Raw genomic sequence first — 57,671 nt, forward strand, 5'->3', positions numbered from 1 at the left:
GCCCTGGGAAAGGTGCTGGGCGCTTGCGGGACGAGGGAGGAGGCGCGAGAGCGGCTCGAGGAGGCCTTCCGGCTGGCCAGGACGCACGGTCTGATTGAGAAGGCACGTGAAGCGGGCCAGCACCTCGAAACGCTGGCGGCAGAGTGGGGAGACAGTGCCGAACGCCGCCGATGGAGAAGCCGGCTGAAGCGGCTTTCCGGCCCGAATCTCGGCACGCTCATGAGCGCGATGGGCTGGGATGTTCGTCCCAAAGAGAGGAGGAGAACCCCATGATCGGGAATGTTCTGAAGGGCCTCATTCTTCTCCTGCTCGGGTTGACTTTTCTTCATCCGTTGGCAGCGGAGGTTTCGGTCGACCGGCAGCCGGACTCGGACGTGGAGTCGGCGGTCTTGACCTAAGATCTGATGGCGGGAGGGGACGATGGCGCTCCTTGGCCCATCATGCGCCTCCACATTCCTGCTGCCTGGGCTCTGAACCCGGACGGCAGCGCCGGTCCCACTCCGGACGGCTGGCCCTCTCTGGCATGGGATCCCGTCGGCGATGTTCCCGAGGTGGCCTGGTCCCGGCACGACGGGACGGACTACGAGATCGTCATCTCCAGGTGGAGTGGTGACAGGTGGACCGACCCGGAGACGCTCACGACCAACTCCGTGGACGACCAGGACCCGGAATTCGCCTACGCCCCGGATGGAACGGCACGCATCACCTACTGGTCCGAGGGCAAAGTGTACTGGCTGACCCGGCCGCCGCTCGGCGCATGGTCGGCACCCGTGCCGGTCGACGCCGGTGTGAAATCGTCAGTCACCAGTTCTGTCGAGGAACTCGTAGCTTACCAGCGCCCCACGGATCCGAGCGGCACGGAGGTCGTCGTCTCCGAAGGTGGCAACGGATGGACCCCCACCACCCTGGCGACCACCGTTTTCACGGGGCTGGACGGCAACGGTGACATCGACATCCGGCTCCATGCTCGCTCGGGCAGGGTCTGGATCGACTGGGAGGATGCAGCGGACTCTCTCGGCTGGTGCAGACTCGAATCTGGTGGCTGGTCATCACCCCGCTACGAACCGGTCTCGAGCCCGAACGACGAAGAGGCAGCCCGCTTGCGCATCCAGCGCCAGGCACTTCGGGGTGGCGGACAGTAGGCTCCGCAGTTGCAGAAACTAGGCTCTGGATTCTCCGGGAACGACAGTTGATGGGCCGTATCTGGCGAATGACGGCAGGTATCCGTCTGGTTCCAGAGTTCACGGGCGGTGAAGTTCCCGGACCAGCGGTGGAGATCCGCTATCTGGGCGAGAACCCACCTCTACGCCAGCTCGAGGCGGGAAAGTGGACGCGTGGTTTTGCAACGCTGGGGTAGGCAGTCTCACCAGCGAGCATCCTGGACGAAGTCCCCCGCGCCGACAAACCCGGCTCGCCTCGCCGGTAGCGCCACCGCCTCCCCGTCCCGGATGATGCGCGGCATGTTCAGAAAGCTGCTCGTCGCCAACCGTGGTGAGGTCGCCGTCCGCGTGGCCCCTACCTACGGGCAGGCCGAGGGGTTGGTGTTCAGGCGCTCGCTGCCAGCGGAGTCGTTGCCGTAGCTTCCTGCTGAAGAGCAGGTGAGGTTGCGACCGCGGATCAGCAGGAAGAAACCCTCGCCGGCTACGGGCACCTCGTCTTCCTCGAAGGTCGTATCGCCAAGGTCGCTGTCGCGGTCGTTCTGGCAGCTCCCGTAGTCGCCACCGCCCAGGGCACTGAGCGCCCCTCGTGAGACGTCATAGAGGTCGGAGAAGGCGGCCACATCCCACTGCAACGTCGTCTTCGAGCCTGCCGCGAACCGCACTCCATCGACGACCGAAGGAGTCCCTCCCGCCGGGTCCGCGGGCGCGCAGTCCTGCTCATCGATCTGGCCGTCAGCGTCGTAGTCTCCGTCGCAGGCATCACCGATTCCGTTGCCGTCACCGTCCTCCTGGCCCGGGTTGAAGACCAGCGGGCAGTTGTCCGGGAGCTGGGTCAGCCCGTCACCATCGACGTCGACGGGGCTGATCAGCCAGACCGATGGAACCTCGGTATCGCTGTCGATGTCCGTCGAAGCGATCATCTCCGCTATGCCATCGCCATTGAGGTCGCCGATGCTCTTGACGTTCAGCTTGTCTCCGGCACGGCCGTAGATCACCATGTCGTGGTCATTGTTGGCGACCTCGAGCTCGCTGGGGAAGAGCAAGGGGCCGAAGAACACGCTGATCTCGCCGGCGTCGATCCGAGCATTGTCAGTTCCATCCGCTTTCGAGGCACCGCAAACGAGATCAATTATACCGTCTCCATTGACGTCGCCGGCTCGTATACCTGCAGCATAGCTGTCCCCGGCCTCCGAGCCGTAAACGATAAGGTCGGAATCGGTCGCGAGATCGATGATAGCCGGAGGATTGAGGCCTGGCTCAGAGACCCGGGCTTCGCCCGCCAGCGACTGGTCATTGTTCTTGCCGTCGGCTCGAATCGAGCCCAACAGCAATTCGGCGTGCGCATCACCGTCGAGATTCGACACGATCGGGTACTGAGGGGTGCCAAAAGCATCGGCGGTATCCGCCCCAAACAGAAAAATATCCGGGTCCTCCACGAACAGGTCGATCGACTTGGGCCATGTGGCGCGTCCGATGAATACGTTGATATCGCCTGCGTTATTGCGGCTATCGTCCTGACCGTCCCCGCTCGGCGCGACTGCGATGAGGTCATCTGTCCCGTCGGCGTCCAGATCTCCGCTGCCCACGACCCCAAGGCCATCGAAGGAGGCCCGGCCGTAGATCGTCACATCACTGTCCGTCACCAGATCTACAGTTCCCGGCCAAACGACTCGACCCAATACAACGTACACCCTTCCCGCATTGGTACCGGTTCCGGGGCTGATCCCTGGCGTATTGCCGGCGCCGAGCAGGATGTCACCCAACCCGTCGCCACTCACGTCACCAACGGAAACCTGGCCGCTGTCCGCGAGTTGCCCACTGCTGATGTTGCCGTAAACCTGAATTCCGGGATCGGCAAGGAGGTCGATCTCCGGAGCCATGGAAGGGCCACCCAGAACTACATGTGCCTGTCCGGCGTTGTTGCGAGTGTTGCTCGGTCCATCGCCGAGGGGCGTTCCGAGTACGATGTCGTCGTAGCCGTCTCCGTTCACGTCTCCACAGCCGAGACCCTTTGCAGCGTGATCGTAGGGATCCTGGCCGTAGATCCAGACATCACTGTCCACGATCAGACTCAGAGGGCCGATCCAGCGGCCGCGGTGGCCGTATACCACATAGGCTTCACCCACACCCAGGCGCGAGTCACCCGGGCCGTCCCCATCCGGAGAACTGACGAGAAGGTCGTCGATACCATCGCCGTTGATGTCACAGGTCTCCATCCTCCTTCCTGCCTGGTCCCGCAGCGGGCCATCGATGCGAACAACATCAGGATCACTAGCCAGGTCAACGACCTCGACGGCCGGAGACGGAAAGATCGCCTCCACACCAATAGCCAGGACAAGCAGGAGGAACCTACCCAGGGTTGCCACGGACAGCCGCCGGAGTGGTCTTCCGTCTCGTCGACCTGTCGATGAGTTACTGCGGCCCACTTCCTGCTCTTACGGCGTCGATGCGGTGATCCCAGTGATTGACATTTACGCCATGGCGGCCGCTACTGTTGTACAGTGGATGTCCGAGCTGGACATCCGGATCGAGGATGTCTCTCCACTCGCAACTGGACGCACATGACGAGCCATCGCAGTCCCAGGCAAGCAGGGCGTGAATCGTTGTTTGACTATCGTCGTTCTCTTCGACTTCAATGCGCAGAAGAACCTGTCCTCCATTCTTCAGCCCTGTCCGGTCCACCGCAGGACACTTGACCATGACCTTCTGGAATGGAAGAAGCTCCTTTTCTCCCTCGGAGCATCCGCTGGGCCCCGCGCGGATGATGCGAAGTTCGGGCTCGAAATCCTCGTCATCGTCCCATGTGGGCCCGTGTCGGGCCTGGACGACGTAAGCGTAAGCGGCAAGCGTTGTGCCCCCGCAGACGTCCGGAGCAGTCAGGTCGCGTGCCTGGACCGAAACACGCCAGTTCTTCGGGCGTCCACTGGTCCCGAGAGGATTCGGCTTCTGGGCGGTGCTGAGAGTCCGGAACTCTGCCTGCGTGAAGACATGGGTGTCCGTGGCTTCCCGACCCCAGGATGCCGTCGATCCCTGGGGGAAGAGAGCATAGCGGATGCCACCGGCATCTTCGGCGATCCGGTGCAACTGGCCCATGACCTTCCAAGCATCCTCGGGGCCGAGTCCGTCGCCTGGGCGCGGGCTGGTCGGCTGGCGCTCGAAGGTGTCTTCTACCTGCTGCGGGACCGCAGTCAGCGGCTTCGGATTCGGCAAGAACGCAGCGGTCGCTTGCGGAGATGACCACCGAGACCAACAAGTCTTGTCACCGTTCGCATCTTCGAAGGCGACCCGATAGACATGATCGGTGCTCGCATCGCTCAATCCCGAGGCGCCGAACGAAACCGCGGTGCTCGGACGCCATCCACCCTGGGGCATGCCATCAATCGACCTGTGCCGCCAGAGAATGTCATAGGCTCCCGAACCGAGTACTTGCGCGGCCTCCCACCAGATCGCGTGGGCAGAGGTCAACCCCTCGGACAACACAGATGACATGAGGGTTACCTGCTGCGCCCGAATCGGGCCGGTTACCTGCGGCGGCGTGTCTGTGGCAGGACACGGAAGGACCTCATCGCCGCCTGGAATCGCAAGGCCGCAAAGCTGAGCGTAGTAAGGGTCGTTCTCAGCCTCGGGGGCCGAGAGCGGCTCGGGCGTTGGGCACAGGGCAGAACTCGGCGCGGTGGTGAGCATGAAGCCCGCTACCAGGACCGCCGCCAGCAAACAGATCCTGCGGCAGGAGCCGCGATCATCTGATCTCTTGTGCTCTCTCTCTCTTGTTCATATTGGCTCTCCCTCCCGACTTGCAAGGCGACCGGATGCTCACAAACGCCGTCCGGGCGTCATGCGAAACAACATTGCGGGGAGTCACGCACCGTACGACAGGCGCACTCCCATGACATCTTTAGCTACTACCTGGACCCACTGGTGTCAACCGGTAGCGCCACCGCCTCCCCGTCCCGGATAATGCGCGGCATGTTCAGAAAGCTGCTCGTCGCCAACCGGGGTGAGGTCGCTGTCCGCGTGGCCCGCACCTGCCGCAAGATGTCGGTCTGTCCCGTGGCCGTGTTCAGCGAGGCCGACCGGGGGGCGCCCTGGCTCGAGGCCTTCGACGAGGCGATCTGCCTCGGACCGGCCCATCCTGCCAGGAGCTATCTCGACCAGGAGGCGATCCTCCAGGCCGCGCAGCAGGCTGACGTGCAGGCCCTGCACCCGGGCTGGGGCTTCCTCGCCGAGAACGCCCTGTTTGCCACTCGAGTGCGCCATCAGGGTCTCGCCTGGGTCGGCCCGCCTCCCCGAGCGATCCGCCTGATGGGAGACAAGGCCCTGGCCCGCCGGACCGTGGCCTCCGCCGGCCTGCCCACCATCCCCGGCTCCGAGGGCACCCTGGACGACATCGACCAGGCCCGGCGCCTGGCCGCCGAGATCGGCTATCCCGTGCTGCTCAAGGCCACTGCCGGCGGGGGCGGCAAGGGCATGCGCATCTGTCGCGACGAAAGTGAGCTGGCCCAGGGCTTCACCGAGGCCAGCCGGGAGGCCGAGGCCTCCTTCAGCAACCCGGGGCTCTACCTGGAGAAGTTCATCGAGCGCGGCCGTCACATCGAATTCCAGCTGATGGCCGATAGCTGGGGTGCGGCCGTGCACCTCGGCGAGCGAGAGTGCTCGGTCCAGCGCCGTCACCAGAAGCTCGTCGAAGAGGCCCCCAGCCCCGTACTCGACCCAGCCCTGCGCCAACACTACGGCGAGCTGGTGGTCCAGGCCGCCCTGGCCGTGGGCTACGAGGGGGCCGGAACGGTGGAGTTCCTGCGGGAGCCCGGCGGCAAGCTCTACTTCATGGAGATGAACACCCGCCTGCAGGTGGAGCACCCGGTGACCGAGATGATCTCCGGCATCGACCTGGTCGAGCACCAGCTTCGGGTGGCCGCCGGCGAGCGCCTGGCCCTGCGCCAGGAAGAGATCACCCTCGACGGCCACGCCATCGAGGCCCGAATCAACGCCGAGGACCCCTCCGACGACTTCCGGCCCTCCCCGGGCGAGATCACCCGCTTCGACTTCCCTCGGCAGGTCGACGGCGCGAGGATCCGGGTCGATACCCACGTGCTCCGGCCCTCGGAGGTGCCCCCCTTCTACGATTCCCTGGTGGCCAAGGTCATCGCCTGGGGCCCCAGCCGCCCGGCGGCCATCGCAGGCCTGAGCGCGTGCCTGGCCGGAGCCCGCATCGAGGGGGTGCCCACCACGATCCCCGCCCACCTGAAGATCCTCGCCCACCAGGCCTTCACCTCGGGCGACTACGACACCGGCACGCTCGAGGACATCGACCTCGGCTCCCCCGCCCCGCATCCTTCCGACTGACCCCCGCGAGGACTCGTCATGGCGCGCGTCTCCCTTCACCCCATCGGTTCCCCCCTCGCCGAGGCCGCCGCCCTGAAGGCCGCCGAGGCCATGGCCCCCCTCGAAGAGCGCCTGGACCAGCGCCGCGAGGCGATCCGCGCCGGCTGGGGCGAGAAATACATCGAGCGGGTCCACCGCAAGGGCAAGATGACCACCTGGGAACGCATCGGCGCGCTGATCGACCCGGGCACACGCCCCCTTCCCGTCGGCACCCTGGTCAACGACGGCGAAACCTTCGGTCCCTCCAAGCGCACCTCCCCCGGCGCCGGCGTGGTCACCGCCTTCTGCCGCATCGAGGGGCGCTGGTCGATGGTCATCGCCAACGACAACACGGTGGCCTCGGGGTCCTGGTGGCCCCGCACCCCCGAGAAGATCGAGCGGGCCCAGGAGATGGCCCTGCGCCTGCGCATCCCGGTGGTCTACCTGGTGGACTGCTCCGGCCTCTTCCTGCCCGAGCAGGCCAGGACCTTTCCCGGGCTGACCGGCGCGGGGGCGATCTTCAAGATGAACTCACGCCTGTCGGCGGCTGGAGTGCCCCAGGTGGCGGGGGTCTTCGGCGACTGCATCGCCGGCGGCGGCTACATGCCGATCATCAGCGACGTGGTCTACATGACCGAGCAGGCCTACATGGTCATCGCCGGTGCGGCGCTGATCAAGGGCGCCAAGAGCCAGAAGATCACATCCCTCGACATCGGCGGCCCCGACGTGCACGTGCACCTGTCGGCCTGCGCCGACTACCGGGTCAAGGACGATCCGGACTGCATCGCCCGAATCCGCCGGGAAATCAGCACCCTGCCCAGCCCCGCCGCAGACTACTACCGCCGGGGTGCCGTACCCGCTGCCCCGGCCTTCCCCTCCGCCGAGCTGGCCTCGGTCTTCCCCCCCGACTACCGCCACGCCTACGACATCCGGCAGGTGCTGGCCCGACTGCTCGACGACTCCCTGTTCCGGGAAGTGCTGCCCGAGACCGGCCGCGACATGGTCTGCGGCGTGGGCCGCATCTCGGGGCTGTGGGTCGGCCTGATCGCCAACAACCCCCAGCTCTCCGAGCACCCCGAGCTGGCCGGCGAGAAACGCCCGGGAAGTATCCTCTACCGGGAAGGCATCGCCAAGATCAGCCAGTTCTCCCGGGCCTGCAACGACGACGGCCTGCCGCTGATCTGGTTGCAGGACGTCTCCGGCTTCGATATCGGGGTCGAGGCCGAAAAGCGCGGCCTGCTGGGCTACGGCTCCTCGCTGATCTACACCAATTCCACCAACACCGTGCCCATGGCCACAGTTCTGCTGCGCAAGGCCTCCGGCGCCGGCTACTACGCCATGGCGGGCCTGCCCTACGAACCGGTGATGCAACTGGCCACCCCCATCGCCCGGCTGGCCGTGATGGAAGGCCGCACCCTGGCCATCGGCGCCTACCGCACCCGCCTCGACGACAATTTCGAGATCACCGCCGACAGCGAAGAGGAGCGGCAGGAGGTCGCCCGGGGCATGCAGGAGGTGGAAGACCGCATCAGCGCCGACATGGATCCCCACAAGGCGGCGAGCCAGATGGACGTGGACGAGGTCATCAAGGTCGGAGAAATGCGAAACTATCTGGCCGCCTTCGCCGAAATGGCCTACCAGTCCATCGGTTACCGCACGGTGCGCAACCCCCGTATCTGGTCCCTGCACGATCTCGTGCTGCTGGCCGACGAACCTCGCTAGACGCGAAGAGTTTCAAGCTCGCGGCTCGAGCGCTTTGCTGTAAGATGCAGGTGTAGGCCCGACCCCCAAAAGCCCGACCCCCAAAAGGTGTGCAATACCATACGGAGCGGCGGATGAACTCACGCGTGGTCACCTTCCAGAAGTGGATGCTCGAAAACGAGGACTTCCTCGAGTCTCTCGGGAGGCATGCAGCCCGCCGCATCGCCGACTCCATCCTGGAGAGCGGCGAGGTGGACTGGGAAGAAGTGATCGACGGCCTTTCCCAGGACATGGAGCGCGAGATGAACTGGTTCGCGCCACGCAACCAGGCCTGAAGCCCCGGCGAGGAGCGATCCCCATGGTCCGGCCCAGCCTTCCCGCGTTGCTCATCGAAGGTGATGCAGGCAAACGGCAGATTGCGGCTCCCGCACCGGGGCGGATCCGCTGGTACCGCCTCGAGGGCGAGGTGGTCACCGCCGGCAGCCGACTCGGCCTGCTCACCGAAAACGAGCGCCATTTCGACCTGGTTTTTCCCCGGGCCCGGCCGGCCCAGCTCCGGGAGGTGCTTCTGGCCGACCCCTCGACGGCCTGCGAGTACGGCCAGGTGCTGGCCGTGGCGGTGGCTCCCAGCGGCGCGGAAGCGGCGGATCCCGAAAGCCAGGACACGGACAGTTCCGCCTTCGAGGTCCGCTCCCCGACCCACGGCACATTCTATCGGCGCCCCTCCCCCGACAGTCCGCCTTACATCGAAGTGGGCACCGAACTGCAGCGGGGGGATACCCTGGGCCTGGTGGAAGTGATGAAGTGCTTTTCCCCGATCACCTTCGATCCCCCGGCCGGCGCGGAGCGGGCCCGGGTGGTCGAAATCCTCGCCGCCGACGGCAGCGAGGTCCGCGCCGAGCAGCCCCTGGTGCGCATGGAATGGCTTTGACCCAGCCTCCACTCCTCCGCGTGCGGGACCTGCGGGTGCGGCTCGGCCGCCGGGAGATCCTGCGAGGTGTGGACCTGGAACTCCGGCCAGGGGAGCTGGTGGCTCTCGCCGGCCCCAACGGCGCGGGCAAGACCACCCTGCTGCGCGCCATCGCGGGCCTGCTGCCCCCCTTCGCGGGAGGCGTCACCCTCGCAGGCCGACCGGCAACCGCCCTCCAACGCCGGGAACTGGCCCGCCATCTGGCCTACCTGCCCCAGGACAGCGTTTCCGCCTTCTCCCTGAGCGTGGAGCAGACGGTGTTGCTCGGCCGCTACGCCCATGCCGGCGCCCTGCGTGGCTACACCCGGGAAGACCGGCTGACCGCCGAGAGAGCCATGACCGTCTCGGACGTCGCCCACCTGCGTCACCGACTCGTGGCCACCCTCTCCGGAGGCGAGCGGCGGCGGGTCTTCCTCGCCCGGGCCATTGCCCAGGCCTCCGGCGTGCTCGTCTTCGACGAGCCCACCTCGGCCCTCGACGTGGGCCACGCCTGCTCGGTGCTCGATCTACTGCGGGAACTGGCCGACGCGGGCAAGGCCGTGCTCTTCTCCCTCCACGATCTGGCGCTGGCCGTCCGCGGTCCCGATCGACTGCTGCTGATGGACCAGGGCGAAATCGTCGACCGCGGCGCACCGGATAAAGTGCTCACAGGCTCCCAGGCTCGCCGGGCTTTCGGCATCGCCCTGGTGGTGACCCGCGACCCTCCGGGAGTGGTCCCCGCCGGAGGACGAGGCCGCGGAGAGGTACACACCGCCGGGCGCGTCAACGGGGCGGGACATCCGACGCCGCCAGCCGAGGGACGAGCTGGCTCCGGATGACCCGATCCAGCTCTTCTCCGGCGATGGGCTTGCACACGTAGTCGTCCATGCCGGCGTCGAGGCAACGCCGGCGGTCCTCTTCGAAAGCGTGGGCCGTCATGGCCACGATCGGCAGGCGCTGCCCTGGCTGTTCCCCGGCCCGGATGCGTCGGGTCAGCTCGATGCCGTCCATCTCGGGCATCTGCACGTCACTGAGCAGAAGATCGAAATCGCCGGAACGCAGCGCGGCCAGCGCTTCGAAGCCGTTTTCCGCGGTGACCACCTGGTAGCCCAACTCTTCGAGGATTCTGACCGCCACCATCCGGTTGACCGGGTTGTCCTCGGCCAGCAGGATCCGCACCTGGCCTCCGGACCGGACCGCCGGGGCGGCGTTCGGCGACGTGCGGCGCTGGGGACCTCCCACCGGCGAGAAGACCGCCCCCTCGAAGGTGCAGGCCACCGCCTGGAGGAGCCAGGAGGGCTTGACCGGCAGTGAGAGACTGTTGCCAAAGCCCATCCGGCGGAAGCTTTCGGCGTCGCCGCGGGATCCCATGGGGCGAATCAACAGCGCTGGAATCCCGGCGGGCACACCGGCGCCCACGGCATCGGCGACCAGCGTGTGAAATTCTTCCATCGCTCCCCGCGCCACGACCACCATCAAACCGATGGACGCATCCTGCGCCTGGACAGCGGCGGCCACACCCCCGGGGTCCGCGGCCACCAGCACCCGCAGGCCGGCATCCCGGAGCTGTCGAGAAAGAACGCGGCGGCTCTCGCCGTCCCCCTCGACCAGCAGCACGCCGATCCCCTCCATCGACGGGGGCAGCAGATCGGTCAGCCGAGCATCACCCTGCTGGCAACCGAGGACCGCGGTGAACCAGAACGTCGATCCCCGCCCCGGAGTGCTTTCGACCCCGATCTTTCCGCCCATCATTTCCACCAGGCGACGCGAAATCGCCAGTCCCAGGCCGCTGCCGCCATGACGCCGCGCCTCGCTGGCATCCACCTGGGTAAACGCGTCGAAGATGCGCTGCTGGTCCTCGAGCGAGATGCCGATGCCGGTGTCCCGGACCCGCACCTCCAGTTCCAGGCGGGACGCGTCCGTCCGGCGGCCGCCGACTTCGATGCTGACGGAACCGCGTTCGGTGAACTTGATCCCATTGTTGACTAGGTTGATCAGGATCTGGCGGAAACGACCCGCGTCTCCCACCACCGCACGGGGGAGCGTGGGATCGATGTAGCAGGACAGGGTGAGACCCGCCTCACGCGCCCGCTGGGAGAGGATGTCCATCACCTGCTCGACGATCGGAACCAGGTCGAAGGGATCGGAACGCAGTTCCATCCGGCCGGCCTCGATCTTGGAGTAGTCGAGAATGTCGTCGATCACGTAGGCCAGGGACCGGGCGCAGGTCCTGGTCGTCATCGCGTACTCGAGTTGCTCGGCGTCCAGCTGCGTACGCAGGAGGAGATCGGTCATGCCCATGATGCCCCCGAGGGGCGTTCGAATCTCGTGGCTGACATTGGCCAGGAAAAGCCGACGGGCCTCGTTGCTTCGGATGGCGATCTCACGGCTTTGGATCAGGTCGACGGTGGACAGGTAACGCTTGTAGGTGGCGACACCGATATAGACGCCGTAGACGATGAGCATGATCGCCGTCATCGTCGCCGACCAGGTTCCGACCCAGAACATCACGCCGACTCCGGACGCCATCATGGGAACGCCGTAGAAGCCGATCGAGTACGGATCGAAATAGAGCGACTGGCAGGCACCGGAGATCATTCCCACCAGGACGAAGACGAGGATCGAGCGGGGCTCCGGGGCGACCGTGGCCATCGACGTGGCCAGCCCCACCGACCAGATCAGGCCCGTCCCAAGCACCAGAACCCGCGCCATCGGCAGTTTTTCGAGGGGAAAGGGGCGCGGCGCGAGCGTCATCCACAAGTAGCGGCCGGCGCTCAGAACAGCGAGGGCGACGGTCCACCACACCAGGCCCGGGGGATCCTCCCACCAGAGCAGAAGGCTCACCAGGCCCGCCACGCCGACCTGGGTCAACGTCGCCCCCCGGCTCTGATCGATCAGATCGTCGGCCAGGTGTTGAGCCACCAATCGATGCACACCTGCTCCCTGCTGGACGGACCTCCCTCGAACGCAATGTCATTCCCCACCGACTCCAGGTCAATCACCCCCGGCGCAACCTCGGCACAGCCCCCCCGGAAGCAGCGCGGGCCCATGGCCCGGGCTCCGAACGACCGCGGAGGCGAACCGTAGGCACGGGCAGGCACCCGGTGGCCCGCCGGGCAGAGCCCCGGGGAGGTCTACGGAGCCGGCGGGCAGGCGGGGCGACCCCCTGCCGAAGTCCCTTCGATGGCGGCCAGCATCCGCTCCTCGTCTTCCGCCACCCGGCGCATGGTGCTGCCGACCACGCCGGTGAACATCCGGCTGAGCAGGGGGATGTTCATCCGGGCCAGGTAGACCCGGCCGGCCTCGTCCTCGAGCACCCCCCACGAGCAGGGCATGATTCCGATCATCTCCGGACGCTGGCCCACCACCTCGGAAGCGTGGCTCGGATTGCAGAGGAAGAAAATGCGCGCCTTGCGAATGCCCTGCACACCAAAGCCCTTCTTCTGGAGTTTTTCGAGGAAATCCAGCTCCGGCATGGGAAAACTCCACCCGGGCACTGCGCCGACAGCCTTGCGGATCGCCTCGAGGGTGCCTTCGAAATCGAGGGCGGAACGGCGAAGCTGAACCATCTTCCTGCGCATCAGAGCAACGAAGACGACGCCGGCGAGGATCATGCCGACAAGCGAACCGGCCACCAGGCCCACGACGAGGCTCATCGGGTTCATCGCGTATCTCCTTGGAAACCCGGGGCGGACGTCCCGTCCCTTCCCTTCCAAGGATGCGAAACAGCCGCTCAGGTCACGGAGCGGAATCGTCTTCGCCGGAGAGCAGCGCATCGACCTCCGCCGCATGCCGGCCGGTGGCCGCCTGCATGGCGCCGAGGCCCGGCAGTTCGCCGGGGCCGGCCACTTCCCGAGCCGCCTGCTCGTTCTCCTCGAGCACTGGAAGAACCTCGGCCGCGTCGCGGGCACTCAGGTAGAGCACCACCGCCAGGGCGATGAGCAGGACCAGGATGGCGATACCGCCGCCCTTTTTCATGGTCTTCCCCTTTCTCCCTCCAATCTGGTGTCCCTCGGGCCGATCGTCACCTGCCCCAGGCGCAGCAGCGGAATCTCCACCGGAACCCCGGCACCGTCCATCACCGCCGGTCCCCGAAAACCCTCGACGCTCTCCAGCCACCTCCCGACTCCCTCGAGGGGCAGCGGTCCCCAGCGGAAGCGAGGCTGCCCTTCCGAGTCGGCCCAGAAGCCCGCCCCGACGACGAAGGCTCCCACGGCGTGGAGGCGGGTAACCCACCAGCCTTCCGGCGAGGCCGTCGATGCCTGCGCCACCGACAGGCGCAACCGCTTCCACCCGGGCCGCGGCGGCAGCCTCCAGCTCTCCCGCACCATCTGTCCGGGTCCCCGCGGCAGATGGACCAGCACCCCACCGGCCACCACGGATGCGGGAGCACTCCCCGGGGCGACCACCTCCACGCCGGTCGCCGCCACCCTCTCACCGATCACACCCCCAAGCAGCCAGCGCCCGGACGCCATGCGGAGCAGATCGGCTCCGGCGAAGACGTCGAGCCAGACGGCATCCCCCGCCCGGGGTGCCCGGCCGCGGGGAAGCGACCAGCTCTTCGCCTCGCGGGCCACTACCTGCAGCCAGCCCTCCGGCCACCGGTCTTCCTCGAGGAGAACCGTTCGGGACCAGGGAGCGAATCCTCCCCGGGGAGAGCCGAGCTGCGCCCGGGCCACGACGATCTCCTGTACGCAGGGTGGACCCCCGCCACCAGTCTCCACGACCCGAGCCCGGTCCAGTTCCACCACCACCCGGGCGACGGACGCGGGCAGCGCGTCACGCAGCTCCCGCCACAAATCCGTGAGTTCTTCCCGTCGGCAGGGCGCGGGTCCATCACCCGCCTGCCGGAATGCCGGCAGAGGACGGGTGGGGTCGCCCAGGTCCCCCCTTTCGAGACCTTCACCACACTCGAAGCGCTCACCGTCGGTGAGTCCGTGAAACAAACAAGAGCTTTTCTTTCCTTTTTCTTTCAAGCCCTGATCACTGCCTGGGTCACGGCCAAGGGGCGGAACACCTTGACCAAGGCCTTTGTCTCGCCCCTCATCACGCCTCTTGTCAAAGCCTCTAGCCATTGAAAACGGCGGGTTTATGCCCGATTTCGCAGGTAACGGCGGAGCGGCTCGAGTACAAGCGTCGGCGCGCCGACCATGACTGGAAGCGTCAACCCTTGTCGCGAACAGGCGGCCATTTGCTGACTGTCGCGGGTGCCACCCCGGCATACTCGCGCCCTTCTCCATGCCTGTTCAGGTGTGCACATGAGCAGCACATCCTCTCCCGTCGAAGTCTTGCCGGCGAGGAGGATCTCGCCGGAGAGAGGATCGAAGCGCCCCGCGTCGATCGCCCGGATCCACAGGGCACCGTCGGCCGGAGGATCCATCCGCGGAACGCTTGGATCCCATTCGAGCCGGGTACACGAGAGCAAGGGCTGGGGGGACTGGCGCACCGACGCGCTGCGCCAGCGCCCGGGCTCCACACTGGAGGCGGAGCCATGGGCATCCCAGAGCACCGCCCGGCGAGCGGGGCAGCCGCGATCATCGACGCGGAAGCCCGCCGGCCAGGGGGCGGCGCCGGGGTCGTCCACGATACGTAAGCCAGCGGCGTTCGGCGCCCGGATGGCGGCGGACTCCATCGCCGCGTGGGCCATCTCGTGGACCCACCAACCGGCGGCCTCCGGTTCGAGAACCACGGGGCCTTCGCTCCAACCACTGGGGACCGGCGACCCGGTCACCGGGGGCGCGGCGTCCATATCTTCGACGGCCTGGGCCAGGATGTCGGCATCGGGAGCCTGCCGGACGTCCTCGACCAGCCAGTCTCTGCGCCGCCCCCCACCATCGAGGGTGAAGAGCAGGCCCTGCTCCCAGCTCGACGCCGCGCCGGAGTCGGGACTCCACCAGCAGCGCAGCCGCCCCCAGACCCGAAAGGCCAAGCGCTCGCTGACCTTCGCGGCCTCGGCAGCCAGGGCCCGTACCGCCTCCTCCACCCGGTGGCCGCTTTCGGCCAGATCCTCTCCCACGGTGAACTCCCATCGGGCAGCGGTCCCGGCCTGGCTCGACGCCACCTCCCGCCGCCATCCCCCATCGGCGCGCAGGCTTCCAGCCTCGACCACCGAACCCTGGCCGGCGAGCGTGGCCCGCCACTCCCAGAGGGCCAGGCCGGAACCCCCGACCCCGGACGCACCGCCCTCCACCCGGCAGCGGTGCCGAAACTCCCGTTCGAGGCGCCTGAGCATCTCCGGGTCCATAAGGCCCCTCCCTATGCCATCCAGCGGAGGCTAACACCGCCCGGCCCTCCGCGGGAATTGGCCCCTTGCAGGGGCGAAACCTATGTTCCTCCCTGGCAGTCCATGCGCTGAAGAGGAGCAGCCATCCGTGAAGGTCCGAGTGCTCGTCGTCGACTTCGAACCGCGCTCGCGAGAGGCGACGGTGGGGATCCTCCGCGAACACGGCTACGACCCTGTGCCGGTGACCTGCCCGGCGGATTGGAGCCGGCGGATCCAGCAGCCCGGGCAGTTGCCGCCGATCGCCCTGATCGAACCTCTCCTGCCGGGAACCGACGGTTTCCAGGTCTGTCGGGAATTCCGGACCGCCCACGCCGGCCGCCCCTGCCTGACGCTGGTGGGTACCCGGATCCTCTTCTCCGAGCGCTATCGCCAGTTGGCCCACCAGGCAGGGGCCGACCTTTTCTACAAGCGCCCGGATCAGAACGGGGAAGCCCTGGCGCGGATCGCCCGGTGGATCGAGGGCTCCGGCCAGGTGCGGCTGGAGGCCGAGGTCGACACGCGGGAACCGGTCGCCGTCCTGGCCGGCGCCACCGGTCGGCAGAGCGGCGCCGAGACAGCCGACGGGGAGAGCGTGTTCTCCGAGAAAGCGATCGACCAGGCGCTGCAGGGAGCGTTTCGCGCCCCCTCGGAACCCGGCCCGCTGCCCACGCCGGCCGATCCGCCCGCAGGAGCCGGGAACCCTGCCCCCGCGGAGGAAGACCTCGACGAGGTTCTCTCCCGGGCCCTTGGAACCCCCCAGACAAGCCCCGGCGACACCCCCCCGCCGGCAGAAGACATGGACGCCGACGCCGCCCTCGACGCCCTTTTCACCGGCGATACCAAGCCCCGCCCCAAAGCACCTCTCCAGGGCATGGACCAGGGAACGGCCGAACTCCTCTCCACTCTCGAGGAACTCGAGGCCTCCGTACCCCAAAGCCCCGACGAGCCGACGTACACGGGAGAATGGGGCTGGACCGGTGGGAGCGGCCCACGGGAGGTGGAGACGTCGATTCCCCTCTCACCACCACCTCCCCCCGAAGAGGAAGCCTCGCTCGACGCCATCTTCTCGAACCTTCCCAGTCCCATCGCCGAGCCCGTCGAGCCGGTGACCACCTCCACCACGGGAATCACCGGCTCCGGCGGCGAGAAGGCCGTCCCCACCACCGGCAAGGCAAGATCCGCAGCCACGCCGCAGCCACGGCTGACGCCGCATCCCGCCTCGTCACCGCGCCGCTTGCCGCTGGCCGTCCTGCTGGCCATCGGCGCGCTGCTGGCGGTGGTCGCCCTCGGTACCTGGACGCTGCGCTCGGCGCATCAGGCCGCATCCGCCGCGGCTCCTGCCGAAGCGGATCCCGTCGCGGTGCTGCCTCCGGCACCGACTGCCGGGGACCAGCAACCCACCGCCCCGATCGGGACCCCGGCCGACCGCCCCGAAGCCCACAATACGGAACCGGCGGATCCGGTCGCCGCCGAGGCCCCCGAGCCGCCTCCCGTACGGACCGCCCCCGCATCCCCGGCCGGGGCCCGGCCGCCACGACCCGAACCCGCCCTGGCGAAGGTTCCTCCCGCGCCGGCAGCCGCACCGGCAACCCGGACGATTCCCCAAGCCGCCATTCCCCGCCGTTCGCCCGCCCCGGCTCCCGCCGCACCGGCGACGCTCCCGGTCGAGCCCCTCGAGACCGCTCCTCTCCCGGCGCCCGTGGAGGAGGCGAGCGCCCCCTTGGCGGAAGAGGCCGCCCCGGCGCTGGAGGCGATGGTCCCCGACGCCGATCCCGTGCTCACGGAACTCGCGCTGGAACCGGATCCCGGGGCCCCTGAGGAAGTTCTGACCGACTCCGAGCTGGCGGCCGAGCAGGCCCCACCACCACGGATGGCGCCACTGATCCCGGGAATCGGCGGCGTCAGCATGCCGGAGGTGATCCCGGAGACCCGTATCGAACCGATTTACCCCGATGCCGCACGCAGGCTGGGCCTGTCGGGCAAGGTCATCCTCCAGGTCGTCATCAGGCGGGACGGCAGCGTCGGGGACATCCAGGTGCTCAGGGAACCCCCCGGCGGCCACGGCTTCGGGGAGGCCGCGAAGGTCGCCGTCAGCCAGTGGCGCTACCACCCGGCCATGCGCGTCGGGCGCCCGGTGGATGCCCAGATCACCGTGACGATCCAGTTCAACCGCAACTGATCCCGCTGATTGAAGGGCCCTCGACGGGGACCTATGTTTGCCGGGTGGGATCCGGGGGCCCGAGTAGATGACCGTGAGACAACCTGTTCTCGTCGTTGACTTTGACCAGCGCTCACTGGCGGCCGCCCGCAAGCGGCTCGAGGACGCGGGGTTCGCCTGTCGCTGCGCCGGGAGCGCACCCGAGCTCGATGCCCAGCTCCAGGCCGGCACGCCCCCCGTAGTCGTTCTCGATCCCATGCTCCCGGGGAAGGACGGCTTCAAGCTCTGCCGGGAACTCAAGCGCAAGCAGAATGGCGCACCGGTAGTGATCATCTTCTCCCGCATCTTCAAGGGCCAGCGCTACCGCGCCATGGCCCGGGATGCCGGGGCCGACCTGTTCCTCGAGCGCCCCCGGGACGATCACCGCCTGGTCGAGGAGATCCGGCAACGCCTCGAAGCCCACCAGGAAGACCCGTCCCTTCTCGACCCTCGTACCGCCGCCCGTGTCCCCGGGTCTTCCACCGATGCCGACCCCGCCCTGGCCGACATCACGGACGACGAGATCGACGGCGCCCTCCAGCGCGCCCTGGGTTTCGCTTTGCCGGACGACGCCGCCTCCTCACCCGATCCTGCTCCGGCCACGCCCACCGCGGACGCCGTCGCCGAAGTCGCGGCGGCGGCGGAATCCATCCCACCCGCCACAGGGCCGGTGGAGCAGGCAGAGGGGAGAGTCGACGCAGCCGACCTGTGGGCCAGCCTGGACCGCCTGGAGCTGGAAGTCGCTGAAGAGCTGGCGCCGACCCGGCCTCAACTGACGGCCTCGGTGATGTCGACACCGTCCAAGCCCGCCGTCGCGCCCCCCGGCCCGGCCCGCACCCTCGACTCACCGATGGCCTTTGGCCCGGCGGAGGAGCTCGAGTCCGCGGCGCCCCCGACCGTCACACCGGAGCTGGTGGATCTGCCCTCCACCGGCGTTCCTGACGGTCCCATCGCCGACTCCCAGGCCATCGAATCCGTCGTGGACTCGGTGATCGCCTTCGCGCCCACCGCCGAGACCGGGCCGGTTGCGCCCGGCGACGACGACGCCAACGAGGCACCACCGGCGGAAGTCGACGGCTTCGAAGCGGTCGGACAGGCCCCCGAACCCACCGGTGCGACCAGCGCCGAACCCGGTGCCGTGGACGCGGCGGCGGATGACGCCCCGCCGCCATCCGTTCCCGAGCCGCTCCGGGGCATGGACGCCGGGACCGCCGAGTTGCTCTCCACCCTCGAAGAACTGGAAAGCAGCCTGCCCCCCGACTACGAAGCCGGGATGACGGGCGAGAGCGCCTGGACCGGCACGGGGAGCCTTGGCGGCCTGTCCGGCACCGCGGGCGAACCGGAACGAGCCCCCTTGCCATCCCGCGAGGAAGAGCCTTCGCTCGAGGATCTGCTCGACCAGCTCGCGGCCGATGGCCCCGACAGGCCCGCGCCCGCCGCGGCCGAGGCGCCGGACACCGAAGAGCCCGCCAGGGCGGCCGGGGCCTCACCGACGGGAGCGATGATGGAGGATCCGCCCTCGCGGCTCGCTTCGGGAGTCATGCTGTTGTCGTTCGCCATCGGCATCGTGCTGACCGGAGCCGTAGGTGGCTTCTTCCTCTCGCGCCGCCCGGCCCCCCCGGTCCAGCGTGCGCTGATGCCCATCACCCGGACCCACACCGGCGACGGCCGGGTCCCCATGATGAAAAGCCCGGCCGAAGCCCCGCCCCGAACGCAGGCCATGCGCCGTGTTCCCGAGTCGGTGGAAGAGCCGCCCCCCGTCGCCCGGCCGGTCGCCCCGCCGCCGACGCCCCGGCCGAGGGAGGCGGCCGCCGTCGGCCCGGTCGCCCCCGAGAAAAAGATCGAGCTTGCCCGGGCCAGGCCGGCCCCTCCCCGGCCACCGCAGCCGGCGGTGGCTCGCGCCGAAACGCCGAAACCGGCGGCGCCTCCCGTGGCGACATCGCCGCCTCCGCCGCTCCCCCAGGCCCCGCGCCGGGATCCCGTCCCCGCCGCGAAGACGGCCGATGCCCGACAGCCGCCCCCTCAGCCTCGCCCGGCCGCATCGACCACCCCACCAGGGGACCGCCCCCAGCCCTCGGCCCGCCTCGAGACCCCGCCCGAGCCACCGGCGGCGCCGGACCCGCTGGAGCCTCCCGCCCCGCTGGTCAGGCTCGGGGACCTGGACTATCCCCTGCGGCTGCTCGAAGCGCCCAAGCCCGAGCTGACGCCGGAGGCCCGGGAAGCCGAGGTCCAGGGCCGGGTCTTTCTCAGCGTGCTGGTGGATCCCAACGGCAACGTCAAGGATGCCAGGATCATGATCGAACCCGGCTACGGCCTGGGCCGAGCCGCGGCAGAAGCGGTGAAGCACTGGCGCTACAGCCCGCCGCGCAACAAGGGCCGCCGGGCCCGTGTATGGAAGACGGAAGTCGTCGAATTCCAGCTTCCCCAGTAATCTACGACCCGCTCGAAACGAGAGAAGGCGTCCTCACGGACGCCTTCCCGATGGGCCTTGGAGACTGGAACTACCGGCGCGCGCTCTTGCGCTCGGCCTTGCGACGCTTGCGATCGTTCTCGCGGCGGCGGCGGCGGCGGCGCTCAGAGGGCTTCTCGTAGTACTCGTGCTGGCGGATCGCCTTGCGGATCCCGAACTTCTCGACCTTCCGGCGGAAACGCCGAAGGGCCTTCTCCAAGTCTTCCTTCACCACCACGTAGGTCGAGTCAGGCATCAGCAATCACTCCAGTCTCTTCTGGCAGCTCCCCCGGGAGCTGGGCGGGGCATACCTCCCCAGGCAGCAAAAAGCCCCAGCCAACCGGCCCCGTCGCCCCCTGGCAAACGCAGCAGGCGAGGCCGGATGGGCAGAGGGTCATCACCATCCGGAAGGATGACGCGGACAAAGGCTACGGTCCGCCCCGGGGGCTGTCAAGTCAGCGCCGGCCCGGCCCCGGGGGCACTTTCGCCCGAATCCCCTGAAAGAAGCTGGCTTGACGGGCCCTGGACCTCTCCGTAGGCTCTCTCGGTGGCCCGGCCTCGGGCCCGGAAGGTGGAGACATGGCCTGGTTCCAGAAGGCGAAGAAGCCCAGGGCGCGCTCGGAGGGGCGGCGCTCCCACATCCCCGAGGGGCTGTGGATCAAGTGCCAGGGCTGCGGCGAGGTGATCTACCGCAAGGAAGTGATCCGCAGGGCCTGGATCTGCCCCAAGTGCTCCTACCATTTCCACCTTTCCGCCACCCAGCGCCTCGAAGCCCTGCTCGACGACGGCCGCTACGACGCCTTCGACGCGAACCTGGCCTCCATCGACCCCCTGAAGTTCCGCGACAAGAAAGCCTATCGCGATCGCCTGCGGGACTACCAGGCCCGCACCGGTCTCGGGGACGCGGTGATCTGCGCCGAGGCCAGGTTGGGCGGGCACCCGATCGTGATCTGCGCGATGGAATACGCCTTCATGGGCGGCTCCATGGGCAGCGTGGTGGGCGAGAAGATTACCCGCGCCGCCGAGCGGGCCCTCGCCGCGCGGGTACCGCTGATCGTCATCTCCACTTCCGGCGGCGCCCGCATGCAGGAGGGCGCGCTGTCGCTGATGCAAATGGCGAAGATCTCCGCGGCCCTGGCTCGACTGCACGAGGCGGGCCTACCCTTCATCTCGATCCTCGCCGATCCCACCACCGGCGGTGTCACGGCCTCGTACGCCATGCTCGGCGACGTGAACATCGCCGAGCCCGGCGCGCTGATCGGCTTTGCCGGACCCCGGGTGATCGAGCAGACGATCCACCAGAAGCTGCCCCCCGGTTTCCAGCGCGCGGAGTTCTTGCTCGAGCATGGAATGGTCGACATGGTCGTCGATCGTGGTTCCCTGAGAAAGACCCTGATCGAGGTGCTCGAGCTGCTGTGGTTCGGGCCCCGCTACGACGAAGAGCCCGTCGCCTGAGCGCGATCCCGGCCTTTCCCTCATCTCCCATGCGGTGACATCAGAGGCGAGCCATGGGTAGCCCTCCACTCGATCCCCTCTTCCAGTGGCTTTTCTCTCTCAGCGGTCCCTCGCTCAAGTGGGATATCGAAACCGCCCGGGAGTTCTGCGCCTGGCTGGGACACCCCCAACGGGCCTTTCCCTCGGTGCACGTGGCGGGAACCAACGGCAAGGGGTCGGTGGCGGCGATGATCCACGCCATGGCCGGCGCTTCGGGGCTGCGCGCGGGACTCCTGACCAGCCCACACCTGGTACGCCCCGAGGAACGCATTCGCGTCGGCGAGGACGAGATCAGCCCGCGAGCCTTCGCCGAACGGATCGAAGCCCTGCGCGACCAGGCCGCCCGGGCCCTCGACGCGGGCAAGCTGCCGCGACACCCCTCGTTTTTCGAAATGATCTGCGCCGCGGCTTTCGTCGAGTTCGCCCGGGAGCGGGTGCCCCTGGCGGTACTCGAAACCGGACTCGGAGGACGGCTCGATGCCACCAACGTGGTCTACCCGGTGGTCTCGGTGATCACCACCATCGCTCTCGACCACGTCAAGTCCCTGGGCGGGTCGATCACCGCGATCGCCCGGGAGAAGGCCGGAATCATCAAACCGGGGATTCCCGTACTCGCCGGCTGGATCGACCCGGAGGCGGAAGCCGTCGTCAGGGCCGCGGCCCGGCGGCAGGGCGCGCCCTTCCACGCCGCGCGGGAGGAAATCGTCGTCACCCCCACGGCCGGAGGCGACGGCTTCGACGTGCAGACTCCCGAGCAGCGTTACCAGGGCCTGACCTGCGCCCTGGCGGGGCCGCACCAGCAGCGCAACGCCGCCCTGGCCCTGCGGGCCGCCGAACTGGCCCGGCAGCGGGGCGTCGCCTTCTCCACGCGGGGGTTGAGCGCAGGACTGGCCCGAGTGCGCTGGCCGGGCCGCCTGGAGAGCCTCGGGCAGGCGCCCACCTTCCTGCTCGACGCGGCCCACAACCGGGAAGGGATCGAGGCGTTGGCCGCCTGCCTGGAAGAACGGCCGCGACCGGCGCGACGGGTGCTGATCTTCGGCCTGACCGCGGGCCGCCCCCCCGCGGAGATCTTCGCTCCGCTGGCCGGACGGGTCGACGCGGTGGTCCTCACCCGACCCCGCAGCCCCAAGGCGGTCGCCACGGGGGAGATCGCCGCCGCCATCGCCCCGGCAAGCCCGGCGCTGTGGCAGCGGGACGAGGTGGGCGAAGCCATCGCCCTGGCCCGGCGGGAAGCCGGCCCGGCAGGGGAAGTGCTGGTCACCGGCTCGCTCTACCTGGTCGGCGATGTACGCCGGGAATTGCTGGACCTCGAAGGACCGTGGCGGCGGCCCGCCGAGAAGGTGCCGCCCGTCGAGAGCGCAAACCACCATGTTTCCTGACCTGCCCATCGCCGACCGCCGCACCGACGACTTGATCCGCCTGGATTTGCCCGATCCGCCGGGCCCGATCGATCTGCCCCGTCTTTTCGGCAACGACCACCCGGTAGAGCTGGAAATCGGTGTGGGCAAGGGACGCTTTCTGCTGCTCGCCGCCGCCGCCCGCCCGGAGACGAACTTCATCGGCATCGAAGTGGCCCGGGCCTACCACGAGAAGACGCTCGACCGCCTGGCCAAGCGGGCCCTGACCAACGTGCGGCTGGTACACGGCGAGGCGGGACACTTCGTCGCACGCTGCCTCGGCCCGGCGAGCCTGGCGGCGATCCACGTGTACTTCCCCGATCCCTGGCCCAAGAAGCGGCACCACAAACGACGGCTGATCCGTCCCGCGGTACTCGAGCACTTCGCCCGCGTCCTGGCCCCCGGCGGCCTGCTGCGGGTGGTCACCGATCACGCGGACTACGCCCTGGTGATCGGCGAGGTGCTGACCGCCAACCCCGAGTTCGAGAAAGCCGCGGCGACCCCGGGCCTGTGGGAACTGCCCGGCATGGGCGACTACACCACCGGCGGCGTGACCAACTTCGAGATCAAGTACCGCCGCGAAGGCCGGCCGATCCATCGCTTCGCCTTTCTGCGTCGCTGACCGTTCTCCAGGGCCGGAGATCCGCGGCGCCCCTTCCCCCCACCGGGAGGAGAAGCCGGCAGCGATCCCCCTCCGCGCCAGCCGCAGAGCACCATGCCTCCATGGCGATGCGGGATCCTCACCTGGAAGGGTGGCTGCGGCTGGCGCGGTGCCGGGGCATCGGAGCGCGACGGGCGGCGACGCTGGCGGAGCGGGCGGGCGGAGCGGACTTTCTCGCCGATCCCGAGCCCCAGTGGCTGGAGCGTCGCGGACTGAACGAGGCCACCTGCCGGCGGTTGTCGGAGCACCGGCTGTCCCGCGCGGTGAAGGCGGAACTGCGCTGGGCCCGACGGCATGGCTGGAGCCACGTCCACCGCGACCACCCCCTCTACCCCCGCCAACTCGCGGCGATCGACGATCCACCACCGGTGCTCTGCTGCCGGGGCGACACCAGCCTGCTGCGGGAGATCCCCGTGGCCCTGGTGGGTTCCCGCAGGCCTACCCGCTACGGGCTGACCATGGCGGCACGGCTGGCCGCCCCCCTGGCGGCGCGGGGGCTGGTGGTGGTCAGCGGCCTGGCCGAGGGCATCGACGCCGAGTCCCATCGGGCGGCCCTCGAAGGCGGCGGCGCCACCCTGGCGGTGATGGCCACCGGTCCCGATCGCGTCTACCCCACCGCCCACAGGGCGCTGGCCGAGCGCATCGCCCGGCGGGGACTCCTGCTCACCGAGGCCGCGCCCGGCGCGTCGGTCAGCCCGGGTTGCTTCCCCCGCCGCAACCGGATCATTTCCGGACTGAGCTGGGTCGTGGTGGTGGTGGAGGCCGCCGAGCGCTCGGGCTCCCTGGTCACCGCCGACCTGGCCGCCGAACAGGGCCGCGAGGTGCTGGCGGTGCCCGGCCGGCTCAACGAGGCCAGTGCGGCGGGAGTGATACGCCTGCTCGACGAGGGCGCCGGGCTGGCCCTGGGCCCCGACGACGTGATCGCCGCCCTCAACCCGGTACTGCGCCCCTTCCTCGAACAGCAGCCGGCGGACGACCCCCTCGCCCAGGGCCGTCCCCCCATGCCCGGACTGCCCGACGAGGACTGCCGAGCCGTCTACGATCTGCTCCCCGAAAACGATCCGCTGGAACTCGACGCGATTCTCGCCCGGGCCGAGGCGGAAACCGATGCCGTGCTCACCATGCTCTTCTCCCTGGAGATGGCGGGATGGATCGAGCGGCTTCCCGGAAACCGCTACGCCCGCTGCCGGACGGACTCCGCACAACGCCGGCGGGGCGCTATGCTCGACCCGTGAAACGCGCCTCCGACAAAGGACTCCCCTGGGGTGAGCAACGCCTCGCCTGGCCGCGGCTCGCGCCGCCCGCCCGGTGGCTCGAGCCGGAGCAGCCACCGCCGACCCCCGCCGATCCCCGGCCCGCCGCCCGGCAGGCTGCCGCGGCCGTGGCGCGGCGGCTGAGAGGCGGTGGCCGGCTGGCCCTGGTCGTCCCTGACCGCACACGGCCCCTGCCCCTGGCCGGGTTGTTGCCTCCCGTCGCCCGGGCCCTGCAGGACGCGGGTATAGACCTCTCCCGCGTCAGCCTCCTGTCCGCCTCGGGCATGCACCGCCCCATGACGCCCGGGGAGTTGCGCGCCTGGATCGGCCCCGAGGCCTGCGAGGGGTTCACCCGACTCGAACCCCACGACGCCCGCGGCCCCTGCGCCCGCCTGGGCGTGACCTCGTCGGGTATCGACGTCCTGGCCCACCCCGCCGCCGCCGAGGCCGCGGCCCTGCTGGTGCTGGGGCGACTGGTCTTCCACTACGTCGCCGGCTTCGGGGGCGGCCGCAAGATGCTCGTACCCGGCATCGCCGGCATCGAGACCATCGTCGCCATGCATGCCCGCTGCCTGTCCCCCCGGCCGGGCTCCGGTCGTCATCCCGCCTGCCGCCCCGGCCGGCTCGAGGGCAACCCGGTGCACGAGGCGGCCTGCCAGGCGGCGGCTCTCTTTCCGCCCGCGGTGGGCCTCCACGTGGTGGTCGAACCGGGAGCGGTGATGACCCGCGTCACGGCCGGAGATCTCTTCACCGACCACCGCCGCGAGGCCCGGCGCTTTGCCGCCACCCACCGGGTCACAGTGCCGGAACCGGTCCCGGCGCTGGTGGTCTCGGCCGGCGGCCATCCCCTCGACCGCAACATGGTCCAGGCCAACAAGGCCCTCGCCGCCGTGACCGAGATCGTTCGCCCCGGCGGCGCGATCTTGCTGCTGGCCCGCTGCGCCGACGGCGTGGGCAACCCCGAGCTGCTCGAAGGCCTGCGCCTGGGCTCGTCGACCGCTATCGAACAGGAACTGCGCCGGCGCTTCCGGGTGGGGCTGCACACGGCCCTGGCGTTGCGCGGCTTTTGCCGGACCTTCCGCGTGCTGGCCCTGACCGAAGCCGACGATGAAGTGCTCGAGCTGGCCGGCATCGAGCGGGTCGCCGACCTGGCCGCGGGCCTGGCCCGCATCGGAGAGATCACCGGTGACGAGCCTGTCGTCGTCGCCCCCCGGGGAGCCGGCCTGCTCTACAGCACGCTTCAGGTAAGATCCCTGCTTTCCGAGGAGCCACCACCGTGAGCCGACACTACGATTACGACGTCCTGGTCCTGGGAGGCGGTTCCGCCGGCACCTCCGCCGCGGCGGCGGCCGTGGCCGAAGGCGCCAGGACCGCCATGGTCAACGATGGCGAGTTGGGAGGGCTGTGCATCCTGCGGGGCTGCATGCCCACCAAGACCCTACTCGCCTCGGCCCACCTGCTCCACGAAGTGCACGAGCTGGGTGACGAGCTGGGCCTGCGCCTGACCGGCGGTCTCGAGGCCGACTTCGACAGGCTGATGGAGCGCAAGACCCGCCTGGTGGCCCGCTTCCAGCGGGGCAAGATGCGGCGCATCGAATCCTCCGACTACGAGGTGATCACCGCCCGCGCCCGGCTTGAAAAAGACGGCAGCGCCGACCTGGACGGCCGGCGTGTCCGGGCCCGCAAGTACGTCATCGCCACCGGCTCCAAGCCCTGGATGCTGCCCATCGAGGGGCTCGACACCATCGACGTGCTCACCAGCGACGACGTGATGCGCCTGAAAAGCGCCCCCCGCTCCCTGGTGGTGCAGGGTGCCGGCCCCATCGGCCTCGAGCTGGCCCAGTTCTTCGCCCGCATCGGTTGCGAGGTCCTGCTGGTCAACCGTTCCGATCTCTGCTCGCGCTGGGATCCGCCCAGCGGCGTCGAACTCCGCGCCGCCCTGGCCGCCGAGCCGCGATTCGAGCTGGCCGTTCCGGGCAAGATCACCCGGGTCCGCCGGGCCGGCGGGCAGATCGCCTTCACCATCGAAGAGCAGGGCCGGCGCCGCGAACACCAGGCCGAGGCCTTTCTGATGGCCGCCGGCCGAGTGGCCGACCTCGACGGCCTGGGACTCGAAGCTCTGGGGCTCGAGCGCCACGGGTCGGGCCTGGCCCACGACTTGCGCATGCGCACCAGCCACCCCGACATCTACGTGGCGGGAGACGCCACCGGCCAGCACCAGATCCTGCACATCGCCAACCAGGAAGGACGCGTCGCCGGCCGCAACGCGGCGGGCGCCGACCCCTTCGCCTTGATGGACTACCGGCTGAAAATGGCCGTGGTCTTCACCGACCCCTGCTTCGCCCAGGTGGGCATGACGGCCGCCGAGGCGGAAGCCTCGGGCACACCCCACGTCTGGGGCCAGGCCCACTTCCCGGAAACCGGGCGGGCGATCACCATGGGCGTGCGATACGGCCTGTGGCGCATGATGGCTCACCGGCAGACCGGTGAGATCCTCGGCGCCACGATCCTCGGTCCCCGGGCCGACGACCTGATCCATGTCATTTCGGTGCTGATGGCCCAACACGCCCGGGTGCAGGACATCTTCGACATGCCCTGGTACCACCCCACCCTCGCCGAGGTGATCCTCGACGTGGCCCGCGCCATCGTCAGGCAACTCGACGACTGACCCGAGCCCACCCGCCCACCCGTGGTGTTCGCGGTCCCGGCGGCGGGGCGCCGGACCGTCAGCCAAGCGCCGGGATCACATGCCGCCAGAGCGTGTCCACGACCGCCCGGACCCCGGCGACGTCGATGGAACCGTTCTCGATGAAGGGACGGCTGTCGGCCAGGACCCGGGCGGTCACCTGCCCGCGATCCAGCGCTTCGTCTTCGTCGATCAGGCCGCGCTCGCGGAAAGCCTGCTCGAGTTTGTCCGCAGTGGCGCGGTGAAAGCCCTTGACCGCCCGCCCGCGGAGGGCCTCGATCAGCCGTGCGCCGTCACCGTCGAGCCGGGTGGCCAGGGCGGCGACGGGCTCGAAGAACGTCTGGCTGAGGATTCCGGTGGCGAGCAGATCCCGGCGGGCCAGGGACCGTGGCCGCCCCTGGCGGAAGGCGCGGTAGAAGCTCGACGCGGCGGCCACCGCCGCATCGATCCTGGCGGCCACCGGCTTCTCCGGGACGATCAACGTGGCCGCTCCCCGCAGGCGGTAGACCTTCCACTGACCGGCGGTTTCGATGCCCGCCTCGAGCAGGCGCGCGAGGGTCGGCAGGTCGTCGGCCAGCAGGTAGAACAGGTGCAGGGCCTCCACATCGGCCCAGGGATCGACGGGGCCCACCCCCACCTCGGCGGCAAAGGCGCCGGGGTCCATACCACCCGGGTCGGGAATCGGGCGGGGCTCCGCCGGCACCCAGCGAACCGCCGCGGTGGCCTGGCCCCGACGCAAACGTCCGAGATCGATGGGCGTGACCCGCGCCTCGCCCCGGTGTTCGAGAGCCTGCTGCCAGATTTCCACATCGGAAGGGCTGGCCGTCAGGTAGAACACCTGGCGGTCCTCCCGGCGCAGCATCTCGACCAGGCTGTCGGCCACCGCGGCGAAGCGCTCGGGGTCGGCGCCGGTCAGGGCTTCGTCGAGCCAGAGGGGAGGCCGGGCCTTCCCTTCCGCCTCGAAGGCGAAGGCCAGGCGTGCGGCGAGCAGAACCTGCGAGCGGGTACCGTCGGAAAGGGCGGCGAGGAGCAGGGTCTCGCCGCTGAGGGCATCGCGCACACGGAACGCGCCGGTCTCCGGTTCTGCCTCGAGGGCATACGCCTGGCGGGTGAAGGTGGCGAGCAGGGACGCCGCCCGGGCCAGCACCCGGGGCTCGGCGTCACGAGCGTGCCGCTCCCTCACCCGCCGCATCAGCACTCTACCCGCCGCGCGCACGAGTTGCCCGGCGAGAGCCTGCTCGAGATCACGCCGCGCTTCGTCCCGCGCTTCGAGGGCCCGGGCCATGGCGTGACTCTCCCGGGCCTGGCGCACCCGCGCCTCGGTGTCGGCCACTTGCTGCTGCAGGGCGTCGAGCCTGGAGACCTGCCCCTCGAGGCGGGCCGCCTCCTCTTCGAGCTGGTCGGGAGACCGCTCCGCCAGGGACGCCTGATCGCCCAGCTCCGCCAGCTTCTCCCTGATCGCCCACTCCAGGCGAGCACATCTCGCCGTCACCTCGCGGTAGTCGGACAGCAGGGCCAGGCGTTCGTCCAGGGCTCGGTCCGCGGCGGCAAGGTCTTCGATATCCGGCAGGCCGGCACGCTCGAAAAGGGCCCGGCACCCGGCCCGGAGCCTGGCGAGTCGCTGTTCGAGATCGTCGGCGCGGCGCGAGGCCTCCCGGCAGCGGGCCAGGGCCTGGCGGTGGCGTTCGGCGCGGGAGACCAGGGCGCCGACGGCAGCCTGGGCGCCGGCGCCATCTCTCACTTCCATGCGGCTCCAGCGTGCGACGAAGGTCGCGATCTCTTCGAGCCACGCTTCGTGGCGCCGCTGGATCTCTTCTCTCCGGCTCTCGAGGCGGGCCAGCTCGGCCCGCGCTTCCTGCCAACGCCGCAGATCGCCGGCCAGGCTGCCGAGAGCCAGGCTGCCGTCGGGCAGGTCCAGCCCCAGCCCGCGCTTGAACCGGCGCACTTCGTCGTCGGCGGCTTCCCACGCTTCCCGCGACTGTTCGAGGAGCCTGCCGGCCCGCCGCTGCGCCAGGTAGCGCAGCGAAAACACCACGGCCGCCGCCCCCAGTCCCGTGCCGGCCACCAGGCCCAGCATGCCCACCGGGGAGGTCGCCCCCCACGCCAGGGCACAGCTCAAAGCACCTGCAGCCAGGGCGACCAGCAGCCCGGGCAGCCAGCCCGGCCCGCTCCTCGTGGAGCGGAAAAACTGCTCCGCCTGGTCCAGCCGGGTGCGAGCCTCATCCCGCCGCGCCATGAGTCGATCGAGCGTTTCGAGAAAGGCTGCGTCGACCCGGCCCGCGGCCGCGGGATCGAAGGCCTCGCCCAGGGCGGCACGGGCCTGCTCGAGAACACCGCGGGCCGCAGCGCGCTCCTGGGCAAGTCCGTCGAGCGTATCCTCCACCCGAAGCAGGTTCTGGACCCGCGCGCGCGCCTCTTCGAGGGCCTCCACGGAGGGGGGATCGTCACCCAGCCCGCAGGCCGCCATTTCTTCTTCCGCCTGTCTGAGCGTCGCGCGGGCTTCGCGCAGTTTCCGCTCCACCTCCCCGCACTCTTCGCGCAGGGCATCGAGGCTCTCCCGCTCGTCACCCCGCAACCGATCCATTTGCGGGGGGAAACGGCGATCCGCCTCGGCCCGCGCTTCCCGCAGGACCTGCCGGTGACCGGCCACCTGGAGGGCGACGCGAAGCCGCTCGAGCCGGCCCCGGGCCCGACTCGCCTCATCCCGCTCGCGACGCAACGCCTCGAGGCCCTCCTCGTCCCGGGCCAGCGCCTCGAGCCGACCGGCCAGTTCCCGCACTTTCTGCTCGGCCGCTCGCAAGGCACGGGCTTCGGCTCGACCCGCCTGGGGCTTGTCGTAGAAGGGCCGCTCGACTCGCTTCAGGTCGTAGCCCCCCGAGAGCTGCCGCCGCAGCTCGGCCTGCAAACGCTCGTCCGTGGCCCCCGCCGCATCCGGTTTGACCACCTCGAGCAAGCCGATGGCATAGCAACGGGCCAGGTATCCGGGAGGCAGGTCGGGGGGCGCGCATGCCCGGCCACCGGCTGTCCAACGCACCGGCCGGCCCGGCACCGCGGAGACGGTGACCACCTCCCCGTCGATCTCCCAGGCGGCCTCCGCGTCCAGTTCCAGGTCGGGCTCGACCGAAGGCCAGAGCAGCGCCCGCACCGCCCGACAGAGGCTGGACTTGCCCACCGCATTGGGGCCGACCACCAGGTTCAGACCCGGCCCCAGATCACCGGGCTCCAGCCGGAAAGGCTGGTGGATCCCCGGCATCCGTCGGATGACCACCGAGCGCAGCTTCATGCCCCGTCGCCCTGCTTCTGATCGAAGAGCGCGCCCAGGGCCTGCCCACCCGCCTCTCGCAGGGCCCGGCGCAGATCCTCTTCGTCCATCCTCCCCGCGACCCAACGGTTGAGTCCCGCGCCGTGCAGGGCCCGACGGAATTCCTCTTCCAGCTCCTGACGCAGCGATGGCCACGCCGGCCCTCCGTTCCGCACTTCGAGCAGTTCACGGGCCAGCAGACCCAGGGGGTTGCTCTCCGCCGCCAGGGCCTCCAGGTCGATGTCCGGGTCCACGCGGCACGCCACCCTGTCGATGAAGACGCTCACCCCCTGGTGCTCGAAGAGCAGCTCTTCCCAGCGGCTCCCGGCCACCCGCTCGGCCAGCTTGCGCCAGGCGGCCGAGCGGCCGACCAGATCGATGCGGCAGCCCAGCGCCCGCAACGCGGGAGAGGCTGCGGCGGCCTGTGCGGCGCTCTCCCGCATCAACCCCAGCACGGCCTCGTCGAGTTCCTCTCCCGCACCGCCGAGCCCGGCCGCGTCCAACGTCCGGTGCTCCCAGCGCAGGGGCGCGAGGGGAATCATCGCCGCCCGAAAGCCCCCCGCCGGATCCCGCTCCAGGCTCCACACCCCGTGCTCCCCCGTCTCGCTCGGATCGAGGCCCACCAGCGATCCCAGGTAGCCCACCGGACGGGGCCCGGGACCCAGGCTCGGCCCGTGAAGGTGACCCAGCAGCCACGCGTCCACCGGCAGGGCCTCGAGCCTCGATCGGCGCACCGGGGCGTAGTCGCCGGCGGAGGCATCCAGATCACAGTGCAACAGGCCCACCACGGGGCCTTCGCGCTCATCGAGGGCCGGGAAGCCCTCGAGGGGATCACGGTCGTAGCTGCGCCCCGGAAAGGACCAGCCCGCCACCCGCAGCCCGGCGACCTCCGGAGACTCGAGGACGTGCACCTCCCAGCGCCCCCCCTCCCCCAACAGACGGAAACCATCGAGCGCACGGGCCAGCCGGGGCAGGGCCACCGCGTCGTGGTTGCCCGCCACTGCGCAGACCTCGATCCCCGCCTCCACCAGCCGTCGCACACCCCTCTCGAGGGGACCGTAGGCCTCGAACCACGCGTTTTCGGACTCGACCACGTCGCCCGCCAGCAGCACGGCCGCGCTGCCGCGCTCGAGGGCCAGTTCCACCACCTGCCCCCAGGCGGAAACAGGAGTCAGGGTCTCGGGATCCAGGCCCAGGGCCGCCGGCAGCCGGGCAGGCCGCCGGCCGAGATGGATGTCCCCCACGCAGAGCAGCTCACCCGTCATGGGGCATCCACCGGTATCGCGCGAGATCCAGGGTGCCTCCCGCCGTGAATTCCACCCCCTCCTCTTCGAGCAGGCGGCGCTGAAGCCCGGTGGGGAGGTCCGGCAGGCGGTCCGTCGAGCACCCTCCCGAGGCGTTGACCACCCGGTGCCAGGGCACCCCTTCGGGACAGCCGTGCAGAGCCCAGCCCACAGCCCGCGGGGAGAGAGTGGCGCCCAGTTCGGTGGCCACCTGGCCATAGGTCATCACCCGGCCGGAGGGGATGCGCCGCACCAGGGCGTAGACCGCCTCGAAACCGGGGCGGGGCGGCGATTCCATCTCGCCATGCAACCTTCGACCGCGATGCCGGGATTGCGCCATCGAACCACCCCGTCGCTCCCGCCGCCGGTGACGGGCCGCCCGCTGATTGTACCCACCTCGAACCCGTGGAGGGCCGCGGCGGATCCTCATGGAAACCCGGAGCGGCGGACAACGTATCATTCGACGTGTCCGGCCGGCTCACCCGCCGGCGCCCGGACACGGGAGGGCAGCGACCCATGACGGCCCAGCCTCCACCGCCCGCGGGCAGCCTGGATCTGGTCACCCGCAGTTTCGAGAGCGCCTGGCAACGGATGACCGGGCTGCTCTTCCGGCCCCTCCGCGTCAAGGCCTGGCTCCTGTGGGGCCTGCTGATCGCCCTGGCCGGACTGGCCCACGTCGGTATCGGCTCCCGTTGGGGGGATCACTGGCGGGGCGACGATTTCCCCGGCTCTCGCCTGGGCGGTGCCGCCGGCTGGCAGGAAGAGGGCCTGGCCCTGGTGATGGTCCTTTTCGGTGTCTTCATCGCACTGGTCCTGCTCCTGACCTATCTCTACATCCGCTCGCGATTCCGCTTCGTCCTGCTCGAAGCCGTGATCAGCGGCGAACCCCGCGTCACCGGTGTCTTCGGCAGCACGGGACGGGACGCCCTGGCCTACTTCCTCTACGAGCTGGCCACCTGGCTGGCCCTGTCGGTATTCGCCTTCGTTCCCATGCTCCTGGCCTGGCTGCCCTCACTGCGCGTCCTTTTCCAGTACGGGACGGTGCCGGACACCCCCCCCGTGCTGGTCCTGGTCACCATCGCCTGGATCGCGCCCCTGCTCCTGGCCAAGTTCCTGGTGGACGGATTCGTCTACGACCTGGTCCTGCCCCGCGCCTGGACCTCCGGCGAGGGTTTCGTCGCGGCGTTCGGCTTCATGGCCCGGCGGGTGATCGCGCATCCCGGTGCCAGCGCCCTCTACCTGCTGGCCCGGGTGGTGGTGGCGATCGTCGCGGGAGTGCTGCTCGCCTTCCTCTGCTGCCTGACCTGCTGTCTCTGGGCGCTGCCGATGACCGGCGTGACGCTGGTCGCCATCGGACTGGCGCTGGCCACCGCGGCTTTCCCCCCCCTGCTGGTGCTGACCCTTCCGCTCCTGCTGGGGGTCTACTTCCTGGGCACCTGGGCCGAAGCTACCGTCCTGGCCCCGCTCTACGTTTTCTACCGGGCCTGGGGGCTGGCCTTCGCCCGGGAACTCGACCCCTCGATTCCCGCCTGGAGCGGGCCGGACAATCTGGCCGGGCCGCGGCCACCGGCGCCGATGCCCCCGCCGCCCCCCACCGCCGAGACTTCCGGGGAGAGCTGATATCGTTCGGGCAGGTTCTGGCACTGTCCTTGCTTTTCCCCGTGGCGAAGGAGGCGTCAGACCATGAAGACCAGGCACGCACACGGACTCGGCTGGCTGTTCCCCCTGCTGATCGTTCTGGGGCTGTCCCTGCTCCCGGCTTCAGCCCTCGAACTCAAGGCGCAGGTCGACCAGCCCCTGGCCATCGGCCAGCAGGTCTTCTCCGCCGGCACGGTGGAGATCTCCCCCACCGCCCAGGGCAACACCCACGCCGTACTGATCGACGGCCAGGTCGTGGCCCTGGTCTTCCGCCACACCATCGACCGGGTGCCCCGGGATGCAGACAGCTACGGGCTGGCCTTCAGGGTCGATCGCCAGGGCCTGTGGCACCTGGTGGGCCTGCGCTGGACGGCGGCGGACACCGGTCGCACCGAAGAGCGCCTGTTCCGCTTCGCCCGGATATCCCGCGGCCGGACCACCCTCTCCGCCCGACGACGTTAGCCCGTACCCATCGGACAAGGAACCCGGCTCCCCTGGGGCCGGGTTTTTGTGTCCGGAGCCTTGTGACGGCCGGCCAGGCATCGGCCGGTCCGCCCGGGCGACCCGCCGCGGCCGGACCGATCGCTCCCACGTGGAAGCGTCCGCGTCGGGGATGTCGCGGAAGCCCGTTGGCGGCTATCATGCGCCGGCCCCATGGAGGTTGCCCGGATGATCACTCCCCTGCGCTGGACGGATGGTGTTCTCGAACTGCTCGAGCAGAGGCTCCTGCCCGCGGAAGAGAGCTGGATAAGGTGCTCGAGCGGCCGGGAGGTGGCCGAAGCGATCACCGCGATGGTGGTCCGGGGCGCACCGGCCATCGGCGTCAGCGCCGCCTTCGGCCTGGCCCTGGACCTGCGCCGGGCCGCGGAGGAAGGGCGTGACCTGGCCGAGGAACTGCCCCGCGCCGCGGAAAGGCTCAAGCAAGCCCGACCCACGGCGGTCAACCTGGCCTGGGCCGTGGATCGGCTCGCCGGTGTGGCCGAACGCGCCCTGGCCGACGGTCTGCCGGCGGGAGAAGTCGCTCACCGGATCGAGGAAGAAGCCCGGGCCATCCTCGAGGAGGATGTGCAGGCCAACCGCGAGCTGGGCCGGGCCGGCTCGCTGCTGGTTCCCGACGGTGCGCGCATTCTCACCCATTGCAACGCCGGGGCCCTGGCCACCGCGGGCTACGGTACGGCCCTCGGCGTGATCCGCGCCGCCGTGGAAGAGGGTAAGAAGGTCGAAGTCTTCGCCGACGAAACCCGGCCCTACCTGCAGGGCGCCCGGCTGACGGCCTGGGAACTCCAGAAGGACGAGATTCCCGTCACGGTGATCACCGACAACGCCGCCGGCCACCTGATGGCCCGGGGCGAGATCGACATGGTGATCACCGGCGCCGATCGCATCGCCCTCAACGGCGACACGGCCAACAAGATCGGCACCTACACGGTGGCCGTGCTCGCCCGACGCCACGGCCTGCCCTTCTACGTGGCCGCTCCCACTTCCACCATCGACCCCGCCACCGCCGACGGCTCACGGATTCCCATCGAGGAGCGCGACGCGGCCGAAGTCCTGGAATACGCCGGCAGGCGCTGCGCCCCGGAAGGAGTCCCGGCCCGCCATCCCGCCTTCGATGTCACTCCCGCCGAACTGGTCACGGCGATCATCACGGAAAAGGGCGTGGCCCGCGCCCCTTACGCCGTCTCCCTGAGATCCATGCTGGGCCTTGAAGATCCCGAGGAGGAACGGCAGGCACAGAACGCGGCGGACTTCGACGAGAACGGGGACTCCCAAGCCCCCGGGGGGGCGGCGGAGACGGAGGAAGCGTCTCCGTGAACTCCCGCCCGGGAGCCGCCCGGGGGGACATCGCCGGCGGCCGCGTCACCGCGCGGCGTCGGAGCCGCTGAACGCCACCTCGCCGGTGTCGAGCGAGTAGTGGGCGGCGACGATCAGCAAGCCGTCCTCCCTCGCGGCCCGGGCCAGGACCCGGGAGTCGTCGCGCAACGTCCCGGCCGAATTTTGAACGTTCCGCCGGACAGCCCGACGGATCCACTCCGCCCGCTCGACGGCACCGGCGACATCGCGTGCGGCGTCCACCGCCGGCCGAATCCGCTCGACGATCGCCCGCAGGTGGGGCGAGTCCGCGTCTCTGCCGCTCTCCACCACGTCAACGGTCGCCGCCACCGCCCCGCAGCGGGAATGGCCGAGAACCACGATCAGGCGGGTCCCCAGGCTCTCCACGGCGAACTCCACGCTGCCGAGCACCACGGGATCGATCACGTTGCCCGCCACGCGCACCACGAAGAGATCCCCCAGTCCCTGGTCGAAGACGATCTCCGGAGGCACCCGGGAATCGGCGCAGGCCACGACCACGGCCACGGGCTTTTGCCCCGAGACCAGGGCCCGCCGACGGTCCGCGTCCCGCGCGCCGTGGCGAGCGGCGAGCCCACCCACGAAACGGCGATTGCCCTGTCGAAGCCGATCGAGTGCCTGCCGTGCAACGTCCATGATTCAGGTCCGGGAGTCGAGGATCGCCATCCTACCGACCCACCCGACCGCGGGCCAGTCCGCCGTCAACGCCGGCCGCGGGAACGGCCGCCGGAAGACCGGGAGCGGCCTCCCCACCGCTTGCGCCCGGAAGACGACGCGCCGTGCTTCCCCTTCCCCGAAAAACGCCGCGCAGCCGCGGGCCTCTCGACCGCATCGGCCTCGAAGCCGTCGATCTGCCGGCGCGGAATCGGCGCGCCGATCATCCGCTCGGTGGCGCGCACCCAACCGTGGTCGCTACCCGTGACGAAAGTGCAGGCCACACCGCTGCACTCGGAACGACCGGTACGGCCGATGCGGTGGGTGTAGGCCTCGGGAGTGCTGGGCACGTCGAAGTTGATCACGTGGGAGACACGGCTGACATCGATGCCGCGGGCCGCGATGTCGGTCGCCACCAGCACATCGTAACGGCGGGAGCGGAAGCCGCGCATGGCCCGGTCCCGCTGGGCCTGGGAGAGATTCCCCTGCAAACCCACGGCCCGGTGCCCGGCCTTGGTGAGCTGCTCGGCCAGGCGGCGCGCCCGATGCTTGGTGCGGGTGAAGACGATGGCCGACCGGCACTCCTCGGTAGCGAGAACGTGCTCGAGAAGAGCCCGCTTGCGCTCCTCGGAGACCAGCACCAGGGCATGGTCGATGGTAGACGCCGGGGAGGCGTCGGCCAGTTCCACCACGTGGGGCTTTTTCAGCAGGTTGTTCGCCAGCGAGCGCACCTCCCGCGGCATGGTGGCCGAAAAGAGCAGGTTCTGGCGGTGGGGCGGCAACGCCTTGAGGATCCGTCGAATGTCGGGAAGAAAACCCATGTCGAACATGTGGTCGGCCTCGTCGAGAACGACGGTTTCGATCTTCTCCAGGCGTAAAACGCCCTGCCCGAGCAGGTCGAGCACCCGGCCCGGACAGCCCACGACGATCTCCGGCGACTGCCGCAGGGCGTTGATCTGGCCGCGAACCGGAACGCCACCGTAGATCGTGATCATCTTCAACCGGGTGAACTTGGAGAGCAGGCGGATCTCGGCGGCGATCTGGGTCGCCAGCTCCCGGGTGGGGGCCAGGACCAGGATCCTCGGTCCCCGGCCGCGCACGTCGAGCAGCCGCTGAAGCAGCGGCAGGGCAAAGGCCGCGGTCTTGCCGGTGCCGGTCTGGGCCAGGCCCAGCACGTCCCGGCCGGCGAGGCCCGCCGGGATGGTTTCGTCCTGGATCGGACGCGGGGTATCGAAGCCGGCGGCCCGAACACCGCGCATGAGGAGATCGTGCAGCCCGAACCGGTCGAAGCCGGTGGGCTCGAGGGAAGCTAGTGTCGACATGAAGTAGTTTTTCTCCGCTGGACTCGTGCAGGCATCGGCCTGTACGGCGCAGCCGTACGTTTCCGACCCACACAACAGCAAAGGGCAAGAGAGATGGATAGCGGCGTGATCTCGGGGGAGGTGAAGCGAGAGACCCTGTTGTTCGCCGCGGTCGGGCGGGGACCCGATCACAGGACCAAGCTACGCTGTCATTCGGTCCGGCGCAACCCGGATCCGAAAAGACTCCGCCCCCCCCGGCAGCGGAGTCGCCGGATGCGGGTCAGGAAGAAGTCGGCTCGGTGACCGAGATCTCGGCCAGAGCATTGAGAATCGCGTTGAGCTCCCGCAGCAGCGCCTCGGCGCTTTCGAATCGACGGGCCGGAGACTTGTCCGTCATCCGGCGAACCATGGCCTCGACCCGGGGTGGGATGACCGCCTCCCCGGGCAGAGCCGGCAGCGGAGCGCGACGGTGCTGGTCGAGAATCTCGAGGGGACTGCCGCCGGTGAAGGGCAGCCGACCGGCAAGCATGCGGTAGGCGATGATCCCCAGGCTGTAGAGATCCGAGCGTCCGTCCACCCTGGCCGGATCGAAGCTCTCCGGGGCCGCATAGTTGGGTGTGCCGAGAAAGGAGTGGCTCGCCGTCAGGTTGGAACCGTCGAGAACCCTGGCGATGCCGTAGTCCATCACCTTGACGCCCCCCCCGGTCAGGCACATCACGTTCTCGGGCTTGAGGTCGCGGTGTACGACGCCCTTGAGGTGAGCGTAGTCCAGGGCCAGGGCGATGCCCCTGAGGATATCCAGCGCCTCCCGCAACTCGAGCCTGCCGACCCGCGCGATGCGCGCTTCGAGGGTCTCGCCGCGCAGCAGCTCCATCGCGATGAAGGGAACACCCTGCTGCTCACCCGCCTCGAAGATGCGCACGATGTTGGGGTGATGCAGGGTCGCCCCCAGGCCTCCTTCCCGCAGAAAACGCGCGACGAACTCTTGCTCTTCGAGCAGGTGGGCATAGGGGATCTTGAGCGCCATCTCGCGCTCGTCGCCCACGCGTCGGGCACGGTAGGTCGAGGCCATCCCGCCCCGACCGAGCAAGGCCATGATCCGGTAGGGCCCGAACTGCGAGCCTTCGCCGGCCTGCGCCTGCCCGGGTCCGGCAAACGTGGGGGTCAGACCGGTGTGGGGCATGTCCCGGGTTTCCATCGCCAGACGCGCCGGCGGATCCGGCTCGCCCCCCCGACGCGCCGCCAGCAAGCGGCGCAACGCCACGATCCCCAGCACGCAAAGCACGCCGACCACCACCAGCAAGAGGACCGTGAACGGACCCGGACCCCGGGGCGCCGACACCCGGGAGGAAGATGAGCGGTGGGCCGGCGGGGCCGGAGGCGCGCTCCCGCGGGAGGCGGGCTCACGGGGCGTCGCGGCCGGTCGCGGATCCCGCCCGGCGACTTCCCGCTTTTCCGCGACCACCGGCCGCGGGGCGGGACGGGCCTCCGCGACCGGGGCCGGGTCCTTCCCGGAAGGTGCCGCCGAAGGTGACGACGCGGACGCATCCACCGCCCGCGGTGCGGGAGGAACCGGTGGAGGCGGCGCCTGGGGCTCGAGTTCGAAGCGCAGGCTCAGCCGCTCACCCGCCCCCGCCTCGATCTGTCTGCGGGCCGCCAGAAAACCCTCCTGGCGAATCTCGAGGCGATGCATGCCGGGGGCAACGGGGAGTTCCACCGGCGTCATGCCCAGCAACCGGCCGTCGACGAAGACGTCGGCCCCCGGAGGGATGGATTCGAGAGCCAGGAGGGTCGGCTCCGGTTCGCTCGGCGCCGGGCGGGGGGGAGCCGGAGGTGGAACGGACGGAACCCGGGTCACCGCCCGCAGGGAAGACCGATCGCGGCGCCTCCGGGACTCGGCCAACCTGCGCTCGACAGGCTCGAGGACGCGGGCCGGGGACACGCCGGCCTGACGGGAACGACGCAGGTGTTCGGCGGCTTCCTCGATCAGGCCGAGTTCCAGCTCGGCCCGGGCCAGGTGCAGGTAGGGGTCGTAATGCTCGAGAAAATTGAGCCCGTAGGTACGGACCCGGCGGGCGGGCTCGGGTCGCTTGTGGGCCGCCTCGAGGAAGGCCTGCCGGGCTTCCTCCCAGCGACCGGCACGTTCATCGGCCAGACCCCGACGGTAGGCATCGTGGAAGGTGGCCGCGGCGAAACCGACCGCCAGCACGCCGAGCGCCGACAGCACGCCCAGGATCCGGAGCGTCCCGGGGGGCCGGCCGCGCCACTCAGTCATCGTCCCCGGGGCCCACGAAGATCCGGCGCAGGATCCGTGAAAGCCGGCTTCCCTCGGGAATCTGGACGATCAACGAGGCGATGATCGTCGTCTCGGTCTTCTCCAGGTTGCCGAAGGAATTGAACACCAGGCTCTGGGTATCCAGGCTGGCGGGCATGAAAAAGCGGCTGACTTCGGCATCGGCGCGGGTGCGGGAAAGGGTCAGATCGGCGGCCACGGTTCTCCATTTGATTCCGGCGCCCACCGAAAAGCCTCGCCGCACGAGCCGCTCCCGGGTCACCAGGTCGCGAGTCGGATAGGGTTCGCGGAAGACGCCGGCCCGGACCGGCACCACCGCGTTGCCGATGAAGAACAGGTACTCGCTGCCGATGCGCCAGTCGGAGCTGACCCCGCTGGTGGTTTGTCCGGCGCTGAGCAGGTCGAAGAAGCCGACCTGCACCTTGTCGCCGGGGTCGAAGGTGAACTCCTGCCAGTCGGTCCGCCCCCAGTCCAGCGCCATCAGCCAGCGCTCGGAGAGCTGCAGGCTGACTCCCACGTTCAGCGAGCTGGGCCAGTGCAGACTGGTGTCGATCGGCGGCAGCGAGGTCAGGCTCAGCGGCACGTTGCTGTCCGTGTCACCGGAGAACGAGTACGCGGCGTCGAAACTGCGCCGGTAGCGCACGCCGACGCGGAAGTGCGGATAGCGCAACAGGATTCCCAGGTCGATGTTCCGGGCCCGCAGGCGGGAAGCCTGGGTGTAGGCGAAGAAAAACTCGTCGGTGGGAGCACCGATCAACGCTCGGGCGTTGAAGCTGGTGAAGTCCCACTGACCGTCCCAGCTGTTGTAGGCGGCCCCGACCAGGGTCCGGTCGGTCAGCTCCACGGCCAGAGACACCGTGCGGGCCTTGATCGACCCGGCCTGCTGGCTGCTCTGCACGATGGACGCCAGGCGGGCCGAACCATCCGCCTGGTCACCAAAGAATGTGAACACGGCGTCATAGTCGAAATTCACCATGCGCTGCTCGGAGATCTGCACGGCCCAGTGCTTCCCGGCCATCCGGAAGGGCAGCGTGGCGGAAACGAAGTTCAAACCGTCACGACCAAAGGTGTCGGAAGAGTCCGTCAACCGCAGGGGCGGCGTCTCGCCAAAGGAAACGAAGCCCGTGTAGCGATCTTCCAGCCGCTGGCTGGAATAGACGACAGAGATCTCCGGAAGCCGAAGTTGAGCCAGGCCGGCAGGATTGAAAGAAGCCGCGGTCGCGTCGTCGGCCACGGCGGTAAACGCCCCGCCCATCCCCGCCGCCCGGGCCCCGGCTCCGCGGAGCGTAAACGACGCCCGGGCCTGTTCGGCGATGATCACGCCAAAGGGCACACGGGGTTCCTCGACGACCTGGGGCGGCTCGGCGGCGGCCCGGGTCAGGACGATCCCGGCGAAAACCAGGGCTGCGGGCAGCACGCGAGACATCTTTCCTCCCGGAGGCCACCTCTCCACGAGGTGGCGCTACGAGGGCCAAACTATGTCCCGCAAGCGAAAAAGGCCCGCCCGGTCAGCGCACGGCCAGAGCGCGCAGCCAGGGCCAGGGGCCGCGCACCGCACGCGGCGGAGCGACTCCCCCGGTGCGCTCGACCAGCAGATCCACCAGGGCCGGCCGGCGGGCCAGCAGGGTGAGCACCGCACGCGCCAGCCAGGGATGGGCCACCCCCCGCTGCAATCCCCGGGCCTGGCGCAGGCGAAAGCCGATCTCCTTCCGGCGGAGATGCGGATAGGCCGCCAGCTCCCGGGGACCCGGCACTTCCACCTCGGCCAGGGCACGCACCAGTTCCCCCGCCAGAATCTCCGCCCCCCGCAGGGCGAAGGAGATGCCCTCGCCGGTCATGGGGTCCACGTAGCCGCAGGCGTCCCCCACAAGGGCCGCACCGGGGACGACCTGCCGGGTGGTGCTGAAGGCCAGCGGCCCGATGGCCCGCACCGGTTCCACCCGGCGGGCCCGCGCCAGGCGGGGCCCCAGGGAGGGATGATCCGCCGCCCGGGAGTCCAAGATCGAGTCGAGATCACTTCCCTGCAGCGACCGGCTGGCCATGACGAGGTTCAGCGTGAAAAGTCCCTGGTCGACGCTGCAACCGGCGAAGTATCCGCTATCGAAGAGATGCACCTCGCCGGTGTCGAGGGGCGGTACACCCTCGTAGCGAGCCACCAGGGCATGGCGCCGGAGCCACCGTGTGGGCCGGGCGAGTCCCAGGTCCCGAACCACGCGCGAGCGAACCCCATCGGCGCCCACCGTGAACCGCGCTCTGAATTCGACTTCCCGCCCGCTGCGATCGGTACCCGCCGCACCGACCACGCGCCCCCGCCCGTCCCGCAGAAGGTGGCCGATGCGCACGCCTTCGGCGAACTCCACCCCTCGCCGGGCCCGGGCCCGGTCGAGCAGAATCCGGTCGAAGACCTCCCTCCGCAGACCCAGGCCCCAGTGGTCCCCGCCACTCCCCCGGGCCACCCTCCCGTAGCAACCGTGGGCCCGTTGCCCCCAGCCGAAAAGCCGCATGCCCTCCACGCGGTGGGCTCCGGCGTCGAGCAGCGGCTCGAGGGCTCCCAGGTCATCGAGTATCGGCAGGCATTCGGGACTGATGAACTCGCCGCAGGGCTTGAAGCGGGGAAAAACAGCGCGATCGACAAGCCGGACCCGGCAACCCGCCCGAGCCAGTCGCAGGGCCAGACTCGACCCCGCAGGGCCGGCACCGACAATCAGCACGTCGACCGCTTCACCCCGAGTCATCGGTTTCCTCCCGTACGCCGCACCTGGGATCATACCCATCATGAGCCCCAACTCCCACGGCACGGTAGGGTTCTCCCGGCACCGGGGCTGAACCGACCCGCGCCGGTCAGTGAAGACCGGAGGACGCGGCGGCGAGTCCCGGGCGGCGCAGGAGTACCGCCGGCAGCAGCAACAGGTCGGCAACCAGCGCCAGCAGGATCGTGGCCACGGCCAGGGCGCCGAATTCCCGGGTCGTCACCAGGGTGCCGAAAAAGAGCGGGACGGCGAAGCCTGCCGAGAGCACCAGCGAGGTGAAGACGATCGGCGCCCCGGCCGTCCTCATCGCCTCGCTGACAGCGGCGGCCGGATCGAGTCCCCGGCGCTCGGCGCGGGCGTAGCGCACGAGAAAATGCAGCGTGTCGTCGACGACCAGGCCCAACATCACCGAAGCGATCATGGCCGTGGCCACGGAAACCGGCCGGTCCGCCAGCGCCATCGCGCCGTAGACGACGATGGCCGGCACCAGGTTGGGGACGACACCGACCAGGGCCAGGGAGAGCCGGCGGGACGCCCAGAACCCGGCCACCAGCAGCACGATCAGAGTCAAGAGGCTTGCCAGAAGCTGGTCGCGTACCAGGCGCTGGGAATCCCGGGCCACCCGCACCAGGGTCCCCACCGCCCGACTGCCCGGCGACCCCAGGGCGGCGGCACCGGCTTCGACGGCGTCGAAGAGCTTGAAACGCAGAGACGTGCTCGACGGCACCATCACGGCGGTCAGCAGCGTCTCGCCGCTCGCGGCCTGCTGTTCGTCGACGACCTCCACCACCTGGGGCAGGTCCAGCAGCATCCGGCGTAGCGGGGTGACGCGTTCCCGGTCGGCGGCGGGGATGAGCAGGTCGAAGATCTCCACGCCTCCGAGTTGCCCGGCCAGGCGATGGAAATCGCGACGAAAAGCACTCGATGCCGGAAGGACGCCGACGGGATCCGTATCCACCTTCAACCGGGGCCATTGGGTGACGGCCACCGCGGTCAGCAGCACGAAGGCTAGCAGCACACCTCGCCGTCGGCGGGCCAGCCACGCGGCCAGCGTCCGCCAGCCTTCCCCCTCCTGCCCCCCCCCGGACCGACTCGATCCCGCGGGGCCGGGAGCCACGAGCAACCAGGCTGAACCGGCCAGGAAGGCCAGGACCCCGGCCACCACGACGCCCAAGGCGGCGAAAAGGCCGAAGCGCCGAACCGCGGGAATCAGATGGACACCGAGTGTGAGAAAGCCCGCCACGGTGGTCGCGACGGTCAGCAGCGCCGGAAAGGCGATCTCGCGCCACGCCTCCCGCAATGCGGCATCCGGCTGCCGCCCCTGGCTGCGATAGCGGCGGAAGGCTTCGACCAGGTGCACCGACCCGGCCACGCCCACGGTCAACAAGACGGGCTGGAGCAGGCTCGAGACGGGGTCGAGCCGATACCCCAGCAGCACGTAGGCGCCGCTGATCCAAGCGATGGCCAGAAGGGGGGGAGACAGCACAGCGAGCAGGTACCCGGCCCTCCGGTAGCGCAGCCCCAGCACCGTGACGAGCACCGCCAGTACCCATGGCAGCAGGCGACGACTCTCTTGTCGCACGCCGTGAGCGATGGCGATTTCCGCGATAGGCTGACCGGTGACGAGCCATTCCCGTTCACCACCGAAGCGCTTCACCCGCCGGAGCACCTCGCGGGCGGGTCCCGCGTAGCCCCCGCCCCGTCCGTCACCACCAAGCAGCACGGCCAGCACGGGCCAGGCCGTGCGGTCGGTGGGAAGGTCGACCACATCTTCGACGCCCTCGATTTCGAACAGGTCGTCGGCGAGTTGTTCGAAGGCGTCGGAAGAGCCCTCGCCGGGAGCGGCCACGAGCACCAGGTGGTCCTCACCGAAGAGCTCGACACGCCGCTGGTAATCCCGGGCCTGGGGGGTGCCGACGGACTTCATCGCCCCGTTGGATGGATCGACCTCGACCGTGTTGCCGATCCAGGCCAGCCACGCCGAGGGCAGGGCCAGCAGGGCGAGCAGCGCCAGCGCTCCACCTCGCCCCGGAATTCGAGTCTTTGTCCGCCGGGTACTCACCGCCGCCGCCCACCTCCGGTCCACTGCTCGACGCCCCGCCGGGAACGCCGCAACGCACGATAGCAGAGTCCGTCTACCCCCCGGGGGGGGCCGCGCCCCTGCTCCGCTAGCGCCGGCCCCGGCGCGGGTGTAGGGTCGAAAGGAAGGCCCGAGTCGAGCTTCATGCCGCATTGCCGATGCCGCAGTGCCGATGCCGCAGTGCCGGCAGGAGCGTCCCGTCACTTGTTTTTGCGCGAGGTCGACATGTCTCTTCCGGTCCATTGCCGAGTGGTCGTCGCCGTAGTCCTGGTGACGATGGCCGCTGGATGCCTCCCCGTTCTGGCGCAAACCGTGGAATACGAGTTGCTTGCAGGATCTTCCGAAGTCGGCTTCGAGGGGGCGAGCACACTTCACGACTTTACCGGTCGCACCACGCAGGTCAGTGGGCGCGTCCGCTTCGACCCCCGGGACCCCGGCCGGCAGCCCCGGGCGCATATCGAGGTCCAGGCCGCTTCCCTGGATACCGACAACAAGGGCCGCGACAGGCAGATGTACAAGCGGCTCGAAACAGATCGCTACCCCCTGATCGCTTTCGATCTGGAGGATTTCGAACTCGGCGCGCGGGAAGACGCCGGCTCCCTCTCGGGTATCGCCCGGGGCACGATCAGCATCCATGGGGTCTCCCGGCCGCTGGCGATGGAGGTCACCCTTCTGCCCGAGGAGGGCGACGGCTGGAAGGTCGTGGGCCGCGCCGATCTCGAAATGCCCGCCTTTTCGATCAAGCCGCCGCGGGTGCTGGGCTTCATCAAGGTCGACCCGCGGGTGACCATCTTCATCGCGCTGCATCTGGAGCCGCACTCATGACGGCGGACGGTGCCCGCATCGCCGCCGTGGCCACGGCCTTTCCGCCCCACGTCCACACCCAGCAAGAGATTTTCGAGGAGATGCTCCGGACCTGGCGGCCACCGGAGAACGTGGTCCGGCGCCTCGAAGCCTTCATCGAGAGCACGCGGGTCGAGCGGCGTCATCTCTCCGTCCCCCTTTCGCGCTACGGAGCCATCGAGACCTTCGGCCAGGCCAACGACCTGTGGATTGGCACCGCCGTGGAACTCGGGGAACAGGCCATCACCCGGGCCCTCGATGAAGCCGGGGTGGGACCCGCCGACGTCGACGCCATCTACTTCGTCTCCGTGACCGGGATCTCGTCACCCAGCGTCGACGCCTTGCTGGCCAATCGCCTCGGTCTTCCGCCCCGGGTCAAACGGACCCCGATCTTCGGCCTGGGCTGTGTGGCCGGCGCCAGCGGCCTGGCCCGGGCGGCGGACTATCTCAAGGCCTATCCCGATCAGGTGGCGGTGCTGCTGTCGGTGGAACTCTGCTCGCTGACTTTCCAGCGCACCGACCTGTCGGTGAAGAACCTGGTGGCCTCCTGCCTGTTCGCCGACGGAGCGGCCGCCGTCGTGCTGGTCGGCGCCGAGCATCCCGCCCGGAACGCGGGGCCGGAGTTGCTGGACAATCGCGCGTTCTTCTATCCGGCCACAGAAAACGTGATGGGCTGGAAGATCTCGGAGAAAGGCTTCGAGATCGTTCTTTCCGCCACGGTCCCGGAAGTCGTGGGCAGTAACATCGTGGGCAACGTGGACGCTCTGCTGACGGCCCACGGCCTCGAACGCGACGCCATCGGATCATGGGTCTGTCACCCCGGGGGCCCGAAAATCCTGATGGCCCTCCAGCACGCGTTGGGCCTGGATGAAAGCCACCTGGCCGCCACCTGGCACTGCCTGAAGGAAAAAGGCAACCTCTCCAGCGCTTCGCTGCTGCTCGTGCTCGAGCACACCATGCGCCACGCCAGGCCCGCTCCGGGAACCATGGGAGTGCTCGCGGCCATGGGCCCCGGATTCTGCTCGGAACTCCTTCTCGCTCGCTGGTAGCATCGTGGGACCGATGGAAGCCAGGGAGGACGACAACAACCATGCCCAGCACTGACGTGATCTGGATGACGGTCGGCTTTGCCGGCCAGGCCATGTTCTCGATGCGCTTCCTCGTGCAGTGGATCGCTTCGGAAAAGAAAAAGCGGAGTGTCGTTCCCCGGGCCTTCTGGTACTTCAGCGTGGCGGGGGGGATGATCCTCCTGAGCTACGCGATCCATCGCCTCGACCCGGTGTTCATTCTCGGCCAGGGCATGGGCCTGTTCATCTATGGCCGCAACCTCTGGCTGATTCACCGCTCCGACGCGCCGGCCGGTCAGCATTCCGGGTGAAACGCAATCGTCTCGACATCTACGACGTTCATGGCGGGGAATGGTGGGATGAACGGTCCCGGACCTTTGCCTCGCTGCGCACGATCAACATCTTTCGCTGGCGATGGCTGCGGCGCTGGCTGGGCGACGATCTGCGCGACCGCCTGGTCGTGGACCTGGGCTGCGGGGGCGGCCTGCTCGCCGAGCCGCTGGCCCGTGCAGGGGCTCATGTCGTGGCCGTCGATCTCTCCCCCGCCAGCCTGGGCACGGGCAGGGATCACGCCGCTGAGCGACGCATCGGCTGGACCCGGGCCGATCTCCATCAGGCTCCATTGCCCGACGGCTGCGCGGACCACGTGCTGCTCGCCGACGTGCTGGAGCATCTCGAGCACCCGGCCCGCGCGGTGAGGGAAGCCGCCCGCCTGCTGCGGGCAGGCGGCACGCTCTACGTCAACACGATCAACCGTACGCTGTCGGCACGCTGGCTGGCGGTCTACCTGGCCGAAGGGGTGGGCCTGGTACCCCGCGGAACGCACGATCCGCGCCTCTTCGTACGACCCGGAGAACTCGACCGGGCCGCCGCGGCGTGCGGACTCGAGCGAAGCCGGCGCTGCGGCGAGTTCCCCCGGCTGCTGCGCACCCTCTGGCGACGCGAGGTCCATTTCCGCCCGGCTCGCAGTCTCGCCCTGGCCTATAGCACGCTCTACGTCCGCTCCGGCAGTGGACCCTCCGGCCGCTGAAGAGTACCCTGAGCCCCCCATGAACCAGCCCTTGGACCTGTCGATCGTCATCCCCGTCTACAACGAAGAAGAGAACATCCCTCTCCTGCTGGGCGAGATCCGCGCTGCGCTGGAGAGCCGCCGGGAGTCCTACGAGGTGATCTGTGTCGATGACGCGAGCACCGACGGATCCCTGGCCGCGCTGCGCCGGGGCGCCGCGGAAGATCCCCGGGTCCGCATCGTCCGGATGACCCGCAACAGCGGTCAGTCGGCGGCCCTGGCCGCGGGCTTCATGCGCGCCCGGGGCGCGCTGACGGTCACCCTCGACGCCGACCTCCAGAACGACCCCGCCGACATCCCCCGCCTGCTCGACGCCCTGGGGGACAACGACGTGATCTCGGGCATCCGGGCCACGCGGCGGGACGACTGGCTGCGGAGGCTTTCTTCCCGGGTGGCCAATCGCGTTCGCAGCACCCTGCTCCAGGATTCGATCAGCGACGTGGGCTGCTCACTGAAGATCTACCGCACCGAGCTGCTGCGCTGGGTCCCCCCCTTCAACGGCATGCATCGCTTTCTACCCGCCCTCGTGCAGATGTACGGCGCCCGGGTGGTGGAGATGCCGGTGAACCACCGCCCCCGGATTCACGGAGAGGCCAAGTACGGCCTGCACAACCGCCTGTGGCGGGGCATCGCCGACCTCTTCGGGGTCCTCTGGCTGCGGCGCCGGCACGTGGATCTGCGGGTCGCCGTGGACGACACGCCGGACCCGTCGCAGCAAGCGCTCAGAACAGGCGTGGAACCACCACCAACGTGGTGATCACAATCACCACCAGAGCTATCAGGTTGGCCCCCAGCCCCCCCTTGATCATCTGGTATATCCGCACGTAGCCGGTCCCGAAGACGATGGCGTTGGGCGGCGTCCCGGCGGGCATCATGAAGGCCATCGACGCAGCCAGTGCGGCCGGAATCATCAGGATCGGCGGCTCCAGGCCGAGACCGGCGGCCGCCACCGCCAGCAGAGGCAGAATCATCGCCGTCGAAGCGGTGTTGGAAGCGAACTCCGTCAAACTCATCACGACCAGCACGACGAGCGTCAGGAAGACGGGCGGCGGCATCTCTCCCAGCGCAACGACCCCCCGAGAGAGCACCCGGGCCAGGCCGGTGTCGATCACGCCCCTGGCCAGCGCCAGCCCGCCTCCGAAAAGAAGCAGCACGTTCCAAGGCACCTCTCGCCAGGCATCCCGTTCGAGCAGGCGGCCCCCCGTTCCGGAAGGCGTGAGGAAGAGCGCCAGCGCTCCGGCGACACCCACCGCGGCGTCGTTGAGCATGCCCTCGTCAGCGATCCACCCCTGCCACAACTCGCGACTGATCCACGCCACCGCGGTCAGGGTGATGATCACTGCGGTGCGGCGCGCCCCGGGAGTCCAGGCCCCGAGGCGACTCAGCTCTTCCCGGACCAGTCGGCGTCCTCCGGGCAGGCGCTCGACCTCCGGTGGATAGGCCACCCGCACCAACCAGAGCCAGACCACGGGCAGGGTCAGCACCACGACAGGAACTCCAACCAGCATCCATTGGCCGAAACCCACGTGGATGCCCGCCAGATCCTCCAGCACGGCGGCAAGCAGCACGTTGGGCGGCGTGCCCACGAGGGTGCCCACACCCCCGATGGAAGCTGCATAGGCCGTACCCAGCATGACCGCCACGCCGAAACGGAAGCGTCCGGGGCGGACGTCCACCCCTTGCAGGCCGCGAACCTCGGAGGCTGCATGCTCGGTCAGCGCCAGGCCCACCGGCATCATCATCGCCGCCGTCGCCGAGTTGCTGACCCACATGGAGAGCCAGGCGGTGGCCACCATCAGGCCGAGAATGATCACCCGGGTCCGATCCCCCATCACCGCCACGATGCTCAGCGCCAGGCGGCGGTCGAGTTCCCAGCGCCCCAGGGCCAGCGCGAGCAGGAAACCGGCGAGAAAGAGCAGGATCAGGTGATGGCCGTACTGCCGACTGACGTCGGCGACAGGCATGATGCCCAGCAGCGGAAAGGCCACCACGGGCACCAACCCGGTGGCCGCCAGGGGCAAGGCCTCGCTGACCCACCAGCAGGCCATCAGCACCGCCACTGCCGCCATGCGCCAGACCAGGGCCTGCTCGCCGGCGCCACGGCCGAGCACGAGCAACGCCACCGCCCCCAGCGAACCGCCCCAGAAACCCACCCGGCGGGCCCATGCGGCTCCAGGCTGTCGCGTCGAAGCGGAAGGCATCCGGAAACTCCCGGCAGGGACGAGGACGACATGATAACAGGTCACCACGTCCCTCCGGTCGGCCCCACCCGGGGGCTCGTCCATGTCAGGATCGGACTAACCAACAAAAACTCCGACTTGTATGGATCGAAGGATCCGGGAAACGTAACTTCGCCGTCGTGACCCGCGCTGGTTCAAGGATGGCCGATGCGTGCAGGACGGGTCCTCCTTGCGCGCCATCGCCAAGAGGGTCCGGACCGGCCAGGCCCCGAAGAGGGAAACATGCACGCCAACGAAAACCGTCACCGCCCATCGCTCGTTCTGCTCGCCACGGTCATCGTCGCCACCCTGGCCGTCCGCGGCGCGCTCGCCCGGCAGCCCCGGCTCGACACTCTCGAACCCGACTCGGGCAGCCCCACCGCGAGTACCGCCGTCACTCTCTCGGGAAGCGGTTTCGCCGAGGACATGCAGGTCGCGCTCGTGGAAGGGGGCATCGTCGATCTGGGCCCGGAGGACAGCGTTGCGAAACTCGATCATCGTGGCGATCTGTTCTACGGCGCCCGTGAAAACACTCTCGTCCTGCTGCAACTCGAGCCTGACGGCCGCTTGATCGAGATCGCGAGACTCACCCTGGAGGGGGAGATCACCGCCATGGATCTCGACCAGGACCTGGCCCTGGTCGCCGTCTTCGACTGGGAAAACTGGCGGTCTTTTCTGGTCGTCATCGACGCCAGCGATCCCGGCAGCCCGACGGCCGTGGGGCGACTGGAGATCCCGTCGAGCATCTATCTCATCTCGCTGGCGATCGACGGCTCCACCGCAGTGTGGTCCGAATTCGATGGCTACCACTTCGTAGACCTGACGGATCCCGCATACCCCATCGAACGCAGCCGGATCGAAACGCGCCCCGGCTTCACGGACTTCACCCTGGAGGGCGGCTTCCTCTATGGCGGAGGGTTTTCGACGGGTTTGCTCGTCATCGACCACCGCGACCTTGACGCCCCGCAGATCGTCTATTCGAGCCGTTCCTACATGCCTTGGCGCAAAATCCAGGTCTCCCGCGAACGCCTCTACCTCTATTCCTACCCACAAGGCCTGGTCATTTTCGACATCTCCGATCCCGCCACGCCGGATCTTCTGGGAGGCTTTCCCGCCGGCGTGTCCCGCTTCGATGTCGATGATGTCGACGGCCACCGGCTCGTTGCCCGCCTGGCCAGTCGCACGGCGCTGTTCGATGTCAGCGACCCGGCCGCGCTGGTGGAGATCGAGGCCATCGGCGGATCGCTCCATCACCCCGACACGCTGATTCTGCACGGGCCGTGGATCATCGAAGGGCTCTACTCGCTCCGTCACCGAATCGACGCGCGGCGGGTCGAGCGCCCCGCGCCGCTGTTCCACTTCCAGGACCGTTCCACCATCCGCAGGAGCATGGCGGCCTCAGACGATCGGCTCTACGTCGGCGTGAAAGAAGGTGTGGAAATCTGGCGCCTCGACGGCCCTCGAGGCCCGGAGCGCATCGGCCGCATCGACGAGGCCGGCGATCCCAACGACCTGGCTGTCGGCCAGGGCCTGCTCTACGCGCTGTCCGGGAGGAGTCCCGGGCTGACCGTCTTCGATCTTTCGAATCCCGAGGCGCCGACCGCCGTGGCGCAGATCCCGAACTTGACGGGAGTTCGCCTCGTCGTGCGGGGCTCGTGGCTTTACATCGTCCAGGACCGGGCCCTGCTGATCGTCGACGCCGCCGACCCCCTGCATCCCGTCGAAGTGGGCCGCATCCCCGCACGGAGCGCATGGGGCAACTACGTCATCTTCGATGACGTCTGTCTCGATGGGTCGGACGCCTACATCGTCTCCTCCACCAACGGCCTGTTCAAGGCCGACATCGGCAACCCCGAGGCTCCCGAGATGGTGTGGGAGACGCCACAGGTCCTCGGACAGTTCCCTCACCGGTGCGCCATCGTCGGCAATCATCTCTACGTCGGTTCCCTGAGTACCGTAGCCGTCCTCGAAAAAGGATCCCGGCGGGCGGACGCCTGGCTGCGACCGGTACACGCCACACGAGACATGACCGCGGTGGGCGACCAGCTCTACATCAGCGACAGCCTGGGCCTGAAGGTCTTTGACACCTCTCTCGATCCGCTGCATGCGTCACTTCGCTCCGCCACCGATCTTCCGGGCAGCGTGCAAATCGGAGCGGTCGCTCTCGACCCGTCGCGGGCCCTGTCGGTGGGCTGGTTCGACCTTGCGGTCGTTCGCACCAATCCGGCCCTGGAGGATGTCCTGCGGATTTCCGACGGTCGGATGGAGTTCACCGTTCCACCCGGTATGAACGTGGGCACCTACCACGTCCTGGCCCACCAGTTCCACTCGGGCCTGCACTACCTCGGCAATGCGTTCGAGGTGACAGAGACCTGCAGCCTCGAGGCCTCGCTCGGTTCGGATCTCGACCCGCTGTCGGGCAAGGTCTCTCTACCCGGATCCTGGGTCCTCCACGCGGAAGGAGACGAGCGTTTCTTCGATCCCGAGCGCCGCCACCACGCATGGCTCGCATGGCCTCCCCTGGGAGAGGCCCCCATCGTGGAAACGGTCGCATCCGACAGCGCAGAAGAGGTGATCGAAATCCACCGCGGCCCCACGACCGAGGCGTGGGTCCGACTGATCGGCCCCGATCCCGCCTCTCTCGCCGAACGCTGGGAGACGATGGTCGCGCAGGGCGGAATCTCTCTCGCGCCCGACGGGCTGCACGACTATCGCCCGCTCGAGCTGAACCTGCGTCGGGAACGCAGCGGCGGTCTGGCGGTCGTCGATCCCGCGGGTAGGCCGCAGGGCGGAGCGGGGTCGACGGTCTACCGCTACACCTTGCGGGACGGCGTGCTGGTCGCGGCCACCGCCCGCGGTCCGCAAGCCGACCATCGCTTCCACCTGGCAGGCACCACCGCCGGAGGTTGCGAGGCGGAGGAGGTGCTGAGCGTCTTCGACGAGGCCGTGGCGGCCTGCCGGGCCTTCAATGACGAAAACCCGTCGTGGAAGATCGACTGTCCTGGCCCCTGAAGATCGGGGACTCTCGTCGCCGCGGATCCCGGGAGGGATCCGCGGAAGTACAGCTCTACCTGGTCACTGCCCGTCGTGCGCGACAAGAGCCTCTCCCGCCCCGCCCGCACGGCGTCGATGCGGTAGTCGATCCACCTTTCGGCACAGCCCGCGCATGCCCGGATTCAGGGCTCCAGCGCCCGGGGCATACCGGAACTGCTCAGATAACGCAGGGCCAGATCGGCCACCCGCGAGTAGCTGGCCGTCCCCCCGGTCACGCCGTGAGCCTCGAGGTAGGCGCTGTAGGTGCGGCGCACCGCCGGCGCTTCCCAGCCCCTGTGGGCGCGGGAAAAGGCCGCGATGGCCCGCAGGTCCCGCCGAACGGCTGGCGAGCGTCCCGAGGTGGTCGGGTTCAGTTCGAGCCACAGGCTCAGCCAGGCGGAGTAGCGCAACCGCGGATCGTCGGAGCGCCAGAGCGTCAGCAGGCCGAGGAAAGAGGCAGCCTCTTCCCAGGCCATCCCGGCCAGGTGCGCCCGCTCGTGGGCCATAATGGCCGGCAACAATCCCGGGGGGGCGGGCAGCACCACGTTGGGTTCGCCGGTGAACGGACCATAGGTGCCCGACACACCCCAGCGCAGTAGAAGGGGGCTGCTCAGGAAGACCTTGGTGCGCCCACCGGCGGGCCGCGGCAGACCCAGGTCGGCCGCCGCGGCGGCTTCCAGCTCGCGGATCCGGCGGTCGAGGGCGGGCAGATCCTCCGGCGTGCGGATCACGCCCCGGGAATCCTCCTCGAGACCGTCGCGCAGCAGGTCGAGGCGCTCGCCGATGCGCTCGCGCCACCGCCCGGCGACTTCCGCCGCGGGCGGGGGCCCGAGCCGGAAGATCGCCACGGGAGGATCGCGCAGATAGTTCAGACCCCACAGGGCGACGAAGAGGCTCCAAGCCCAGCCCCCGACAGCCAGGGCCCGCACCAGCCCGGAGAAGGCAGCGGTGATTCCCCCCGCCCCCCGGCGTCGGGCGCCGCGATAGCCGAAGACCAGGGCTCCGAGCACCGCCAGGCCCACCAACAGGAAGGAAAACTCGGCCAGGGAGAAGGGCAGCCAAGCGCTCGAGCCGGCGAGGACGCGGGCCACGAGGGGATAGACGCGACGCGCGTAGACCGCCTCCACCAGCCCCGGCAGGCGAGCGAGCAGGACGAAGGTCACCAGTGTCACGCCCGCCGCCCCCAGGCCCCAGCGGCACCAGCCCGGCAAGCGCCGGTGTCGGTCGCCCCGGTCGTAGTAAGGCCTCACGAGAAGAGCTTTCCCGCGAGACTGACTTCCTTGTCGGTGCGCGAGCCGATCTTGACCGCCGTGGACAGGCGGGGAACACCCTCGGCGTGCAGGATCTCGTGGATCCGCCGAATCGCGTCGAGCACCTCGTCGAGTTCCCCTTCCACGTTGGTGCCGTAGGCGTGGAGTTGCACTTCCAGCCCCGACTCGACCAGAAGCTGGTGGGCGCGCCGCACCGGCTCGCGCACCGAGACGCCGACGCCGATGGGGATCACCTGGATTTCCGCGAGGACTTTCATGGTCTTCCGCCCTCGGGTCGTTGCTGTTGCGACCCGCTCCATGATGGCACGGGCGGCCGGATTCAGCACCGAGCGCGCTGGCGGCTCCATTTTGTCGGCCCATTTGCGCCCATACGCCGGAGCGGGCGATGATTCCCCGGGCACTCGATCTCCAGGAGCCGCGATGGCCGACCCGAAAAGCCGCGACGGCGGCGTCTACCACGACCCGAAGATCCTCGCACTGGTCGAGGAGATCTACGGCGGGCACCCACCGGGGCTGGCCGAGGCTCTCGCCGCCCTCGAGCAGTACGACCTGCCACGGATCCAGATCTCGGCGAGCGACGGGCGCATCCTGCGGCTGCTGCTGCGGGCGATCGGTGCCCGCCGGGTGGTGGAGTTCGGCACCCTTTCGGGCTATTCGGCCCTGTGGATCCTCGATGCCCTGGGCCCCGAGGGCCGGCTTCTGACCTGCGAGATGGATCCGCGGCATGCCCGGGCGGCCGCGCGGGTCTTCGACGCGGCGGGAGTCGCCGAAAGGGTGGAGATCGTCCCCGGCAACGCCCGGGAGCACTTCGACCTGCTGGCATCGCGGGGGCCCTTCGATGCCGCGTTCATCGACGCGGACAAGACGGGCTATGCGGCCTACGCCCGTTGGGCCTTCGATCACCTTCGACCCGGAGGCCTGGTGATCGCCGACAACGCCTACCTCTTCGGGCACCTGGCGCCGCCGCCGCCGGGGCTCGACGACAGCCATGCCGCCGAGCGTCGGGCCGTGCTCGAGTTGCATCGCCTCTTCGCCCAACGCACCAGCGCCTGCCTGCCTACGCCCGACGGACTCGCCGTGGCCCTGGTGGAGCCGGCGACGCGGGGAGAGCCCCGGTGAGAGTGCTGGCTGTCGAATCCTCGTGCGACGAGACCGCGGCGGCCGTGGCCGACGGCCGCCGCCTGCTTTCGAGCGTCGTCTCCTCACAGGTGGCGCTTCATGCCCCCTACGGCGGCGTGGTACCCGAGATCGCCGCACGCCATCACCTGGGGCGGATCCGAACGGTGGTCGACCGGGCCCTCGCCGAGGCGGATACCGATCTGGAAAGCATCGAGGGTCTGGCCGTCACCCGCGGGCCGGGCCTGGTGGGCTGTCTGCTGGTGGGGGTCAACTTCGTGCGGGCTCTGGCCCTGACCCGCCACCTGCCGGTGGTGGGAGTCAACCACCTGGAGGGCCACATCGCCTCCGGCTGGCTGGAGGCCCCGTTGCTGCCCTTTCCGGCCCTGGCCCTTGTCGTCTCCGGCGGCCACACCGCCCTGTGGCGCGTGCGGGCCTTCGGAGCGTACCAGCAACTCGCTCGCACCCGGGACGACGCCGCGGGGGAAGCCTTCGACAAAGCCGCCAAGATGATGGGACTGCCCTATCCCGGTGGCCCCGCCATCGATCGCCTGGCCGCGCGGGGGGATCCCCAGGCCTTCCACTTCGGAGAAATTCGTATCAAGGACGGCGCGGCCTTCTCTTTTTCGGGCTACAAGACCGCCGTACGCGAGCACATGAGCCGGGCCGGAATCACGCCGCTACCCCACCCCGAAGCCGATCCACCCCAAACCATGATCGACCTGGTGGCTTCCTTTCGTTACGCGGTGGTGCGGGAGCTGGTGCGGCGCACCCGCCAGGCCCTGCGGGCCGATCGGCCCCGTTCGCTCGTCCTCGCCGGCGGCGTGGCGGCCAACCGGCTTTTGCGGCAGGAGATCACCCGCCTGGCCGACGAGCACTCCCTGGCCCTGGCGATTCCCCCGCTGAAATACTGTGGAGACAACGCCGCGATGATCGCCCGGGCGGGTATCGAGGTTCTCGAGACCGGCGCCAATCACATCGAAGAACTGGACGCTTCCGCCAGCCTGCCCCTGGGCGGGGAGGAAGCCCGACGCTCGTCACGCCGACACCGCTGACAACAGCGAGCAGCGCAGACCCGGTTCTCAGCGTCGGGAGAGGCGGGCGGCGAGCCGGATCGCCGCCACGAGGCTCTCCGCACTGGCCACCCCCTTACCGGCGATGTCCATCGCCGTACCGTGATCCACCGAGGTGCGCACGAAGGGCAGACCGACAGTGACGTTGACCGACTTCTGACGGGAAACGAGCTTGACCGGGATCGTCGCCTGGTCGTGATAGAGCGCCAGCACCAGGTCGAAGCGTCCTTCCCGAGCCATGGCGAAGACGCTGTCGGCGGGAATCGGACCATCGACTCGCAGCCCCTTTTCTCGCGCCTTTTCGATCGCCGGCTGGATTTCCTGGATCTCTTCGTGACCGAAGCGTCCCCCCTCACCGGCGTGAGGGTTGAGCGCAGCGACAGCGATATGAGGCGCCACGCCGAAGAACCGCTGCCACTGGTCGTGGAAGAGGATGAGCATTTCGGCGATACGCGAGCAGCGAATCTTTTTCATCGCTTCGCGCAGAGACATGTGGGTGCTCAGCAGCCCCACAGCCATTTCGGGAGTCCAGAAGAGCATGCCCACCTTGCGCGCGCCGCTGAGTCGCTCGAGCATCTCCGTGTGCCCGGGATCGGAGCAACCTGCAAGAGAGAGGGCCTCCTTGTGGATCGGCGCGGTGACGATGCCGTCGACCTGCTTGTCGAGAGCCATGGTCACGGCCCTCTCGATGGCCACCACCGCGACCTTGCCCGCACCGGCGGAAATCTTGCCGGGCAGCCATTCCTCGTTGCCGGGGCCGAGGTCCACCAGCACCGGCCTCTCCCAACGACGACTTGCGGGAACCTCGTCGACAACGTGGGCAAACGGCCAGCGGATCTTCAGTTCACGCGCCAGTCGCCGGAGGTGCTTTTCCCCACCGAGGACGACCAGCCGCGCCTTCTTCGCCGTGGCCTCCTCCGCCACGGCGCGCAAGACGATCTCAGGGCCGACACCGCAAGGATCGCCGCAGGTCACCGCAAGAACCGGCTTGTCGCCCTCCGTCGCTCCTTCGGCGACGGTCTTCTTCTTCATGCACCGCTCTCGGCGGCCGAGTCCTTGACGATGTACTTGATGTGCCGCTTGAAGACCAGCAAGTTCGGTCCTTCGTTACGATGCACCTTCAGGCAGTGCTGGTCGTACCATTCGATCCAGCCACGCAGTTCCTCGCCGTCCGCCATCACCACCACCATCGGCGTCTTGGCGTTCATCTGCTTGAGATAGTAGTACTCCTCCGCGTGGGTTTTCTCCGGCGGAAGAGG

Annotated in this window: 48 protein-coding genes (1 of these 48 running past the window's edge); 26 read left to right on the forward strand and 22 right to left on the reverse strand. The window is 69.2% G+C overall.

The features are described from left to right. The coding region (locus tag Q9Q40_12445; protein MDQ7008033.1) for a hypothetical protein at positions 1-273 on the forward strand (273 nt) is incomplete at its 5' end. A 167-nt stretch (positions 274-440) separates the two neighbouring features. Continuing rightward, complete coding sequence (locus tag Q9Q40_12450; GenBank protein MDQ7008034.1) at positions 441-1,142, forward strand: hypothetical protein; 702 nt, start codon at positions 441-443, stop codon at positions 1,140-1,142. A 377-nt stretch (positions 1,143-1,519) separates the two neighbouring features. On the opposite strand, the gene Q9Q40_12455 is transcribed toward Q9Q40_12450, so the two are convergent. Next, a complete protein-coding gene (locus Q9Q40_12455) occupies positions 1,520-3,376 on the reverse strand; it encodes a thrombospondin type 3 repeat-containing protein (GenBank protein ID MDQ7008035.1) in 1,857 nt (618 codons plus the stop codon). A 196-nt stretch (positions 3,377-3,572) separates the two neighbouring features. Continuing rightward, entirely contained in the window at positions 3,573-4,844 is a 1,272-nt protein-coding gene (locus Q9Q40_12460; GenBank protein MDQ7008036.1) for a hypothetical protein, read from the reverse strand. Positions 4,845-5,126: 282 nt separating this feature from the next. Between Q9Q40_12460 and Q9Q40_12465 the strand changes: the two genes are divergently transcribed. From Q9Q40_12465 to Q9Q40_12485, 5 genes are all read left to right on the forward strand, one after another. After that, complete coding sequence (locus Q9Q40_12465) at positions 5,127-6,503, forward strand: acetyl-CoA carboxylase biotin carboxylase subunit (protein ID MDQ7008037.1); 1,377 nt, start codon at positions 5,127-5,129, stop codon at positions 6,501-6,503. An 18-nt stretch (positions 6,504-6,521) separates the two neighbouring features. Then, complete coding sequence (locus Q9Q40_12470) at positions 6,522-8,243, forward strand: carboxyl transferase domain-containing protein (GenBank protein ID MDQ7008038.1); 1,722 nt, start codon at positions 6,522-6,524, stop codon at positions 8,241-8,243. Positions 8,244-8,356: 113 nt separating this feature from the next. Next, positions 8,357-8,557: a hypothetical protein gene (locus Q9Q40_12475; protein MDQ7008039.1), complete on the forward strand. Its 201-nt coding sequence runs from the start codon at positions 8,357-8,359 to the stop codon at positions 8,555-8,557. A 23-nt stretch (positions 8,558-8,580) separates the two neighbouring features. After that, entirely contained in the window at positions 8,581-9,153 is a 573-nt protein-coding gene (locus Q9Q40_12480) for a biotin/lipoyl-containing protein (GenBank protein MDQ7008040.1), read from the forward strand. Further along, positions 9,144-10,010, forward strand: a complete 867-nt coding sequence (locus tag Q9Q40_12485; protein MDQ7008041.1) for an ABC transporter ATP-binding protein — start codon at positions 9,144-9,146, stop codon at positions 10,008-10,010. Before Q9Q40_12480 ends, Q9Q40_12485 begins: the two co-directional genes overlap by 10 nt. Here Q9Q40_12485 and Q9Q40_12490 read toward each other — a convergent pair. The 5 genes from Q9Q40_12490 to Q9Q40_12510 all read right to left on the reverse strand — a co-directional run bounded on the left by Q9Q40_12490 (position 9,955) and on the right by Q9Q40_12510 (position 15,415). After that, complete coding sequence (locus tag Q9Q40_12490) at positions 9,955-12,105, reverse strand: response regulator (GenBank protein ID MDQ7008042.1); 2,151 nt, start codon at positions 12,103-12,105, stop codon at positions 9,955-9,957. The genes Q9Q40_12485 and Q9Q40_12490 overlap by 56 nt on opposite strands. A gap of 200 nt (positions 12,106-12,305) precedes the next feature. Beyond that, entirely contained in the window at positions 12,306-12,836 is a 531-nt protein-coding gene (locus Q9Q40_12495) for a DUF302 domain-containing protein (protein ID MDQ7008043.1), read from the reverse strand. Positions 12,837-12,909: 73 nt separating this feature from the next. Next, complete coding sequence (locus Q9Q40_12500) at positions 12,910-13,149, reverse strand: hypothetical protein (protein MDQ7008044.1); 240 nt, start codon at positions 13,147-13,149, stop codon at positions 12,910-12,912. Further along, positions 13,146-14,117 carry a hypothetical protein gene (locus Q9Q40_12505; GenBank protein MDQ7008045.1) on the reverse strand — a complete coding sequence of 324 codons (972 nt, stop codon included), beginning with the start codon at positions 14,115-14,117 and terminating at the stop codon, positions 13,146-13,148. Before Q9Q40_12505 ends, Q9Q40_12500 begins: the two co-directional genes overlap by 4 nt. A gap of 143 nt (positions 14,118-14,260) precedes the next feature. After that, positions 14,261-15,415 (reverse strand): hypothetical protein, encoded by a 1,155-nt coding sequence (locus Q9Q40_12510; GenBank protein ID MDQ7008046.1) that lies wholly within the window; start codon positions 15,413-15,415, stop codon positions 14,261-14,263. Positions 15,416-15,542: 127 nt separating this feature from the next. On the opposite strand from Q9Q40_12510, the gene Q9Q40_12515 reads away from it, so the two are divergent. Together Q9Q40_12515 and Q9Q40_12520 are read left to right on the forward strand one after the other, a co-directional pair. Beyond that, positions 15,543-17,612, forward strand: a complete 2,070-nt coding sequence (locus tag Q9Q40_12515; protein ID MDQ7008047.1) for a TonB family protein — start codon at positions 15,543-15,545, stop codon at positions 17,610-17,612. Between the two features lie 73 nt (positions 17,613-17,685). Beyond that, positions 17,686-20,061 (forward strand): TonB family protein, encoded by a 2,376-nt coding sequence (locus Q9Q40_12520; protein ID MDQ7008048.1) that lies wholly within the window; start codon positions 17,686-17,688, stop codon positions 20,059-20,061. A 70-nt stretch (positions 20,062-20,131) separates the two neighbouring features. Here the strand turns inward: Q9Q40_12520 and rpsU are convergent, their stop codons facing one another. Next, positions 20,132-20,335, reverse strand: a complete 204-nt coding sequence (gene rpsU / locus Q9Q40_12525; protein ID MDQ7008049.1) for a 30S ribosomal protein S21 — start codon at positions 20,333-20,335, stop codon at positions 20,132-20,134. Positions 20,336-20,658: 323 nt separating this feature from the next. Between rpsU and accD the strand changes: the two genes are divergently transcribed. From accD to Q9Q40_12555, 6 genes are all read left to right on the forward strand, one after another. Next, complete coding sequence (accD, locus tag Q9Q40_12530) at positions 20,659-21,534, forward strand: acetyl-CoA carboxylase, carboxyltransferase subunit beta (GenBank protein MDQ7008050.1); 876 nt, start codon at positions 20,659-20,661, stop codon at positions 21,532-21,534. 53 nt (positions 21,535-21,587) lie between these two features. Continuing rightward, complete coding sequence (locus Q9Q40_12535; GenBank protein ID MDQ7008051.1) at positions 21,588-22,952, forward strand: Mur ligase family protein; 1,365 nt, start codon at positions 21,588-21,590, stop codon at positions 22,950-22,952. Further along, complete coding sequence (gene trmB, locus Q9Q40_12540) at positions 22,942-23,592, forward strand: tRNA (guanosine(46)-N7)-methyltransferase TrmB (protein MDQ7008052.1); 651 nt, start codon at positions 22,942-22,944, stop codon at positions 23,590-23,592. Before Q9Q40_12535 ends, trmB begins: the two co-directional genes overlap by 11 nt. A 101-nt stretch (positions 23,593-23,693) precedes the next feature. Then, positions 23,694-24,866 (forward strand): DNA-processing protein DprA, encoded by a 1,173-nt coding sequence (gene dprA, locus Q9Q40_12545; GenBank protein ID MDQ7008053.1) that lies wholly within the window; start codon positions 23,694-23,696, stop codon positions 24,864-24,866. Further along, the gene (locus Q9Q40_12550; GenBank protein ID MDQ7008054.1) at positions 24,863-26,164 is read left to right on the forward strand and encodes a lactate racemase domain-containing protein; all 1,302 of its coding nucleotides are present in this window, start codon (positions 24,863-24,865) and stop codon (positions 26,162-26,164) included. Before dprA ends, Q9Q40_12550 begins: the two co-directional genes overlap by 4 nt. Beyond that, the gene (locus Q9Q40_12555) at positions 26,161-27,552 is read left to right on the forward strand and encodes an FAD-dependent oxidoreductase (protein ID MDQ7008055.1); all 1,392 of its coding nucleotides are present in this window, start codon (positions 26,161-26,163) and stop codon (positions 27,550-27,552) included. The genes Q9Q40_12550 and Q9Q40_12555 overlap by 4 nt, the downstream gene beginning before the upstream one ends. 58 nt (positions 27,553-27,610) lie before the next feature. On the opposite strand, the gene Q9Q40_12560 is transcribed toward Q9Q40_12555, so the two are convergent. Genes Q9Q40_12560 through Q9Q40_12570 form a run of 3 tightly spaced genes read right to left on the reverse strand, consistent with a single transcriptional unit; the run spans position 27,611 to position 32,452 of the window. Then, positions 27,611-30,853: a hypothetical protein gene (locus Q9Q40_12560; GenBank protein MDQ7008056.1), complete on the reverse strand. Its 3,243-nt coding sequence runs from the start codon at positions 30,851-30,853 to the stop codon at positions 27,611-27,613. Further along, positions 30,850-32,136 (reverse strand): DNA repair exonuclease, encoded by a 1,287-nt coding sequence (locus Q9Q40_12565; GenBank protein ID MDQ7008057.1) that lies wholly within the window; start codon positions 32,134-32,136, stop codon positions 30,850-30,852. The genes Q9Q40_12560 and Q9Q40_12565 overlap by 4 nt, the downstream gene beginning before the upstream one ends. Then, complete coding sequence (locus Q9Q40_12570) at positions 32,126-32,452, reverse strand: MGMT family protein (GenBank protein ID MDQ7008058.1); 327 nt, start codon at positions 32,450-32,452, stop codon at positions 32,126-32,128. The genes Q9Q40_12565 and Q9Q40_12570 overlap by 11 nt, the downstream gene beginning before the upstream one ends. 218 nt (positions 32,453-32,670) lie before the next feature. On the opposite strand from Q9Q40_12570, the gene Q9Q40_12575 reads away from it, so the two are divergent. The 3 genes from Q9Q40_12575 (at position 32,671) to mtnA (ending at position 35,607) form a co-directional block, all read left to right on the forward strand. After that, on the forward strand, positions 32,671-33,774 hold the full coding sequence (locus Q9Q40_12575) for a hypothetical protein (GenBank protein ID MDQ7008059.1): 1,104 nt from the start codon (positions 32,671-32,673) through the stop codon (positions 33,772-33,774). 63 nt (positions 33,775-33,837) lie between these two features. Next, positions 33,838-34,254 (forward strand): hypothetical protein, encoded by a 417-nt coding sequence (locus tag Q9Q40_12580; protein MDQ7008060.1) that lies wholly within the window; start codon positions 33,838-33,840, stop codon positions 34,252-34,254. A gap of 192 nt (positions 34,255-34,446) precedes the next feature. After that, on the forward strand, positions 34,447-35,607 hold the full coding sequence (gene mtnA / locus Q9Q40_12585) for an S-methyl-5-thioribose-1-phosphate isomerase (GenBank protein ID MDQ7008061.1): 1,161 nt from the start codon (positions 34,447-34,449) through the stop codon (positions 35,605-35,607). A gap of 45 nt (positions 35,608-35,652) precedes the next feature. Here mtnA and Q9Q40_12590 read toward each other — a convergent pair whose 3' ends face one another. The 6 genes from Q9Q40_12590 to Q9Q40_12615 form a co-directional block, all read right to left on the reverse strand. Continuing rightward, a complete protein-coding gene (locus Q9Q40_12590) occupies positions 35,653-36,279 on the reverse strand; it encodes a carbonic anhydrase (GenBank protein MDQ7008062.1) in 627 nt (208 codons plus the stop codon). Between the two features lie 65 nt (positions 36,280-36,344). Then, positions 36,345-37,619, reverse strand: coding sequence for a DEAD/DEAH box helicase (locus Q9Q40_12595; GenBank protein ID MDQ7008063.1), 1,275 nt, complete (start codon positions 37,617-37,619; stop codon positions 36,345-36,347). A 259-nt stretch (positions 37,620-37,878) separates the two neighbouring features. Then, positions 37,879-39,873 carry a protein kinase gene (locus Q9Q40_12600; GenBank protein MDQ7008064.1) on the reverse strand — a complete coding sequence of 665 codons (1,995 nt, stop codon included), beginning with the start codon at positions 39,871-39,873 and terminating at the stop codon, positions 37,879-37,881. Then, positions 39,866-41,317: a UPF0164 family protein gene (locus Q9Q40_12605; GenBank protein ID MDQ7008065.1), complete on the reverse strand. Its 1,452-nt coding sequence runs from the start codon at positions 41,315-41,317 to the stop codon at positions 39,866-39,868. The genes Q9Q40_12600 and Q9Q40_12605 overlap by 8 nt, the downstream gene beginning before the upstream one ends. Positions 41,318-41,399: 82 nt before the next feature. Continuing rightward, positions 41,400-42,626 carry an NAD(P)/FAD-dependent oxidoreductase gene (locus Q9Q40_12610; protein ID MDQ7008066.1) on the reverse strand — a complete coding sequence of 409 codons (1,227 nt, stop codon included), beginning with the start codon at positions 42,624-42,626 and terminating at the stop codon, positions 41,400-41,402. Between the two features lie 106 nt (positions 42,627-42,732). Further along, complete coding sequence (locus tag Q9Q40_12615) at positions 42,733-44,703, reverse strand: hypothetical protein (GenBank protein ID MDQ7008067.1); 1,971 nt, start codon at positions 44,701-44,703, stop codon at positions 42,733-42,735. 243 nt (positions 44,704-44,946) lie between these two features. On the opposite strand from Q9Q40_12615, the gene Q9Q40_12620 reads away from it, so the two are divergent. The 5 genes from Q9Q40_12620 to Q9Q40_12640 are packed head-to-tail and all read left to right on the forward strand — an operon-like array spanning position 44,947 to position 48,457. Then, positions 44,947-45,546 (forward strand): YceI family protein, encoded by a 600-nt coding sequence (locus Q9Q40_12620; GenBank protein MDQ7008068.1) that lies wholly within the window; start codon positions 44,947-44,949, stop codon positions 45,544-45,546. Continuing rightward, positions 45,543-46,613, forward strand: coding sequence for a 3-oxoacyl-[acyl-carrier-protein] synthase III C-terminal domain-containing protein (locus Q9Q40_12625; protein ID MDQ7008069.1), 1,071 nt, complete (start codon positions 45,543-45,545; stop codon positions 46,611-46,613). Before Q9Q40_12620 ends, Q9Q40_12625 begins: the two co-directional genes overlap by 4 nt. A gap of 41 nt (positions 46,614-46,654) precedes the next feature. Next, a complete protein-coding gene (locus Q9Q40_12630) occupies positions 46,655-46,942 on the forward strand; it encodes a lipid-A-disaccharide synthase N-terminal domain-containing protein (GenBank protein MDQ7008070.1) in 288 nt (95 codons plus the stop codon). After that, positions 46,939-47,661, forward strand: a complete 723-nt coding sequence (gene ubiG, locus Q9Q40_12635; protein MDQ7008071.1) for a bifunctional 2-polyprenyl-6-hydroxyphenol methylase/3-demethylubiquinol 3-O-methyltransferase UbiG — start codon at positions 46,939-46,941, stop codon at positions 47,659-47,661. Before Q9Q40_12630 ends, ubiG begins: the two co-directional genes overlap by 4 nt. Positions 47,662-47,680: 19 nt before the next feature. After that, positions 47,681-48,457 carry a glycosyltransferase family 2 protein gene (locus Q9Q40_12640; GenBank protein ID MDQ7008072.1) on the forward strand — a complete coding sequence of 259 codons (777 nt, stop codon included), beginning with the start codon at positions 47,681-47,683 and terminating at the stop codon, positions 48,455-48,457. Here Q9Q40_12640 and Q9Q40_12645 read toward each other — a convergent pair. Next, entirely contained in the window at positions 48,423-49,901 is a 1,479-nt protein-coding gene (locus Q9Q40_12645) for a DASS family sodium-coupled anion symporter (GenBank protein MDQ7008073.1), read from the reverse strand. The genes Q9Q40_12640 and Q9Q40_12645 overlap by 35 nt on opposite strands. A 261-nt stretch (positions 49,902-50,162) precedes the next feature. Here Q9Q40_12645 and Q9Q40_12650 point away from each other — a divergent pair, with 261 nt between their 5' ends. Further along, positions 50,163-52,931, forward strand: a complete 2,769-nt coding sequence (locus Q9Q40_12650) for a hypothetical protein (protein MDQ7008074.1) — start codon at positions 50,163-50,165, stop codon at positions 52,929-52,931. 164 nt (positions 52,932-53,095) lie between these two features. Here Q9Q40_12650 and Q9Q40_12655 read toward each other — a convergent pair whose 3' ends face one another. Beyond that, a complete protein-coding gene (locus tag Q9Q40_12655; protein MDQ7008075.1) occupies positions 53,096-54,202 on the reverse strand; it encodes a DUF3810 family protein in 1,107 nt (368 codons plus the stop codon). Next, positions 54,199-54,480 carry an MTH1187 family thiamine-binding protein gene (locus Q9Q40_12660; protein ID MDQ7008076.1) on the reverse strand — a complete coding sequence of 94 codons (282 nt, stop codon included), beginning with the start codon at positions 54,478-54,480 and terminating at the stop codon, positions 54,199-54,201. Before Q9Q40_12660 ends, Q9Q40_12655 begins: the two co-directional genes overlap by 4 nt. A gap of 163 nt (positions 54,481-54,643) precedes the next feature. On the opposite strand from Q9Q40_12660, the gene Q9Q40_12665 reads away from it, so the two are divergent. After that, positions 54,644-55,342, forward strand: a complete 699-nt coding sequence (locus Q9Q40_12665) for an O-methyltransferase (GenBank protein MDQ7008077.1) — start codon at positions 54,644-54,646, stop codon at positions 55,340-55,342. Continuing rightward, entirely contained in the window at positions 55,339-56,394 is a 1,056-nt protein-coding gene (tsaD, locus tag Q9Q40_12670; protein ID MDQ7008078.1) for a tRNA (adenosine(37)-N6)-threonylcarbamoyltransferase complex transferase subunit TsaD, read from the forward strand. The genes Q9Q40_12665 and tsaD overlap by 4 nt, the downstream gene beginning before the upstream one ends. Positions 56,395-56,421: 27 nt before the next feature. Here tsaD and pdxA read toward each other — a convergent pair whose 3' ends face one another. Next, complete coding sequence (gene pdxA, locus Q9Q40_12675) at positions 56,422-57,444, reverse strand: 4-hydroxythreonine-4-phosphate dehydrogenase PdxA (GenBank protein MDQ7008079.1); 1,023 nt, start codon at positions 57,442-57,444, stop codon at positions 56,422-56,424. Continuing rightward, positions 57,441-57,671, reverse strand: the 3' portion of a protein-coding gene (locus Q9Q40_12680) for an RNA chaperone Hfq (protein MDQ7008080.1). 99 nt of this gene lie beyond the right edge of the window; the window shows 231 of its 330 coding nt (coding positions 100-330); its start codon lies off the right edge, out of view; its stop codon occupies positions 57,441-57,443. The genes pdxA and Q9Q40_12680 overlap by 4 nt, the downstream gene beginning before the upstream one ends.

The sequence above is a fragment of the Acidobacteriota bacterium genome, from assembly GCA_030949985.1.
In the GTDB taxonomy this organism is placed as follows: domain Bacteria; phylum Acidobacteriota; class Polarisedimenticolia; order J045; family J045; genus JALTMS01.

Excerpts from the sequence above, each read along its gene's own strand:
- Q9Q40_12450 (MDQ7008034.1), top strand. The coding sequence starts at position 441 with ATGCGCCTCCACATTCCTGCTGCCTGGGCTCTGAACCCGGACGGCAGC.
- Q9Q40_12455 (MDQ7008035.1), bottom strand. The coding sequence starts at position 3,376 with ATGGAGACCTGTGACATCAACGGCGATGGTATCGACGACCTTCTCGTC.
- Q9Q40_12460 (MDQ7008036.1), bottom strand. The coding sequence starts at position 4,844 with ATGCTCACCACCGCGCCGAGTTCTGCCCTGTGCCCAACGCCCGAGCCG.
- Q9Q40_12465 (MDQ7008037.1), top strand. The coding sequence starts at position 5,127 with ATGTTCAGAAAGCTGCTCGTCGCCAACCGGGGTGAGGTCGCTGTCCGC.
- Q9Q40_12470 (MDQ7008038.1), top strand. The coding sequence starts at position 6,522 with ATGGCGCGCGTCTCCCTTCACCCCATCGGTTCCCCCCTCGCCGAGGCC.
- Q9Q40_12475 (MDQ7008039.1), top strand. The coding sequence starts at position 8,357 with ATGAACTCACGCGTGGTCACCTTCCAGAAGTGGATGCTCGAAAACGAG.
- Q9Q40_12480 (MDQ7008040.1), top strand. The coding sequence starts at position 8,581 with ATGGTCCGGCCCAGCCTTCCCGCGTTGCTCATCGAAGGTGATGCAGGC.
- Q9Q40_12485 (MDQ7008041.1), top strand. The coding sequence starts at position 9,144 with ATGGCTTTGACCCAGCCTCCACTCCTCCGCGTGCGGGACCTGCGGGTG.
- Q9Q40_12495 (MDQ7008043.1), bottom strand. The coding sequence starts at position 12,836 with ATGAACCCGATGAGCCTCGTCGTGGGCCTGGTGGCCGGTTCGCTTGTC.
- Q9Q40_12500 (MDQ7008044.1), bottom strand. The coding sequence starts at position 13,149 with ATGAAAAAGGGCGGCGGTATCGCCATCCTGGTCCTGCTCATCGCCCTG.
- Q9Q40_12510 (MDQ7008046.1), bottom strand. The coding sequence starts at position 15,415 with ATGGACCCGGAGATGCTCAGGCGCCTCGAACGGGAGTTTCGGCACCGC.
- rpsU (MDQ7008049.1), bottom strand. The coding sequence starts at position 20,335 with ATGCCTGACTCGACCTACGTGGTGGTGAAGGAAGACTTGGAGAAGGCC.
- accD (MDQ7008050.1), top strand. The coding sequence starts at position 20,659 with ATGGCCTGGTTCCAGAAGGCGAAGAAGCCCAGGGCGCGCTCGGAGGGG.
- Q9Q40_12535 (MDQ7008051.1), top strand. The coding sequence starts at position 21,588 with ATGGGTAGCCCTCCACTCGATCCCCTCTTCCAGTGGCTTTTCTCTCTC.
- trmB (MDQ7008052.1), top strand. The coding sequence starts at position 22,942 with ATGTTTCCTGACCTGCCCATCGCCGACCGCCGCACCGACGACTTGATC.
- dprA (MDQ7008053.1), top strand. The coding sequence starts at position 23,694 with ATGGCGATGCGGGATCCTCACCTGGAAGGGTGGCTGCGGCTGGCGCGG.
- Q9Q40_12560 (MDQ7008056.1), bottom strand. The coding sequence starts at position 30,853 with ATGAAGCTGCGCTCGGTGGTCATCCGACGGATGCCGGGGATCCACCAG.
- Q9Q40_12565 (MDQ7008057.1), bottom strand. The coding sequence starts at position 32,136 with ATGACGGGTGAGCTGCTCTGCGTGGGGGACATCCATCTCGGCCGGCGG.
- Q9Q40_12570 (MDQ7008058.1), bottom strand. The coding sequence starts at position 32,452 with ATGGAATCGCCGCCCCGCCCCGGTTTCGAGGCGGTCTACGCCCTGGTG.
- Q9Q40_12575 (MDQ7008059.1), top strand. The coding sequence starts at position 32,671 with ATGACGGCCCAGCCTCCACCGCCCGCGGGCAGCCTGGATCTGGTCACC.
- Q9Q40_12580 (MDQ7008060.1), top strand. The coding sequence starts at position 33,838 with ATGAAGACCAGGCACGCACACGGACTCGGCTGGCTGTTCCCCCTGCTG.
- mtnA (MDQ7008061.1), top strand. The coding sequence starts at position 34,447 with ATGGAGGTTGCCCGGATGATCACTCCCCTGCGCTGGACGGATGGTGTT.
- Q9Q40_12590 (MDQ7008062.1), bottom strand. The coding sequence starts at position 36,279 with ATGGACGTTGCACGGCAGGCACTCGATCGGCTTCGACAGGGCAATCGC.
- Q9Q40_12595 (MDQ7008063.1), bottom strand. The coding sequence starts at position 37,619 with ATGTCGACACTAGCTTCCCTCGAGCCCACCGGCTTCGACCGGTTCGGG.
- Q9Q40_12600 (MDQ7008064.1), bottom strand. The coding sequence starts at position 39,873 with ATGACTGAGTGGCGCGGCCGGCCCCCCGGGACGCTCCGGATCCTGGGC.
- Q9Q40_12605 (MDQ7008065.1), bottom strand. The coding sequence starts at position 41,317 with ATGTCTCGCGTGCTGCCCGCAGCCCTGGTTTTCGCCGGGATCGTCCTG.
- Q9Q40_12610 (MDQ7008066.1), bottom strand. The coding sequence starts at position 42,626 with ATGACTCGGGGTGAAGCGGTCGACGTGCTGATTGTCGGTGCCGGCCCT.
- Q9Q40_12620 (MDQ7008068.1), top strand. The coding sequence starts at position 44,947 with ATGTCTCTTCCGGTCCATTGCCGAGTGGTCGTCGCCGTAGTCCTGGTG.
- Q9Q40_12625 (MDQ7008069.1), top strand. The coding sequence starts at position 45,543 with ATGACGGCGGACGGTGCCCGCATCGCCGCCGTGGCCACGGCCTTTCCG.
- Q9Q40_12630 (MDQ7008070.1), top strand. The coding sequence starts at position 46,655 with ATGCCCAGCACTGACGTGATCTGGATGACGGTCGGCTTTGCCGGCCAG.
- Q9Q40_12640 (MDQ7008072.1), top strand. The coding sequence starts at position 47,681 with ATGAACCAGCCCTTGGACCTGTCGATCGTCATCCCCGTCTACAACGAA.
- Q9Q40_12645 (MDQ7008073.1), bottom strand. The coding sequence starts at position 49,901 with ATGCCTTCCGCTTCGACGCGACAGCCTGGAGCCGCATGGGCCCGCCGG.
- Q9Q40_12650 (MDQ7008074.1), top strand. The coding sequence starts at position 50,163 with ATGCACGCCAACGAAAACCGTCACCGCCCATCGCTCGTTCTGCTCGCC.
- Q9Q40_12660 (MDQ7008076.1), bottom strand. The coding sequence starts at position 54,480 with ATGAAAGTCCTCGCGGAAATCCAGGTGATCCCCATCGGCGTCGGCGTC.
- Q9Q40_12665 (MDQ7008077.1), top strand. The coding sequence starts at position 54,644 with ATGGCCGACCCGAAAAGCCGCGACGGCGGCGTCTACCACGACCCGAAG.
- pdxA (MDQ7008079.1), bottom strand. The coding sequence starts at position 57,444 with ATGAAGAAGAAGACCGTCGCCGAAGGAGCGACGGAGGGCGACAAGCCG.